The organism is Myxococcus sp. MxC21-1 (assembly GCF_032612255.1).
Classification (GTDB): Bacteria; Myxococcota; Myxococcia; order Myxococcales; family Myxococcaceae; genus Myxococcus; species Myxococcus virescens.
This window is the reverse complement of the sequence record NZ_CP123278.1, coordinates 2,516,066-2,573,736: the sequence shown is the minus strand read 5'-3', so window position 1 is coordinate 2,573,736 and position 57,671 is coordinate 2,516,066. Positions and strand designations below refer to the sequence as shown.

The 57,671-nt window shown below is 69.4% G+C and carries 45 protein-coding genes and 3 pseudogenes (2 of these 48 running past the window's edge); 32 read left to right on the top strand and 16 right to left on the bottom strand.

Annotated features, from left to right (window positions below; translation table 11 throughout):
- Positions 1-1,148 carry the 3' portion of a cytochrome P450 gene (locus QEG98_RS12000; RefSeq protein ID WP_316566831.1) on the top strand. It extends 229 nt beyond the left edge of the window, so the window shows 1,148 of its 1,377 coding nt (coding positions 230-1,377); its start codon lies beyond the left edge, outside the window; it ends in the stop codon at positions 1,146-1,148.
- A 140-nt stretch (positions 1,149-1,288) separates the two neighbouring features.
- The gene (locus QEG98_RS11995) at positions 1,289-2,200 is read left to right on the top strand and encodes a hypothetical protein (protein WP_316566830.1); all 912 of its coding nucleotides are present in this window, start codon (positions 1,289-1,291) and stop codon (positions 2,198-2,200) included.
- 187 nt (positions 2,201-2,387) lie between these two features.
- Here QEG98_RS11995 and QEG98_RS11990 read toward each other — a convergent pair whose 3' ends face one another.
- Positions 2,388-2,990 (bottom strand): hypothetical protein, encoded by a 603-nt coding sequence (locus tag QEG98_RS11990; RefSeq protein WP_316567874.1) that lies wholly within the window; start codon positions 2,988-2,990, stop codon positions 2,388-2,390.
- 675 nt (positions 2,991-3,665) lie between these two features.
- Between QEG98_RS11990 and QEG98_RS11985 the strand changes: the two genes are divergently transcribed.
- Both QEG98_RS11985 and QEG98_RS11980 read left to right on the top strand, forming a co-directional pair.
- Positions 3,666-4,376, top strand: coding sequence for an abortive infection system antitoxin AbiGi family protein (locus QEG98_RS11985; protein WP_316566829.1), 711 nt, complete (start codon positions 3,666-3,668; stop codon positions 4,374-4,376).
- A gap of 190 nt (positions 4,377-4,566) precedes the next feature.
- Positions 4,567-6,306 carry a CotH kinase family protein gene (locus QEG98_RS11980; RefSeq protein WP_316566828.1) on the top strand — a complete coding sequence of 580 codons (1,740 nt, stop codon included), beginning with the start codon at positions 4,567-4,569 and terminating at the stop codon, positions 6,304-6,306.
- A gap of 47 nt (positions 6,307-6,353) precedes the next feature.
- Here the strand turns inward: QEG98_RS11980 and asnS are convergent, their stop codons facing one another.
- On the bottom strand, positions 6,354-7,754 hold the full coding sequence (asnS, locus tag QEG98_RS11975) for an asparagine--tRNA ligase (protein WP_316566827.1): 1,401 nt from the start codon (positions 7,752-7,754) through the stop codon (positions 6,354-6,356).
- Between the two features lie 284 nt (positions 7,755-8,038).
- On the opposite strand from asnS, the gene QEG98_RS11970 reads away from it, so the two are divergent.
- Positions 8,039-9,067, top strand: a complete 1,029-nt coding sequence (locus tag QEG98_RS11970) for a kinetoplast-associated protein (protein ID WP_316566826.1) — start codon at positions 8,039-8,041, stop codon at positions 9,065-9,067.
- 121 nt (positions 9,068-9,188) lie between these two features.
- Complete coding sequence (locus QEG98_RS11965) at positions 9,189-10,214, top strand: methyltransferase (protein ID WP_316566825.1); 1,026 nt, start codon at positions 9,189-9,191, stop codon at positions 10,212-10,214.
- A 1-nt stretch (position 10,215) separates the two neighbouring features.
- Here the strand turns inward: QEG98_RS11965 and QEG98_RS11960 are convergent, their stop codons facing one another.
- On the bottom strand, positions 10,216-11,466 hold the full coding sequence (locus tag QEG98_RS11960) for a fused MFS/spermidine synthase (protein ID WP_316566824.1): 1,251 nt from the start codon (positions 11,464-11,466) through the stop codon (positions 10,216-10,218).
- A complete protein-coding gene (locus tag QEG98_RS11955) occupies positions 11,460-12,440 on the bottom strand; it encodes a fused MFS/spermidine synthase (RefSeq protein WP_316566823.1) in 981 nt (326 codons plus the stop codon). Before QEG98_RS11955 ends, QEG98_RS11960 begins: the two co-directional genes overlap by 7 nt.
- Positions 12,441-12,635: 195 nt before the next feature.
- Between QEG98_RS11955 and QEG98_RS11950 the strand changes: the two genes are divergently transcribed.
- Together QEG98_RS11950 and QEG98_RS11945 are read left to right on the top strand one after the other, a co-directional pair.
- Positions 12,636-13,445, top strand: coding sequence for an SAM-dependent methyltransferase (locus tag QEG98_RS11950; protein WP_316566822.1), 810 nt, complete (start codon positions 12,636-12,638; stop codon positions 13,443-13,445).
- 193 nt (positions 13,446-13,638) lie between these two features.
- Positions 13,639-14,313, top strand: a complete 675-nt coding sequence (locus tag QEG98_RS11945; protein ID WP_316567873.1) for a hypothetical protein — start codon at positions 13,639-13,641, stop codon at positions 14,311-14,313.
- Between the two features lie 55 nt (positions 14,314-14,368).
- Here the strand turns inward: QEG98_RS11945 and QEG98_RS11940 are convergent, their stop codons facing one another.
- The 5 genes from QEG98_RS11940 to QEG98_RS11920 form a co-directional block, all read right to left on the bottom strand.
- Positions 14,369-14,839, bottom strand: a complete 471-nt coding sequence (locus QEG98_RS11940) for a hypothetical protein (RefSeq protein WP_316566821.1) — start codon at positions 14,837-14,839, stop codon at positions 14,369-14,371.
- Positions 14,836-15,714, bottom strand: coding sequence for a hypothetical protein (locus QEG98_RS11935; protein WP_316566820.1), 879 nt, complete (start codon positions 15,712-15,714; stop codon positions 14,836-14,838). The genes QEG98_RS11940 and QEG98_RS11935 overlap by 4 nt, the downstream gene beginning before the upstream one ends.
- 253 nt (positions 15,715-15,967) lie before the next feature.
- Entirely contained in the window at positions 15,968-17,719 is a 1,752-nt protein-coding gene (locus tag QEG98_RS11930; protein WP_316566819.1) for a DUF4215 domain-containing protein, read from the bottom strand.
- Positions 17,720-17,963: 244 nt separating this feature from the next.
- Positions 17,964-18,830 carry a M20/M25/M40 family metallo-hydrolase gene (locus QEG98_RS11925; RefSeq protein ID WP_316566818.1) on the bottom strand — a complete coding sequence of 289 codons (867 nt, stop codon included), beginning with the start codon at positions 18,828-18,830 and terminating at the stop codon, positions 17,964-17,966.
- Positions 18,800-19,423: a M20/M25/M40 family metallo-hydrolase gene (locus tag QEG98_RS11920; protein ID WP_316566817.1), complete on the bottom strand. Its 624-nt coding sequence runs from the start codon at positions 19,421-19,423 to the stop codon at positions 18,800-18,802. Before QEG98_RS11920 ends, QEG98_RS11925 begins: the two co-directional genes overlap by 31 nt.
- A gap of 226 nt (positions 19,424-19,649) precedes the next feature.
- Here QEG98_RS11920 and QEG98_RS11915 point away from each other — a divergent pair, with 226 nt between their 5' ends.
- Complete coding sequence (locus QEG98_RS11915) at positions 19,650-19,907, top strand: hypothetical protein (RefSeq protein WP_316566816.1); 258 nt, start codon at positions 19,650-19,652, stop codon at positions 19,905-19,907.
- A 40-nt stretch (positions 19,908-19,947) separates the two neighbouring features.
- Positions 19,948-20,761: pseudogene (thiD, locus tag QEG98_RS41830) on the top strand (bifunctional hydroxymethylpyrimidine kinase/phosphomethylpyrimidine kinase).
- 21 nt (positions 20,762-20,782) lie between these two features.
- Here thiD and QEG98_RS11900 read toward each other — a convergent pair.
- Positions 20,783-22,996 (bottom strand): M3 family metallopeptidase, encoded by a 2,214-nt coding sequence (locus QEG98_RS11900; RefSeq protein ID WP_316566814.1) that lies wholly within the window; start codon positions 22,994-22,996, stop codon positions 20,783-20,785.
- Positions 22,997-23,191: 195 nt separating this feature from the next.
- Here QEG98_RS11900 and QEG98_RS11895 point away from each other — a divergent pair, with 195 nt between their 5' ends.
- Positions 23,192-24,721 (top strand): acetyl-CoA hydrolase/transferase C-terminal domain-containing protein, encoded by a 1,530-nt coding sequence (locus tag QEG98_RS11895; protein WP_316566813.1) that lies wholly within the window; start codon positions 23,192-23,194, stop codon positions 24,719-24,721.
- Between the two features lie 10 nt (positions 24,722-24,731).
- Entirely contained in the window at positions 24,732-25,448 is a 717-nt protein-coding gene (locus QEG98_RS11890; protein WP_090489741.1) for a tetratricopeptide repeat protein, read from the top strand.
- Between the two features lie 316 nt (positions 25,449-25,764).
- Here QEG98_RS11890 and dusA read toward each other — a convergent pair whose 3' ends face one another.
- The gene (gene dusA / locus QEG98_RS11885) at positions 25,765-26,763 is read right to left on the bottom strand and encodes a tRNA dihydrouridine(20/20a) synthase DusA (protein ID WP_316566812.1); all 999 of its coding nucleotides are present in this window, start codon (positions 26,761-26,763) and stop codon (positions 25,765-25,767) included.
- A gap of 230 nt (positions 26,764-26,993) precedes the next feature.
- Between dusA and QEG98_RS11880 the strand changes: the two genes are divergently transcribed.
- From QEG98_RS11880 to QEG98_RS11840, 9 genes and pseudogenes are all read left to right on the top strand, one after another.
- On the top strand, positions 26,994-28,004 hold the full coding sequence (locus tag QEG98_RS11880) for an NAD(P)-dependent alcohol dehydrogenase (RefSeq protein ID WP_316566811.1): 1,011 nt from the start codon (positions 26,994-26,996) through the stop codon (positions 28,002-28,004).
- A 215-nt stretch (positions 28,005-28,219) separates the two neighbouring features.
- Positions 28,220-28,846 carry a DUF47 domain-containing protein gene (locus QEG98_RS11875; RefSeq protein ID WP_090489746.1) on the top strand — a complete coding sequence of 209 codons (627 nt, stop codon included), beginning with the start codon at positions 28,220-28,222 and terminating at the stop codon, positions 28,844-28,846.
- Complete coding sequence (locus QEG98_RS11870; protein WP_090489748.1) at positions 28,847-29,872, top strand: inorganic phosphate transporter; 1,026 nt, start codon at positions 28,847-28,849, stop codon at positions 29,870-29,872.
- Between the two features lie 108 nt (positions 29,873-29,980).
- Positions 29,981-30,112, top strand: coding sequence for a hypothetical protein (locus QEG98_RS11865; protein WP_011552355.1), 132 nt, complete (start codon positions 29,981-29,983; stop codon positions 30,110-30,112).
- A gap of 256 nt (positions 30,113-30,368) precedes the next feature.
- Positions 30,369-31,586: pseudogene (locus QEG98_RS11860) on the top strand (aspartate kinase); the annotation flags it as partial.
- Entirely contained in the window at positions 31,483-32,727 is a 1,245-nt protein-coding gene (locus tag QEG98_RS11855) for a hypothetical protein (RefSeq protein WP_316567872.1), read from the top strand. The pseudogene QEG98_RS11860 and the gene QEG98_RS11855, both read left to right, overlap by 104 nt.
- Positions 32,728-32,812: 85 nt before the next feature.
- Positions 32,813-34,453 (top strand): hypothetical protein, encoded by a 1,641-nt coding sequence (locus QEG98_RS11850; RefSeq protein WP_410477999.1) that lies wholly within the window; start codon positions 32,813-32,815, stop codon positions 34,451-34,453.
- Between the two features lie 13 nt (positions 34,454-34,466).
- Entirely contained in the window at positions 34,467-34,967 is a 501-nt protein-coding gene (locus tag QEG98_RS11845) for a hypothetical protein (RefSeq protein WP_316566809.1), read from the top strand.
- 1,236 nt (positions 34,968-36,203) lie between these two features.
- Positions 36,204-37,445 carry a fused MFS/spermidine synthase gene (locus QEG98_RS11840; RefSeq protein ID WP_316566808.1) on the top strand — a complete coding sequence of 414 codons (1,242 nt, stop codon included), beginning with the start codon at positions 36,204-36,206 and terminating at the stop codon, positions 37,443-37,445.
- 57 nt (positions 37,446-37,502) lie between these two features.
- Here QEG98_RS11840 and QEG98_RS11835 read toward each other — a convergent pair whose 3' ends face one another.
- Together QEG98_RS11835 and rsgA are read right to left on the bottom strand one after the other, a co-directional pair.
- A complete protein-coding gene (locus tag QEG98_RS11835) occupies positions 37,503-38,870 on the bottom strand; it encodes a TAXI family TRAP transporter solute-binding subunit (RefSeq protein ID WP_316566807.1) in 1,368 nt (455 codons plus the stop codon).
- 113 nt (positions 38,871-38,983) lie between these two features.
- Positions 38,984-40,069, bottom strand: a complete 1,086-nt coding sequence (gene rsgA, locus QEG98_RS11830; RefSeq protein WP_316566806.1) for a ribosome small subunit-dependent GTPase A — start codon at positions 40,067-40,069, stop codon at positions 38,984-38,986.
- Positions 40,070-40,474: 405 nt separating this feature from the next.
- Here rsgA and QEG98_RS11825 point away from each other — a divergent pair, with 405 nt between their 5' ends.
- The 4 genes from QEG98_RS11825 (at position 40,475) to QEG98_RS11810 (ending at position 44,266) form a co-directional block, all read left to right on the top strand.
- Complete coding sequence (locus QEG98_RS11825) at positions 40,475-40,945, top strand: FBP domain-containing protein (protein ID WP_090489764.1); 471 nt, start codon at positions 40,475-40,477, stop codon at positions 40,943-40,945.
- A 56-nt stretch (positions 40,946-41,001) separates the two neighbouring features.
- A complete protein-coding gene (locus tag QEG98_RS11820; RefSeq protein ID WP_316566805.1) occupies positions 41,002-41,559 on the top strand; it encodes a hypothetical protein in 558 nt (185 codons plus the stop codon).
- Positions 41,481-43,304, top strand: a complete 1,824-nt coding sequence (locus tag QEG98_RS11815; protein ID WP_316566804.1) for a hypothetical protein — start codon at positions 41,481-41,483, stop codon at positions 43,302-43,304. The genes QEG98_RS11820 and QEG98_RS11815 overlap by 79 nt, the downstream gene beginning before the upstream one ends.
- A gap of 608 nt (positions 43,305-43,912) precedes the next feature.
- Complete coding sequence (locus QEG98_RS11810; protein WP_316566803.1) at positions 43,913-44,266, top strand: DUF488 domain-containing protein; 354 nt, start codon at positions 43,913-43,915, stop codon at positions 44,264-44,266.
- A 203-nt stretch (positions 44,267-44,469) separates the two neighbouring features.
- On the opposite strand, the gene QEG98_RS11805 is transcribed toward QEG98_RS11810, so the two are convergent.
- Together QEG98_RS11805 and QEG98_RS11800 are read right to left on the bottom strand one after the other, a co-directional pair.
- On the bottom strand, positions 44,470-44,904 hold the full coding sequence (locus QEG98_RS11805) for a hypothetical protein (RefSeq protein WP_316566802.1): 435 nt from the start codon (positions 44,902-44,904) through the stop codon (positions 44,470-44,472).
- Between the two features lie 187 nt (positions 44,905-45,091).
- The gene (locus QEG98_RS11800; RefSeq protein ID WP_316566801.1) at positions 45,092-45,550 is read right to left on the bottom strand and encodes an FtsX-like permease family protein; all 459 of its coding nucleotides are present in this window, start codon (positions 45,548-45,550) and stop codon (positions 45,092-45,094) included.
- A gap of 116 nt (positions 45,551-45,666) precedes the next feature.
- Between QEG98_RS11800 and QEG98_RS11795 the strand changes: the two genes are divergently transcribed.
- From QEG98_RS11795 to QEG98_RS11765, 7 genes and pseudogenes are all read left to right on the top strand, one after another.
- On the top strand, positions 45,667-46,740 hold the full coding sequence (locus QEG98_RS11795; RefSeq protein WP_316566800.1) for a nitronate monooxygenase: 1,074 nt from the start codon (positions 45,667-45,669) through the stop codon (positions 46,738-46,740).
- A gap of 159 nt (positions 46,741-46,899) precedes the next feature.
- Positions 46,900-47,541, top strand: a complete 642-nt coding sequence (locus QEG98_RS11790) for a DsbA family oxidoreductase (RefSeq protein WP_316566799.1) — start codon at positions 46,900-46,902, stop codon at positions 47,539-47,541.
- A gap of 55 nt (positions 47,542-47,596) precedes the next feature.
- A complete protein-coding gene (locus QEG98_RS11785; RefSeq protein WP_316566798.1) occupies positions 47,597-48,364 on the top strand; it encodes an RNase H family protein in 768 nt (255 codons plus the stop codon).
- Positions 48,365-48,444: 80 nt separating this feature from the next.
- A pseudogene (locus QEG98_RS11780) lies at positions 48,445-50,333 on the top strand (methylmalonyl-CoA mutase family protein).
- Positions 50,333-52,525, top strand: a complete 2,193-nt coding sequence (scpA, locus tag QEG98_RS11775) for a methylmalonyl-CoA mutase (RefSeq protein ID WP_316566797.1) — start codon at positions 50,333-50,335, stop codon at positions 52,523-52,525. The pseudogene QEG98_RS11780 and the gene scpA overlap by 1 nt, the downstream one beginning before the upstream one ends.
- On the top strand, positions 52,522-53,505 hold the full coding sequence (meaB, locus tag QEG98_RS11770) for a methylmalonyl Co-A mutase-associated GTPase MeaB (protein WP_316566796.1): 984 nt from the start codon (positions 52,522-52,524) through the stop codon (positions 53,503-53,505). Before scpA ends, meaB begins: the two co-directional genes overlap by 4 nt.
- A gap of 76 nt (positions 53,506-53,581) precedes the next feature.
- Positions 53,582-57,049, top strand: coding sequence for a methylmalonyl-CoA mutase family protein (locus QEG98_RS11765; protein WP_171441165.1), 3,468 nt, complete (start codon positions 53,582-53,584; stop codon positions 57,047-57,049).
- Positions 57,050-57,134: 85 nt separating this feature from the next.
- Here the strand turns inward: QEG98_RS11765 and ybaL are convergent, their stop codons facing one another.
- A protein-coding gene (ybaL, locus tag QEG98_RS11760) for a YbaL family putative K(+) efflux transporter (protein ID WP_316566795.1) crosses the window boundary here: on the bottom strand, positions 57,135-57,671 show its final stretch. It continues 1,215 nt past the right edge of the window; 537 of the gene's 1,752 nt are visible here — the last part of the coding sequence; its start codon lies off the right edge, out of view; it ends in the stop codon at positions 57,135-57,137.

Genomic DNA, 57,671 nt, shown 5'->3' with positions numbered 1-57,671 from the left:
ACTACCGCAAACAGTCTCGCGGATTCAGGGTGCTTCAAGAACTGCTGGGCCATGGCCTGCTCACCAGCGAGGGTGGCCATTGGCTGCGGCAGCGCCGGCTCGCGCAACCCGCTTTCCATCGCCAACGGGTCGCGGGCTTCGCGAGGACCATGGTGGACGCGGCTGCGGACCTCGCCGCCACGCTGGAGGCCCGCGCCGACACGGGCGCCGCGTTCAATGTGGCCGAGGACTTCACCCGCCTGACGCTTCGCATCGCCAGCACGACGCTGTTCGGCGCCGATGTCAGCAGCGCCGCGCATGACATCGCGACAGTGATGAGCCGGATGCAAGTGTTTGTCTACAAGCGGCTCACACAACCCGTGCCGCTTTCCTTGCGCCTTCCGCTTCCCGCCCATCGGCAGTTCGAGCGAGACGTCGGCAGCCTCAACCGCGTGGTGCACGGCATCATCGCGAAGCGACGACGCGAGAGCGGTGAGCACCACGACCTGCTGCAGATGATGATGGAGGCACACGACGACGACACGGGCGAGCGGATGAGCGACACGCAGCTCCGCGACGAGGTCCTGACCCTGCTGATCGCCGGCCATGAAACGACGGCGAGCGCGCTGGCATGGACCCTCATGCTGTTGTCCCAGCACCCGGGCGTGCGAAGGGACATGGCGTCAGAGCTAGCACGTGAGCTGGGTGGCCGCAACCCCACGCACGAGGACCTGCCCCGGCTGGAACTCACCCACCGCGTGGTGGACGAATCCTTGCGGCTCTATCCACCGGCATGGGCCCTCTCGCGAATCGCCGCCGAGGAGGACCTCGTGGGCGGATTCCGGATTCCCAAAGGCGCCCATCTGATGCTCGCGCCCTGGGTGACGCACCGGCACCCGAGCATCTGGGACAATCCGGAAGGCTTCGACCCGGATCGCTTCCTTCCCGAACGGGAGCAGGCGCGTCCACGCTTCGCCTGGTTCCCTTTCGGCGGTGGGCCACGTCAGTGCATCGGCAACCAGTTCGCGCTGATGGAGTTGGTCTTGGTGCTGGCCACCCTGCTCCAACGCGTCCGGCTGAACCTGACGCCGGGCCAGGTCATCCACCCCACGCCCGCCATCACCCTGCGCCCCAGGCCCGGCGTCTGGGTCACAGCCTCGCGGCCCTGAGGACTCCGGGTTGCAGCAGACGCAGTAGGGGCCCAAATAGGGCGGCACAGAAATCACCGTAATCCCCGCGCCCCAGGAGGCGGGGGCACGCCCGGATTGGTGGAGCCCAAGCTGCGCGGCCGTTGAGGTATAGCGGCCGCATGACGTCCTCTCCTCCCACGCCCCCGGGCGCGGTCGCCTTCGTGGACCGCTGGCGCGAGTTGTTCGACGCGTGTGACTGGTCCGGCCTGCGGGCGCACGAACACCCCGACTTTCCCGAGGCTGGCCCTCCCCGCCAGAACGACAGCTTCATCCGCGGACTCGGCAATAGCGGCTTTCGAGTCACGAGCGCGACGCTGAAGCCCTTCGTGCAGCCCCGGTGGTCCGTCTTCCGCACGCAGCGCCTGCACCCACAACCGACCTACTGGTGTGACCTGGTGTTGAAGGACGCGAAGGGCCACGAGACCGAGGCCTTCATCGCCCTGGCTCCGTGGGAGGGAACCGAGGGTGCCTTCCGCGCCTCGTACTACGTCGCGATTCCCCCGAAGAAGAAGGTCGCCCCGTTGGACTTGGGCAAGGAGCGCCAGCGCGTCGCGAAGTTCCTCGCCAAGGCGGTGAAGGACTTCGCCCGGGTCCAGGACGCACGGCCGCTCCAGCGACTGGAGCTCCAGTACTCCACCGACAACGGGACGCTGAACGTGTGCTTCGACCTCGACCCGGCGGCCGAGCCGGGGCGTGGCGACGCGATGACCCATTTCGGCTTCGCGGAGCTCCTCGTCCCGCGCTGGGCCGACGTGAAGGAGCACAGGCCATCCCTGGTGGGCCTCAATGGCGCGAAGCTCGCGGCCCGCGAGGATGGGACCTGGGGCACGCCCGAAGCGCACGCGAAACTCGAGGAGCACTTGGGGAAGATGCTCGTCGCGACGCTGCTCGAGATGCGGGACACCGGCCAGTTCGAGGCCCTGCGTGCCTCGACCACCGCGGAGCTGGGGGTCGAGGAGTACGAAGGCCACTTCGGCTGGCCCGACTACGAGGAGCGCGGGCTCGAGAACAGGATTGCGTCGTCCCCGTAGCGCCGCGCGTGGAGGCACGGCTCGGAGGCCCCCGCCCTCTGGGCGATGGAGGGGCTCCACGCCGCCGGTCCGTGGCTTGGAGCGCCCCGGTTACCGCGAAGCGGGGGCGATGACGCGGCCCCACAGCCGCTGCGGCATCGCAGCGCGCGGGTCGGGCGCGGAGGCCGCAGGGGCGCCGCCGCACGCCTCAGCGCGTACCGGTCGCCGCGTGGCCGCCCACACCCCAGAAGAACAGGTCGATCTTGCCCTTCCCCGCATCGTGGCGCGCCATGTACTTGAGGTCGGCATCGAGCTGGACGGCGAAATAGCGCTCGCCGGGTTGCGCAAACCAGGGGCGGATCTCCGTCAGCCGGCCCGTCGTCCCGCCCCAGCTATAGGTGCCGTTGGCGCGGATGGTCAGGCTGTTCATGGCGGCGCCTTGCGTATAGTTGCGATAGATGCGGCTGCCGTCGGTGCTGTACCAGATGCCGCCGGGCACCCACAGATTCCAGCGCCCCACCATGCCGGCCGGGACCTTGCCCTGCGGCTGGACGACCTCTGGATTGTCCATTGCCAGGGGATCGACCTGCTGGGTGGTGGCGGGCCTGGACCCGAGGCTCGGCTGGGACTGGCCGGGCTTGCCCGGCGCGGGCGGCGTCGGGGCGGGCGATTGCGCCTGCGGGCGCGTCTGGGCCTGCGGCTGCAGTTGCGGCGGTTGCGACCATTGCTCGGTCTTTGTCGGCTGCGACCACTGCCCCGTCTGCGCGATCGCCGGCGCGCAGGCCAAGACGACAAACGACACTGCCAGCACCAACCTTCCAGACATGTTCGACCTCATCCGTTCCATCGCGTGTCAAGCATTGTGGCAAGGCAAGGCCATGGGTTCGCCGGGCGCGTCGTGAGCCGCGCCTTTGACGTCCCCGCTTGCGGGCCATGGCCGCAAAATCCTGAAGTTCGACAACCTGAAATGGCGCAACTTTCACTCTCGCAGGCGAGGTGAGAAAAATCAGCGGGTAATGCGCGCCTCCGTCCAGAGGGGGCGGGCCCCCTTCGGCACGTGAACGGACACACCGCTGCCGTGCGCGGAGCGGGAGAGCGCGGCGCCGAAGTTGCCGCCCCCAACGTTGTCGTCCTGTCGGGGGCTGCCGTGCGCGGACCGGGAGAGCGCGGCGCCGAAGGCTGGGGGCTGAGGCCCGCACCACGCAGGCGCTGCACAAGGGCCTCGAGGAGCCGCACCGTCCCGAGCACCAGCCCGTCGCCCAGCCCCCGCCGCGCTCGGCGGCGCTTCGTCCCCAGCCCCGTCAACCGGGCCGCCGCCTCAAACTGCTCCTGCCCCCCAGGAGGCTTCCCTGCCTGGCCATCGGGAGCAACGCGTCGCGCCGACAGCCCTCGCCCCCCCGAATACAAGACAGGCAGGCGCGGCGTGCCACGCGCCATTCGAGTTGCATCCCCCCGCTCTGTCCGAGACATTGCCTGCGGAGTAGGGATGATGCTCGGCTACCAGACGAATCCACAGTGGCGAGACATGTCTGACTTCGTGGTTCACTTCACGAAGCCGGGACCGCCCTATCTCGACGCCTACCAGAACATGATGAGCATCCTCGGCGCCCGGACGCTCATCCCCGGCGCCGAGGGCTTCGGCATCGCCCGCCGAGAGCCCGCCGTCGCCGAGCGCCACCGCTCCGTGTGCTTCAGCGAGATTCCCCTGGACCAGCTCACCCGGCTCGTCCAGCGCCGCAGCCTGTATGGCATTGGCTTCAGCAAGAGCTACGTCCTCTCCCAGGGCGGCGGCCCCGTCTGGTACGTCCAGTACGCCTCCCCCGCGCACCTCGCCCTGAAGCATCAGGTGGAGCGCGCGCTCGCGGCGCCTTCGCCCCAGCAAGAGCCCATCTGGTCCATGACGCCCTTCGTGGACATCCAGGGCGACCACCACAACGCGCCCTACAGCTACCGCTTCGACTGGGAGCGCGAGTGGCGCGTGCCGGGCTTGCTCCGCTTCACCGAGTACGACGTCGCCGCCCTCTTCCTGCCCGAGGAGCTCCACGACACCGCCCGCGAGTTCTTCACCTGGGCCGTGCGCGAGAAGGCGGGCCCCGGCTACTTCTGCCCCTGCCTGGACCCGCTGTGGAAGTCGGACCAGATCGCCGAGGCGCTCGCGAAGCACGCCTCGGATTCCGTGCGCCTCAAGGCCGGATAGCCCCCGGGAAGCGAGCGGGCCCAGGGAGGTTGCCCACCGGACACCGCGTGTCCCGTCCTGGCCCCGCTGGGCGCCCTTCCTCAGGCGGCGTCCTTGAGCCGACAACGGCCAGCACCGCGGGGGGTGCCAGGCAGGTCACGGAATGGTTAATCCTGCGAGCCTGACGTGGCGTTCGAGGGGGAGGGACCAGGTGGGCGGGAAACGCTTTCCAAGGCTGTTTCTGGCGGGAGTCGCGGGGCTGGTGGTGGCGTGTGGTGGCGACGCCGGAAGCCGTGGCATTCCGGACCCCACCAGCGAGCCCCCTGACAACGGGACGCTTCCCGACGCGGGCCTGCCCTCCAACGGCGCGGACGGAGGGGTGACACCCGACGCGGGAACCGGCCCGGGTACCCCTGACGGCGGCGAGCCCGATGGCGGCCCACCGCCGCAGTCCAACCTCTGCGCGCCCACCGCGGGCGAGCCTCGCTGGGTGCTCGAGGGCGAGCCCGTCTCCGCCACCGTGACCTGCACCACCGGCCATGCCGCGCCGGACACGCGCTTCATCGTGGACAACCTGCCGCCCGGCGCCCGGTTCGATGCGGCCACGGGCACCCTGAGCTGGACGCCCGGCAAGGACCAGGCCGCCGTGTGGCACCTCACGCTCCGGGAAGAGAGCACCGGCGAGACGGGCACGCTCAAGGTCGGCGTGGCGGAGAACGAGTCCGCGCCCGGCAACGTCCCCATCGTCGACCCGGCGGCCTACACGGAGGAGTTCGGCCTGCCGGTGTTCCACCTCTCCTACGAAGGCGGTTTGACGGCGGGCGGCTACCGGCCGGTGCAGCTCGTCTACCGGGGCCAGCGCTTCGACCTGGAGGCAAAGTACCGGGGCGCCACCTCCAGCGTGTTCCCCAAGCGCAGCCTCACGCTGAAATTCCCAGACGAAAACCTGTTCACCGAGCCCGTCTTCGGAAACGGCTTCGAGGACCGCAAGCGCGTGGTGCTCATCACCACGTTCAATGACAACTCCTACATGCGCTCGCGGCTCGCCTTCGACGTGTGGAGCCGGATGAGCCCGGGCCATATCCACCTGCGCACCTACAGCGCGGTGCTCTACGCCAACAACAAATACGTCGGCCTCTACACGGCTGCGGACCACGTCAACAAGCGCCTGATGGCCGCGCACGGCATCGACAAGGACGCGGACGCCTTCAAGGCCGTGGACAACCGCGCCAACTTCTCGCGCCTGCGCAAGGACGGCACGCCCAAGAGCAGCCTCCACGAAGGCTTCGAGAAGTCGGAGGGCACTCCCGAGGAAGGCGAGCCTGGCGCCTTCGCGCCCCTGGAGGCGCTCACCGCCTTCATCGCGGACTCGAACGCGGACGCCTTCCGCGCCGGCTTCCCGCAGCGGATGAATGCGAGGGACTACGAGGACTGGTGGATCTTCAACACGCTCATCCTGGGCGTGGACTCGCAGGCGAAGAACGCCTACCACGCCTACGACCCGGCCACCGGCGGCCCCTGGCGCTTCATCCCCTGGGACTTGGACGCGAGCTTCGGGCAGTCCTACGACACCACCCGGACCTCACCCACGGCGCGCCCCACGTTCCGCGACGACAACCTGCTCTTCCAGCGCATGCTGGCCGACCCCACCATCGCCGGGCCCATGCGCGAGCGCTACCGGGCGCTGCTGCGCGACACGCTGAACGTGGAGGTCATGCAGGCCCTCATCGACGGCTACGTCCAGGAGACGGCGCCTTCCGCGCGGCGCGACTGGGCGAAGTGGGGCGCCAAACACCGCGCCTTCGGCGACCCGAACGACCCGTGGGGCGGCCATGGCAACTTCCCCCACTGGCACACGCGCCAGGACTTCAACTCCTACGAGGAGGAAGTCGAGTACGTGCGCCAGTGGATTCGGACCCGCTGGGGCGCGCTGGAGAGCCAGTTGCCCTGAGCGAGCGGGTGTCCCCTCCTGGGTGGAGGGGACACTCGGACGGCGGCCTAGAACGCCGCGGAGCCCGGCACGCGCGGGTAGGGAATCGCGTCCCGGATGTTCTGCAGACCGCACATGTAGACGATGAGCCGCTCGAAGCCGAGCCCGAAGCCCGCGTGCGGCACGGTGCCGTAGCGCCGCAGGTCGCGGTACCACTGGTAGCCCTCCGGCTTCAGGCCGAACTTCTGGATGCGCTGGTCCAGCACGTCCAGGCGCTCCTCGCGCTGGCTGCCGCCGATGATTTCGCCAATGCCCGGGGCGAGCACGTCCATGGCGGCGACCGTCTTCCCGTCGTCATTGATGCGCATGTAGAAGGACTTGATGGCCTCCGGGTAGTTCGTCACCACCACGGGCCGGCCCACGTGCTCCTCGGTGAGGTAGCGCTCGTGCTCCGTCTGGAGGTCCTTGCCCCACTCGGGCGCGTACTCGAACTTCTTCTTGGCCTTCTTCAGGATTTCGACGGCCTCGGTGTAGTCGATGCGCTCGAAGCTGGAGTTGATGAACTTCTCCATGCGCTCGATGACGCCCTTCTGCACCCGCTCCTCGAAGAACTTCAGGTCCGGCGCACAGTCATTGAGCACCGCCTTGAAGACGTGCTTGAGGAAGCGCTCGGCCAGGTTCGCGTCCTCGTTGAGGTCCGCGAAGGCAATCTCCGGCTCGATCATCCAGAACTCGGCCAGGTGCCGCGTGGTGTTGGAGTTCTCCGCCCGGAACGTGGGGCCGAACGTGTACACCTTGGACATGGCCAGGGCGTAGGCCTCCACGTTGAGCTGGCCAGAGACGGTCAGGTACGCCTCCTTGCCAAAGAAGTCCTTGTGCCAGTCAATCTTCCCGTCCGGCGTGCGCGGCGGATTCACCGCGTCCAGCGTGGAGACGCGGAACATCTGCCCGGCGCCCTCCGCGTCGCTCGCGGTGATGATGGGCGTGTTGACCCAGAAGAAGCCCTCCTCGTCGAAGAAGCGGTGGATGGCCTGGGCCGCGCGGTGGCGCACGCGCGTGACGGCGCTGAACGTGTTGGTGCGCACGCGCAGGTGGGCCACGTCGCGCAGGAACTCCAGCGTGTGCTGCTTCGGCTGGATGGGGTACGTGTCCGGGTCGTCCACGAAGCCCAGCACCTGGACTTCGTCCGCCTGGACTTCGTAGGCCTGCCCCTTGCCCTGGGACTTCACCAGCGTGCCCCGGCTGATGACCGAGCAGCCCGCGGTGAGGTGCAGGATTTCCTTCTCGTAGTTGGGCAGCGAATTCGGAGCGACGACCTGGATGGGGTCGAACGTCGACCCGTCGCTGACGTTGACGAAGCTGATGCCCGCCTTGGAGTCGCGGCGCGTGCGCACCCAGCCGCGGACCTCCACCTTCGTCCCCTCCTCCACCCCTCCCGCGAGGGCCTTCTTCACACTGACGACCTGCATTGACGCTCTCCCTTGAGCCGTTTCGGGGACTGCGAGTTAGCCGGGCCCCGGCCCCGAGGACAAGGGCGCTGTGGCCCCAAGCCTCGCAACCCGGGCCGCCCGGCGGCGCTTCTGGGGGCTCCAAGCACCCCGCCAGACCGCCTGAAACCCGGCCAACCGTGTCAGACCCCCCAGGTATCTTTCTCCCATGGTCGCCCGAAAAGGGGACCAGCGATTCCACGAAACCCTCACGTCCCTCGCGGGCTTCACGGCCTGCCCTGGCCGTGCCCTACCTGGAGAGTCACATGGCTACTCGCAAGACGTCCAAGCGCAACGTTGTCGCCCGCAACCGCTCCACCGAGGCCACCAAGGCCGCCTTCGAGGAGCTCGCTCGCAAGGCGCGCAACAAGCCCATCGTCTCCACCAAGGAGCAGGACGCGCAGGAGGCCCACGCGAAGAACGTCCTCGCGGACGTGTCCAGCCTCACCGCCGAATCCGCCGTGAAGAAAGTCACGGAGGCGGGCCTCACCATCAACAAGACGCTGGCCGGCATCAACGAGCAGGTCATCTCGCTGGTGGAGGAGCTGAAGCAGCTCGACGAGGCCATCCAGCTCAAGACGGAGGAGCTGAACGGGCTGCACGGCAAGGACGTGGCCGCCAGCGCCATCGACGTGCTCGTGGCCGAGTACGACAAGAAGAAGGCGGAGCTCGAAGCGGAGATGGAGCGGCTCCAGAAGGACATCGAGGACACCCGGGCGAAGGCCGCCGCGGACCAGTCCGCCGAGCGGCAGGCCACCGAGGTCGCCCGCAAGCGCGCCGAGGAGGAGTACGCCTATGACACCCAGCTCCAGCGCAAGAAGGAGCAGGATGCCTTCGCCGAGTCGCTGCGCCAGCAGGCCGCCACCGAGCGCGACCGCAAGGAGAAGCTGGAGAAGGACTGGGCCACCCGCGAGGACGCCCTGAAGCAGCGTGAGAAGGAGCTGGAGGACCTGCGCAAGCAGGTGGCGGACTTCCCGCTGGTGCTCAAGAAGGAGACGGACACCGCCGCGGCCATCACCGGCAACCGGGTGAAGGCCGAGTGGGAGCTGAAGCTCACGCTCGCCACCAAGGACGCGGAGACGGCGCAGCGCGTCGCCGCCATGGAGATTTCCTCGCTCAAGGAGACCGCCACCAAGCAGGCCCAGGCGCTCCAGACGCTTCAGACGGAGCTGGCCGAGGCCAAGCGCCAGGTCCAGGCCATCGCCGAGAAGGCGCTCGAGTCCGCGTCCGGCGCCCGCGCGCTGGCCGAGGTCCAGGGCGTCATCGCCAGCCGCGACTACAGCAAGGGCAAGTAGCCCGGCGCGGTGGGCTCCCTGGCGCCGCGCCCTGTCGTGGCGCCGCCGGGGAGTCTCGGCTCACGGCTTATTAGCGTCATCCCTGGTGATGACAGGATTTGAGCGCTGCTAGACTCCCAGCATGGACAAGACTCCCGGCGGGACTCCGTTTCCCACGCAGCTACTGTATGAGCGAATCGGCGGCTATTGGCTCACCCAGGTCATTGGCACGGCGGCCCGTCTGGGAATCGCGGACCTGCTCTCCAAGGGCCCGCGGAGCAGTGACGCGCTGGCGGACGAGCTCGGCATCAGCGCGGACGGCCTGTACCGGCTGCTGCGAGGCGGCATCTCCGCGGGCATCTTCCAGGAGGTCGGTGAGCGGACCTTTGCCCTGACGCCCATGGGCGAAGGGCTCCGCTCGGACATCCCCGGCTCGCTGCGGGACGTGGCCATCGCGCAGAGTGACCGCGCCCACTGGCTGCCCTGGGGCCAGCTCACCGAGGCCGTTCGCACCGGGAAGTCCACCGTCCGCGAGGCACTGGGGACGGACATCTGGGAGCACTTCGCCAAGCACCCCGAAGAGGCGGCGCACTTCGCCCGGGCCATGGGCAACCTGTCGGCCCTGGTGGCCCACGAGCTGACGCAACAGGTCGACTTCTCCCCCTTCGCCCATGTGGCGGACATCGGCGGCAGCCAGGGAGCGCTGCTGGCGCGGGTGCTGCGCGCCAACCCCTCCTGCCGGGGCATTCTTTTCGACCTGCCGCACGTGCTCGAAGGCGCGAAGGCCCCGATGGAAGCCCAGGGCCTCCATGGACGGGTGGAGCTGGTGGGCGGCAGCTTCTTCGAGCCGGGCCTCCCCTCCGCCGAGGCCTACCTGCTCAAGCACATCCTTCACGACTGGGACGAGGACTCCGCCACCGCCATCCTGCGGAACATCCACGCCGCGGCGCCCGCGGGAGCCCGGCTCTTCGTGCTGGAGCTGGTGATGCCCGACAACCAGACGCCCTCTCCCGTGCCCCTGATGGACCTCAACATGATGGTGCTGGTGGACGGACGGGAGCGCACGGCCAACGAATTCCAGGCACTGCTGACCCGGACCTCCTGGGAGCTGGTGGGCATCCGCCCCACCCAGGCCGGCACGAGCATCATCGAAGCCGTGAAGCGCTGAGCTACGGCGCGACCTGTTCGCGGAGGAGGAAGAGCTCCGCGAGCAGGTTGTCCACCGGGGCGAAGTCATCCGTGAGCAGCAACGCGGGGCCCGCGGCCAGGTAGGCGTCAATCTCCGCGCGAGGCACCCGGCCCGTGCGCGGCTGCTCGATGCCCAGGCCGCGCAGCAGCTCCGGGAGGCGCTCCAGTTCCATGGGCTGCGCCGAGCCCGCGACGATGTAGACCCCCTGCCCCTTGGAGCCACTGCGGGCGTCGTGGAGCAGCTCCACGTGGGGAAAGACTTCCTGCATCGTCCGGAGGGCCGAGCGCAGGAAGGAGCCCCGAGGAATCTCGTCGATGACGGTCAGCAGGTAGAGGCCGTCCGGCTTGAGCAGCGAGCGCACCAGCATGTCGTACTCGCGCGTCATCAGGTGGTAGGGCACCGACAGGTCGTTCACCGCGTCCTGGACAATCAAGTCGTACGCGCCGCGCTCCGCCATCTCCTGGAGGTACTGCCGCCCATCCAGGCTGAAGGAGGCGATGCGCGTGTCCGGCTTCACGCCGAAGCGCTCCAGCGCGATGCGCGTCACGGCCGGGTCTATCTCCACCACCTCCATCCGCACCTGCGGGACGTAGGTCTCCACCCAGCGCGGCACCACGTACCCGCCGCCGCCAATCACCAGCACCCGGGGCTCCGCGGTGCGCGCGGCCACGTGGCGCACCACCTCCGAGTGGATGTACCCGTGCGGATAGCCCAGGTACGACGGGTCCTCCAGGTCCACCATGGTGTGCGTCAGGTGGTCCAGTTGCATGGCCAGCAGCCGCCGGCCGTCATGCTCCACCTGGTTGACCTTGATGCAGAAGTAGTCCGTCTCCTCCGTGCACGGCGACGCGAACAGGCCCAGCGCGCCGAACATGCCCGCCAGCGCGAGCGTGCCCGCGGTGGCGCCGACGAAGAGGGGCCGCCGCCACACCTGCCCCACGAAGGCCGCCAGCGCCACCAGGCCCAGGCTGGCCCCCATCACCAGCGGGTAGACGCCCACCTTCGCGATGAGCCACCAGCCGGTGAGGAACGAGCCCAGCAGCGCGCCCGCGGTGCTCCATGCGTACAGCCGGCCCACGGTGCGCCCCGCCCGCTCCACGTCCGCCAGCGCCAGCCGGAGGACCTGGGGTGACAGCGTGCCCAGGGCCGTCACCGGGAGCAGGAACACCGCGGCCGTGTATCCGACGATGCGAGCCTGCAGGCCCAGGCCGTCGAAGTGGCCCTTCAGCACCAGCCACTGGTGGATGGGGGAATCAGCAGGCAGCTGGCCGCCGCCAGCAGCATGGAGCCGGCGAGCACCTCCTGCCGGGGCCACCGGTCCGCCAGGTGGCCGCCCACGAAGTTGCCCAGCGCCATGCCCGTCAGCACCACGCCGATGATGCCTGTCCAGCTCAGCAGGGAAACGCCCACGGTGGGCGCCAGGATGCGGCTGGCCGCCAGTTCGATGGCGAGCGTGCAGAAGCTCGCGCTGGCCACCAGGAAGCACGCCAGCACGGGCCGGGTGCGCAGGTCCACGCCCGTCGAGGACGGCGCGGCATCCGCTGCCGCCACGGCGCCGGCTGTCGCGGGGGCCGCCGGTTCCACGGGCGGCGCGGACACGGAGGCCTTGGGCAGAGCCAGCAGCGCGCATAACAACAGCGCGCCCGACACGGTGAGGACGATGGTGGGCACGGGGAACCACGCCACCAGCACGAAGCCCGTGAGGAAGTTGCCCGCGAGGCTCCCCAACGTGCCCAGTGCGTACAGCAGGCCCACGATGCGCCCGGCGCGCCCCAGGTCCGGCAGCAGCAGCCGGAGCGCCAGCGGCGTCACCATGGCCAGCACGAAGCTGACGGGGAAGAAGCCCAGGAAGGTGAGCAGGAAGGTGCGCGGCAGCACGGGGATGGGGCGCAGCGCGGCGCCATCCCCCAGCACGGCCACCCATCCCAGCGGCAGGAGCGCGAGCACCGCCCCCAGCGCGGTGAGGCCCGCCAGCCACCGGAACGATGCGCCCCGCTCCGACAGCCGGCCCCCAGCGTAGCTGCCCAGACTGATGCCCGCGAGCACCACGCCGATGATGCTCGTCCACGTGTGGAGCGAAGCCCCGATGAAGGGCGCCAGCAACCTGGCGGCGGCCAGCTCCAACACCAGGGTGGCGCAGCTCGTCACCAACACGAGGAGGGCAGCGCGAAGCACATCCAGACGAGACGCGGGGAGAAGAGCCATGCGGTGGCGGCGACTGTACCACCCCCGTCCGAGGCGACCATCCGTGCTGGTGGGAATCACCCGAGGTGCGGGAAGTCGCGCCCGGCACATACGATGGCGCCCTGGAGGACGGCGACTTCCTCCTGGTGGGCCTCATCCGCACCGGCCCCGAAGCAATTTCGCAGACCCCGTCGATCCGTTGGAGGCCCTGACCGCATGGATACCGAAGCGCTCGCCCGAATCCCGGGCGTCAACCCGAACGTCCCCAATGCCGCCCGCATCTACGACTACACGCTGGGAGGCACGCACCACTTCGAAGCCGACCGGCAGGCGGCGGAGTACATGTTCTCGCTGGTGCCCTCCACCCGGAAGTGGGTGCGCATGCTGCGCGCCTGCCTGCGCACCGCCGCGCAGCGCCTGGCGGCCGACGGCTTCCACCACTGGGTGGACTTCGCGTCGGGACTGCCCACCGGGGACCACGTCCACGCCGTGCTGCCAGACGCTCGCGTGCTCTACAGCGACGTCAATCCGCTCACCATCACCACCGCCCACCATTTGCTGGGGGACACGCCTCGCGTCCGCTACATGGAGTGCGACATCCGCCAGGCGGGCGCCTTCCTGCGGCGGCCGGACGTGAATGCCTTCCTGGAGGGAGAGCGCCGCGTCGCTTTCGGCGCCAATGGCATCACCGTGTTCCTGTCCGCCGAGGAGAACCGCCAGTTCTTCCGCGACCTGTACGACTGGGCGGCCCCTGGCTCGAAGCTGTTCACCACCTTCGAGACGAAGTCACCGGACCTCAGCACCCCGAAGTGGGAGCAGTTCGTCGGCACGTTCCGGCAGATGGGCGAGTCCTTCCAGCTCTACTCCCTGCCCGAGTACCTGGACCTGTGTGGCCCCTGGGCCCGGGATGCCGCCGGCGTGCTGCCCGTGCGCGAGTTCCTCGGGCTGCCCGCAGAGCACATCACCGACGAGGACCGTGAGGGCGTGGGCATCGAGTTCTACGCCGTCGTCCTGGAGAAGCGCTGACCGTCCCCACCGGGTGGAGCGAGCGTGTGAGCAGGCGCTCGCGCCCATCCCCGTCAGGGCAGCGCCACGGCACGCCTCCCTGCCGTCTGCCTCCCCAGCGACGCGTGACTACCGTCTTTGCAGGCAACACGCGCACACGGAGAGGAGACGGAGCATGTTTCAATCGAGAAGGCGTCGGGTTCTTGCGGGCGTGATGATGGGAGCGGCCCTGTCGGTGGCGAGCGTTGGGTGCAGCTCGACGCGCTCGGCGAAGGTGGACGAGTCGTGGCTGGCCCGGGTACCCGAGAACCAGCTGGGCGACGTCCACGAGGCCCAGGCACAGCGGCGCATGGCCCAGGACGCGGTGACCCGCTCCGACGTGGCCCTCAAGGATGCGCGCCGGGAGCTGGAGGTGGCCAAGCGCAACGAGGACGCGGCCAAGGCCCGCCGGGAAGCGCATGACGAAGCGCTGAAGGCCGCCAACGCCACCGGACAGAGCAGCAACATCACCCAGGCGCAGGCCGAGCTGAAAGACGCGGACTCGAGCCTGAGCGCGGCCCAGGCTCAGGTGAGGTACCGCGAGCACGCCATCAAGACGATGGAGGCCCAGAAGGAGCTGCGGGAGAGCGAGCTGGCGGTGGCCGACGCGAAGCTCCGCCAGGCCGAGTACGAGGCCCTGAAGGCGAACCAGGACGTACGCGCCCAGAATCTGTCCGAGGCCGACTTCGCCTCCGCCACGGCGGACGCCCAGCGCAAGGTGGAGGAGTCCCAGCGCAAGCTCCAGTCGGAGCAGCAGCAGGAGCGGCAGGCTCGCGCCACCTGGGAGCGGATGCGCAACCAGGTGCAGGGCTACGGCGGCAGCGGCATCCAGAAGCAGCGCAATCCGTAAGTCACCGCGACCACCGGCCCGACCGAGCCAGAACAGGCACGGCCGGGGCCGGGGCTCACTTCGGCGGACGGAAGACGTACTGGAACACGGGCGTGTCGGGCCCCGGCGGGTACTGCGCATCCATGAAGGCGAAGTGGGCGTGGCCGGTGATGACGGCCTCGTTGAGGCTGTCGTAGAGCACCGTCACGCCGGTGGCCCGGCCGGACGCGTCTACCTGGACTTGAACCTTGAGGTTGCCCTTGATTCCCGGCGTCTGCTGAAGCCGGTTCATGTAGAGCGCGACCAGGCCCAATGACACCCGGTTGTATATCTGGTCCTGGGTCCCCCGAGCGGGCTGGGACGGCAGCCGGAAGTGGCGCACCAGCGCGGCGGCTTCGTTCTCCGCCTCGGCGACCCGGCGCTCGGGCGCCGCCAGCGCCGCGCGGTAGGCGGCCAGCGCATCCTGGTGACGCTCCTGCTTCAACACCAACCGGGCCCGCAGCACGTGGATGTCGGCGCGGGCGGGCGCCCGCTCGGAAGCCTTCACCGGTGGGTTTCGGCCGCCTTGGAATCTCCGCGCGTTTCGGCCAGCTCGGCCAGGCGAAGCAGCGGCTCCGGGTCTTCTGGCGCGGCGGCGACGAGCCGGACCAGGGCCTTGTCCTCCGCGTCGGCGCGGCCCAGCTCCCGGTACAACCGCGACAGCAACCCCAGGGCCGCAGGCTCCACGCCGCCCAGCTCCGCGTAGCGCTCCAGCGACCCGGCGGCCTTCTCCTTCTCCGAGGCGGCCAGCCACAGGTCCGCCTGGAGCCGGTGTGCTTCTTTGTCCCGAGGCTTGAGGGCCACCAGCTTCTCGCCCGCGGTCGCCGCCGCACGCACGTCGTTGGCTGCGCGGGCCAACTGCGCCAGCTTCCGCAGCGCCTCGGGCTGCTCGGGCCACGCCTCCACCGTCCGCGTCAGCTCCGCGCGCGCGTCCGCTTCCCGCTCGGGAATCCCCGCCAGCAACATGGCCAGGGACGTCCGAATCTGCGGCGCATCCAGCTGGGCGAGCGCCTCACGCAGCCGGACCTCCGCCTCCGCGGGCTTGCCCTCCGCCTGGAGCAACACGCCCTGCGCCCACAGCGCTGGTGCGAAGCCAGGGGCCTGCTTCAGGGCGGCGGCGATGGGCGGCCGCGCCTCCGCCAGCAGCCCCCAGCGCACGTAGATGAGCCCCATGCCCACGAAGGGCCACGGATTCTCCGGGTCCAGGGTGGAGAGCGCCTTCAGCTCGTTCCAGCAGGCGTCCGAGGGAAAGGTGAGCCACGCCCGGTACATCCGCGGCATCAAATCCCCGGGCCGCGCCCGTGACTGCGCTTCCAGCTCGCTGTCCATCGCGCTGGCGCGGCCGCGTGCCCGGGCCGTCTCCAGTTGCCGCAGCGTCGCCATGACCTCTTCGGGAGGAGGCAAGCCCGGGCGCACCACCGCCCCCGTGCCGGCGCGGCAAGCACGAGCAACATGAGGCACAGCGGAAGCGCGAACGAACGGGAGGCCATGAGGCGCGCGGACGATAGCAGACGCGCGCCCAGCGCAGGCTGCCTGCTCCCTTGGCAGCACGAACTCAGTGATTTCAGGGAAGCCCCGCTCCGGAAGGACGAACCTTCCGGAGCGGCGCCTCGACCTTCACCTCAGGACGACGGGCTCAGCCAATCTCCAGCCGGCACGTTGAGCTGCAACCGTCGCGGCTGACGTTGTTGCCGTCGTCGCACTCCTCGCCCTGGTCCTCCTGAACGTCGCCGTCGCCACATCGGGGGCCCCAGAGGCAGCCACGGCCGCACTCTCCATAGCCACCGGCGTTGACGCCGTCGTCGCACTCCTCGCCGGCATCCTCGTCCACCACGCCGTCGCCGCAGGTGGCGGTGCACTCGGTGCGGGCGGTGAGGAAGTTGTTGAGCGTGAGGCGGTACGACGAGCCCTCGGTGTGGCGCTCGGCCTGGAACACCACCACCTCGTAGATGCCGCCCCGCCGCAGCCCCAGCGTGCTCGCCTGGCCCGACATGTAGATGGTGCCCAGCGCCGGGACGTGCACACCGCCCAGGTCCAGCGCCAGGCGGCCGTTGACGAACACCCACACGTCGTCGTCACCGCGGAAGGTCAGCTCCTCGGTGCCCTTGTACTCGAACCAGTAGCGGGCCTCGCTGGTGAAGTGGAAGTTGCGCTGCTGTCCCACCAGGTCCCTGCGCCGCGGCTCGTGGCCCTCGGCCACCCAACTGCCGCTGACATCGTCGAGCGGGAAGAACGCATCGTTATCGAACACGTACGAGCCATCGGGCTGCTGATTCAGCACGAAGGTGCTGACGATGGTCTTGTTGACGTTCTCGACCGCCGTGTACCACTGGTCGAAATTGGCCCGGTTGCTGGTGTTGTTCGACGCTTGGCCTTCCTTCGCATAGACGGGGCGGCCATTGGCATCGAGCCGGTTCTCGACGATGCCGTCCTCACGGTCCGCGTTCCGGTTCTGGAAGTCCTCGTGGCCACGGGGCAGGCCATTCGCTGGATCGGCGGGCAGGTCCCAGCCGCGGAAGTCACGGTAGACGACGGGGATGGACACCTGCGCCGGCGGCTCCTGCGTGACGAGCACACACGCGAAGCCATCCTCCAGCTTGCAGTCCGGCGAGCAGCCGTCATTGGCGCGCGTGTTGCCGTCGTCGCACTCCTCCACGGCGCTGTTGGGGAGGATGAGACCGTCGCCGCACGTCTCCTCGCAGTTGCCATCCGAGCAGCGGGGCTCCTTGGTGCACAGCGGCGAGCAGCCGTCACCCATCACGGTGTTGCCGTCATCGCACTGCTCGGTGCCCTCGGTGATGCCGTCACCACAGGTGGTGCGGCTGCACGGCTGACCCGGCGGGCACTTCCAGCCGTCCTCGAGCCTGCAGACGTCGCTGCAGCCATCGCCCGGAGTGGTGTTGCCGTCCTCGCACTCCTCATCACCGGCGATGATGTTGTCACCGCACTCCTTCGCGCGGCAGCGGCCACCCTGGGCCGGGCACGCCCAGCCACTTTCGATCCGGCAGCTCCCGTTGCAACCATCACCGCTGACCAGGTTCCGGTCGTCGCACTCCTCGCCGTCCTCGACGCGGCCATTTCCGCAGTTCACCAGGTGGACGCACGGCGCTCCCGGCACCTCGCAGATGAACCCGCCCTCCACCGTGGTGCACGTCGCGTTACAGCCGTCGCCGTCCACCCTGTTGCCGTCGTCGCAGGCTTCGCCGGACTGGCGCTGACCATCACCACAGTCGTCGCCAGCATCCGGCGTCGACCCGTCCGGGGTGTTCGGGCCGGTGCCGGCATCGGGCTTCGCCGAACCTCCCCCGCCGTTACAGGCCACCAATGTGAAGAGAAGAGATGCGAGCAACGCGCTCGCCAGCCGAGACCTGCGATGGGGGTTCACCATGGGAGCAAATGCTGAAAGTGCTTCGCACGGCTGTCAACGCGTCACGGCAAGTCAACGGATGCGGGGTGCAGACGGCGCACAGATGTGCAGGCAGAACGGACTTTCCATGAGCTCCCCGTCTGCTGCGCACATCCACATTCATGACAACAACGCCCGAAACATCACTTTCGTAGAAAGCCGGAAGCGGCGTGAAGCACGGGGCGCACACGTCTCGTGCGGGCCATTCAGCCCATCCCCACCCGCATCACTGGGCCACGTTGCGGACGTACTGAGCGTAGAAGCGGACCGCGTCCGCGTAGCCCTTCACCGACACGCGCTCGTCCTTGCCGTGGAGGCGTGACAGGTCGGCGCCGTCCAGGCGCAGCGGCATGAAGCGGTAGACGTTCTCACTCAGCCCGGTGAAGTAGCGCGAATCCGTCGCGCCCAGCATGAGGTACGGGGCCACGACGACGTCGGGGAACACCTGGCGCACGCTGCGCTGGAGCTGCGACCAGGCCTCGGAGTCCATGCGCGACACGGGCGACGGTTCACTGATGAAGCCCAGCGTGCTCACCTTCACCCGCGGGTCATCCACCACGCGCCGCACGTGCTCCAGCACGCCCGCCACGGAGTCTCCCGGAAGGATGCGGAAGTTCACCACCGCGCGAGCGCGGGCGGGCAGCACGTTGTCGCGCTCGCTGCCCTCGAACATGGTGGCCGCGGCGGTGGTGCGCACCGCCGCGTTGGTGGTGGCCTTCGCGGTGAGCTGGCGCAGCACCAGCGGCTCGAACAGCCACAGGTTGGCGAAGAGCGTGCGCATCCCGAAGCCCATCTCCGGCCCCGCGAACTCGAACAGGGCCCGACTGCCACCGCGCAGCTTCGCGGGCATGGGCGCATCCTCCAGCCGGGAGATGGCGCGGCTCAGCACGCCCACGGCCGTCTGGGGCGGCGGCATGGACGAATGGCCACCTTCGCCATCCGCCACCAACTCCGCGCTGGCGAAGCCCTTCTCCGACACGCCGACCAGGGCCACCGGTGAGGCCACGCCGGGCACGGTGCCGGACACAATCATCCCGCCCTCGTCCAGCACGGACTCCAGCGTCACGCCCCGCTCGCGGAGCAGCTTCGCCATTGCCTCCGCGCCCTCGCGCCCCCCACCTCTTCATCCCCACCGAAGGCGAGCAGCACCGTGCGCTTGGGCTGGAAGCCCGCCGCGAGCAGGGCCTCCACCGACTCCAGGATGCCGAACACGCTCCCCTTGTCGTCCAGCGCGCCCCGGCCCCAGACATAGCCGTCCGCCACCAGCCCGCTATAGGGAGGGTGAGTCCAGGACGCCTCCGTACCAGGCTCCACGGGCACCACGTCCAGGTGCCCCAGCAGCAGCGCCGGGCGCAGCGACGCGTCCGTCCCCGTCCAGGTGTACAGCACCGAGTGCGCCCCCACGGGCTCGCGCTTCAGCGCCTGATGGAGCCGGGGGTATTGCTCTCGCATGTAGTCGTGGAGCGCGGCGAAGGCGGCGTCCTCCGCGGGCTGCCCCTCCGCCGCCGCCAGCGTCTTGAGCCGCAGCGCACCGCCCAGCCGGGCCGCGGCGGCATCCGCGTCCACGGTGAACGCCGCGGGCGCCTCCGGCTGGACCTGCCGCGAGGTGAAGCGAAAAGCCTTCGTGAGGAGAACCCCCGCGAGGGCAACGACGACAACCAACAACGACAAGAGAATGCGTTTCATCGGCAAGACTCGCGGTGGGGACGTCTCACGCTAGCAAAGGCGGCCCGCCACCCCACTGCATCTCCAGGGCAGAGCCCCACGGCAGGCCTCGCCTCCACGAATCATGAATTTACAGTATTGCGACTATTTTACACCTTCGCCACGAAACACAAGTCGTGTAGATGACGCCGCTCGTCGCAGGGGTGCGCAGTGAAGAAGCCGTCCACGCTGTGGAGACAGCGCTGGCTTGGCCTGGTGCTGGGGACACTGGCTGGCACACCGGCGGAGGTACGGAGGACCCGGGCGCGGCCACGGCTCAGGGCTCTGCAACTACGTCTCCTACGAAGACCCGCGCCCCATCGCCGTCAAGGGCCAGTACGCGCGCGAGAAGAACCTGGGCGGCGCCCTCATCTGGCCCCACAGCCAGGGGCACTTCCTCCAGCCGACGAACGGCCACAGGGACCCGCTGATGGACGCGGTGAAACACGCCTTCCTGGCCCCGTGAGCGCGGGAAGCACTGGCGGCGGAGCACCCGCTCCCGCACCATGGCGGCCATGGAGACTTCGAAGTCCGTAGCCACCGCGCTCACCATCGCCGGCTCCGACAGCGGCGGCGGCGCCGGCATCCAGGCCGACCTGAGCACCTTCGCCTTCCACCGCGTTCACGGCACCAGCGCCCTGACGGCCATCACCGCGCAGAACACGCAGGGCGTCACCCGCGTGGACGTGATGCCCCCGAAGCCGTCGCCGCGCAAATCGACGCCGTGGCCTCCGACATCGGCGCGGGCGCGGTGAAGACGGGCATGCTCGTCAACCCGGCCATCATCACCACGGTAGCCCAGCGCCTGCGCGTGCTGGGCCTGGGTCCGCTGGTGGTGGACCCCGTCATGGTGTCCCGCGCCGGCGCGCGCCTCATCGACGATGCGGCCGTGGGCGCGCTCAAGGAGCTGCTGCTGCCCCTGGCCACGGTGGCCACGCCCAACCGGCACGAGGCGGAGCTGCTCGCCGGCATGAAGCTGGAGACGCTGGAGGACATGCGGGAGGCCGCGCGCCGCATCCACCGGCTCGGCCCCCAGGCGGTGCTGGTGAAGGGCGGCGGCATGACGGGCGCGTTGCGCGGCACCGACGTCTGGTTCGACGGCGAGCGCATGGAGACGCTGCACCTGCGCGCGGTGGACACGCGCAACACCCACGGCACGGGCTGCACGCTGTCGGCGGCCATCGCCGCGCACCGGCGCTGGGGCAGCCGCCGCTGGAGGCCACCCGGCGCGCGAAGGACTACGTCACCGCCGCGCTGGAGCACCCCTGCCCCTGGGCAAGGGCCCGCCCCTTCAGCCACTTCTTCCCGCTGGAGGGGTAGCCCGGGCCCGCCACCGGGCGGCTACTTCGCTGCCTTCTTCGGCGCGGCCTGCGCGGCCGGCACGGGGAAGCCGCGCTTGCGCATCAGGGCCTGGATGCCCGCCTCACGGCCTCGGAAGGCGCGGTACGCGTCGGCCGGGTCCAGCGTGTTGCCCACGGAGAAGACGTGCTTGCGCAGGAGCGCGGCCACGTCCTTGTCGTAGGCGCCCTTGCCTTCGGTGAAGCGCTCGTAGGCGTCCGCCGTCAGCGTGTCCGACCACAGGTAGCTGTAGTAGCCCGCCGAGTACCCATCACCCGCGAAGACGTGGCCGAACTGCGGCGTGCGGTGCCGCATGACGATTTCCTTCGGCATGCCCAGCGCGTTGAGCGTGTCGCGCTCGAAGGCGTCCGCGTCGATGGGCGTAGCCCCCGCCAGGTGCAGCTTCATGTCCACCAGCGCGCTGGACAGGTACTCCACCGTCCCGAAGCCCTGGTTGAAGGTGGCGGCCTTCTCGATGCGGTCCACCAGCGCCTGGGGAATGGGCTTCCCCGTCTGGTAGTGCAGCGCGTAGGTGTTCAGCACCTCGGGCGTGGACAGCCAGTGCTCCAGCAGCTGCGAGGGGAACTCCACGTAGTCGCGCGCCACCGCGGTGCCGGCCAGCGACGGGTACGTCACGTTGGAGCTGAGGCCGTGCAGCGCGTGGCCGAACTCGTGGAACAGCGTGGAGGCATCCTCCCAGCTGATGAGGACGGGCTCACCGGGCTGGCCCTTCACGAAGTTGGAGTTGTTGGAGACGATGGTGGTGACTTCACCCCGGAACCGCTCCTGGCTGCGGTACGCGTTCATCCACGCGCCGGAGCGCTTGCCCTTGCGCGCGTACGGGTCGAAGTACCACAAGCCCACGTGACGCCCGCTGGCCTGGTCCTTCACCTCCCAGACGCGCACGTCGGGGTGGAACACGGGCACGTCGTTCACCTGCGTGAAGGAGAAGCCGAACAGCTCGCCGGCCACCCAGAACATGCCCTCGCGCAGCTTCTCCAGCTGGAGGTAGGGCTTCACCTCGTTCTGGTCCAGGTCGTACTTCGCCTTGCGGACCTTCTCCGCGTAGTAACGGTAGTCCCAGGGCTCGATCTTGAGCTTCGCGCCCTCCTTGTTGGCCACGCGCTGCATGTCCGCGACCTCTTCGTGGACGCGGGCCACCGCGGGCTTCCAGACGGCCTCCATCAGCTCCATGGCGCGCTCGGGCGTGCGGGCCATGGCGTTCTCCAGCCGCCAGTGCGCATGCGTCTTGTAGCCCAGCAGCGTGGCGCGCTCGGCGCGCAGCTTCAGGACTTCGGCGATGATGACGTTGTTGTCGCGCGCGTCGCCGTTGTCACCGCGGTTGACGTAGTTGCGCCAGACCTTCTCGCGCAGGTCGCGCCGCGACGAGTACGTCAGGAACGGCTCCATGGAGGAGCGCGTGTTGGTGATGATCCACTTGCCCTTCTGACCGCGCGACTCGGCCGCGGCGGCGGCGCCCGCGCGCACGGAGTCCGGCAGGCCCGCCAGGTCCGCCTCGGACTCCAGGACGACGGTGTAGCCCTCTTCGTCCGCGAGCACGTTCTGGCTGAAGGACGTGTAGAGCGACGCCAGCCGCTGGTTGATGGCCGCCAGCTTCTGCTTGGCCGCCGCGTCCAGCTTCGCGCCGGAGCGGACGAAGCGCGTGTAGTGCAGCCAGGTGAGCCGCTGCTGCTCCGGCGTCAGCTTCGCCTTGTCGGGCGACTGGTACACCGCCTCGATGCGGCGGAAGAGCGCCTCGTTCTGGAAGATTTCGTCGTCGAAGGCGGCCAGCTTCGGCGCCATCTCCCGCTCCAGCGCCTGGAACTCCGGCCCGCTCATGGACGAGCTCCAGATGCCGTAGAGCGTCTCCACGTCCCCCTGCGTCTTGCCGGCGGCCTCCAGCGCGACGATGGTGTTCTCGAACGTGGGCGCCGAGGTGTCGTTGGCGATGGCCGCCAGCTCGCCGCGCGTCCGCTCCATCGCGGCCTCGAGCGCTGGCTTGAAGAGCTCCACCTTCACCTGGTCGAACGGCGGCACGCCGCCATGGGCGCCCGTCCACTTCGCGAGCAGCGGGTTGGTCTGCTCCGGAGCAGCCGGCGCGGCGGGGGCGGTCGTCTGAGGCGCGGTGGCCAAGTTCTGGGACTCCTGCGAGGTCGTCGCACAGCCGGTGGACACGAGTACGGCCATGCCCGCGCCAGCGAAGAAGAGCTTACGCATGTAGAGGATGTCTCCCGACGAAAGGGGGCTAACTGAAGAGGGACGCAGCCTAGCGGCATCGCGTCGCGAACCGGGGGACGGAATCGCGGGCACACCAACATGCCTGCCTGCCCATCTGTTCCCGGCCAACACCGTGGCCACGGGCAAGACGCGGTGTGTTACACCCATGCCCCCCACAGCATTCACCCTCCAGGAATGACCGTGACGAGCACGCTGAAGGACCGCATCGAGAACGCCGAATTGCTGGCGAAGGTCGTCCCCGTCGAAGAGGCGGTGAAGCACGTCGTCCACGGCAACACCGTGGCCATCAGCGGCTTCACCAAGTCGGGTGAGCCGAAGACGTTCCTGCCGGCGCTGGCCTGGCACTTCTCCCAGACGGCGCCGGACGCCCGCATCACCCTGCTGTCCGGCGCGTCCCTGTCCGAGGACGTGGAGGGCCCCATGGCGCCCTTCATCGCCAAGCGCGGTCCGTACATGTCCTCGCCTGCCTCGCGGCGCCGCATCCATGCCGGGGAGATGGACTTCACGGACGTCCACCTGTCCGCCTTCGCGCGCAACCTGATGTATGGCTTCTACGGCGACATCGACGTGGCCGTCGTCGAGGTGTCGCGCATCCGGAAGAATGGCAGCGTCGTCCTCACGTCGTCGGTGGGCATCAGCGCGGAGGCGCTGGCCCGCGCGAAGAAGATTGTCCTCGAGGTCAACACCTCCGGGCCGGACTACACGGGCTTCCACGACATCGTCCTGCCCGCCGTCCATCCGCACGTGGGCTGGCCGCTGCCGCTGGTGAACGTGAGGGACCGCATCGGCAACCCCTACGTTGAGCTCGACCTGAGCAAGGTGGTGGCGGTGGTGGAGTCCCGCACGCCCGACCACCCGGTGCCCTTCAAGGCGGCGGATGACACCGCCAGGCGCATCGCCGAGCACGTCATCGACTTCCTGATGCGCTGCCGTGAGCAGTACCAGTGGGGCAAGCGCCTGCCGCCCATCCAGTCCGGCGTGGGCAACGTGGCCAACGCCATCATCGGCCAGCTCTACGACTCTCCCTTCCAGAAAATCCGCTTCTGGACCGAGGTCTTCCAGGACGGGATGCTGCGCTACGTGGAGGACGACGCGAAGTTCGAATACGCGTCCGCCACCGCGGTGTCCTTCTCCTCCGAGGGCCGCCAGCGCTTCCTCGACATGTTCGAGCGGAGCAAGGACCGGCTGGTGCTGCGGCCCATGTGGCTGTCCAACAGCCCCGAAATCATCTCCCGCCTCTTCGTCATCGCGATGAACACCCCCATCGAGGTGGACATCTACGGGCACGTCAACTCCACGCACATCGACGGCTCGCGCATCGTCAACGGCCTGGGCGGCTCGGGTGACTTCTTCCGCAACGCGTACCTGAGCATCGTCCACACGCCGTCCACGCGGAAGCTGCGGGATGGCCGCACGGTGAGCTGTGTCATGCCGTACGTGCGGCACATCGACCACACCGAGCACGACATCAAGTGCGTCGTCACCGAGCAGGGCTACGCGCTCAACATGGACATCCGCTCGCCCAAGCGGCGCGCCCAGGACATCATCGACCGCTGCGCGCACCCCTACTTCCGGCCGCTCCTGCACGCGTACCTGGACATGGCGGGCCCCGGCGACGAGCCGCGCGCCACCGACATGAAGGTGCTCCAGGGCTGGTGGGCGGACTACGACGCGGCGACGCGCGCCTTCCCCCAGAACGGCTGAGACACCGGCCGTGGAGCGCAACGGCCGCGAAGCCTGTCCCCCGGAGCTGGCCGCCCAGCTGCGGGAGGTGGACCGCCTGCGACGCAGCGGGCGGTATGCGTCCGCCCTCGCGCTCGCACGGGCGCTGGCGGAGGCCCATCCCCGGCAGGCCCGCGTGCTGCTGGAAGTGGCGCAGACGCTGGCCATCTGGGGCGGCGTCCCCGCGGAAGCGCTGGAGTGGTACGAGCGCGTGCTGGCGTTGGCCCCCGGCCACCTCACCAGCAGGCTGCACCGTGCCTTGTGCCTGTCGAGGCTGGGCCGCCATGAAGACGCGGTGGCGGACTTCGACGCGCTCGTCGCGGCGGGCTACCGCAAGGCCCTGGTGCTGCACATGAAGCGCGCCGAAGCACTGGAGGCGCTGGGCAGGGATGAAGCGGCGGAGCGGGACTGGACGCTCGCGATTGAGGAGGCCCCGGGCAACCCGTGGCTGCTCCAGCAGCGCGCCGCCGCGCGGGCCCGCCTGGGCCGGCTGGACGACGCGGCACAGGACCTCACCGAGGCGCTCGCGTCCCAGACGGGCGACGAGGTGGACCCGGAGCTGCTGCACGCGCGCGGCGTATTGCGTGAGCGTCAAGGTGACGTGGACGGTGCGCGCGCGGACTTCGAGGCGGGACTCTCCGCCTTTCGTGAAGGCGACCCACCCGCCCTGCTGGACGCGCTTCGTGAAGGAACCATGCGCAAACCATGACGGGCCCTTCGCGGCCACGGCATGCGACAAGAATGGCCATGCACACGGCGGCTCCGGCCGCGGGTGCTGATTCCGGGCCGGATGCTCCCGGAGAGGCGGGGGTGCTCGCGAGTGGGGCCGAGCTCCGATGCAATGCCTGACACCCCGTGAGAGCGCCGACTTGGAGCGGTGCTTGGGGACCACGTTGGTGGCGGGGAGCTTCGTGCGGACGCGGACCATGCCGAGCGCGGCGGTGGGCCAGAGGGAATCGCATGCCGGGCCGAAGGGAAGCGGCTCGAACCTGCGGTTCCCTCTGGTGTCGGGGTGATGCCCCCGGTCAGGCCGCGACTTCGGCTTCAGGCTCCCGCCGCACCTTCGCCAGCGCCGCCACGACGACCTCCGGCCCCGCGCCCTGCTTGTGGGCATTCTCACTCAGGTGCCTGCGCCACGCGCGCGCCCCCGGGAGCCCCTGGAAGAGCCCCAACATGTGCCGGGTGATGGCGCCCAGCGGCGCGCCGCGCAGCATGGCCTTCTCGATGTACGGCAGCATGGCCTCTACGACTTCGTGCCGATGGGGCACCGGCGTGGTGGCGCCAAAGAAGCGGCGGTCGGCCTCGGCCAGCAGGTACGGGTTCTCATACGGGGCGCGGCCCATCATCACCCCGTCCACATGGCGCAGCTGCTCCGCGGCGGCGTCCAGCGTCTTGATGCCGCCGTTGATGCTGATGTCCAGGTGCGGGAACTCCGCCTTGAGCCGGTGCACCAGGTCGTAGCGCAGCGGCGGGACGTCGCGGTTCTCCTTGGGGCTCAGCCCCTGGAGCCAGGCCTTGCGCGCGTGCACGATGAAGCGGGTGCAGCCCGCGGCGGACACCTTCCGGATGAAGCCCTCCAGCGTGGGCCATTCCTCCAACTCGTCGATGGCGATGCGCGACTTCACCGTCACCGGGATGCTCACCGCCTCTCGCATCGCCCCCACCAGCCGAGCCACCAGGTCCGGCTCCGCCATCAGGCACGCACCGAAGCGGCCCGACTGGACGCGGTCACTGGGGCAGCCGACGTTGAGGTTGATTTCGTCATACCCCCACTGCTCGCCAATGCGGGCGGACTCGGCGAGCGCCGCCGGCTCCGAACCGCCGAGCTGAAGCGCCACCGGGTGCTCCGCGGCGTCGTAGCCCAGCAGCCGCTCCCGGTCGCCATGCAGGATGGCGCCCGTGGTGACCATCTCCGTGTACAGCAGCGTGTGGCGGCTGAGCTGGCGATGGAAGTACCGGCAGTTGCGGTCCGTCCAGTCCATCATCGGCGCGACAGACAGCGGCATGGGATGAGTCGGCATCATGCGAGAACCCGGGGCAGCAGCCGGAGCGTCCCGTTCGGCGGGCCGCTCCCCTGCCGCCTGCATGTAGCCGGGTTTTCCGCCCCTGCCCACCCCTTTGCCGCCCCTCTTCCCTGGCCACCGGGCAGGCGCCCACCGCGAACCATTTCACTCCGGGCAAATCCACCCAGCCAGCGAGCCCTTCCCGTCTGGTTGTCTGGCCGCCCTGACGGTCCGTGGATAGTCATGCCCGCATGAGAGCCTACGAACTGCAGCAGACAGGAAGCGCCGACGCATGGGTGCAGGTGGAGCGGCCGGAGCCCACGCCGGGCCACGGCCAGGCGCTGGTCCGGATCCGCGCGGTGTCCCTCAACTACCGGGACCTCTACATCGCCCTGGGCCGCTATCCCGGACCGCGCCCTGCCTCCCTCATCCCCGTGTCGGACGGCGCGGGAGAAGTGGTGGCCGTGGGCCCCGGCGTCTCACGCGTGACGCCGGGTGACCGCGTGGCCCCCACCTTCTTTCAGACCTGGACGGACGGCCCGGCCTCGCCAGAGAAGACGCGGAACGCCCTGGGTGGCAGCGTGGATGGCGTGCTCGCGGAGTACGTCGTCGTGGACGCGGAGGGGCTCGTCCTCCTCCCGGACCACCTGTCCTTCGAGGAAGGCGCCACCCTCCCGTGCGCCGCTGTCACCGCCTGGAACGCCCTGGTCGCCGAGGGCCGGCTCCAGCCGGGCCAGACAGTGCTGGCGCAGGGCACCGGCGGCGTGTCCGTCTTCGCGCTCCAGCTGGCCAAGGCGTTGGGGGCGCGCGTCCTCATCACCTCCAGCCAGGACGCGAAGCTGGAGCACGCCCGGGCGCTGGGTGCGGATGGCACCATCAACTACAAGAAGCACCCGGACTGGGACGAGCAGGCGCTGGCGCTCACCGGCGGCCAGGGCGTGGACCACGTCCTGGAGGTGGCCGGCGAACAGACGTTCCCCCGCTCCGTCCGGGCCACGAAGCCCGGGGGCCACATCTCCCTCATCGGCATGCTCAGCGGCGGCTTCGCCAAGCCGGACCCCGCCCTGGTGGAGCCCAAGAAGCTCGACGTCCAGCGGACTTACGTGGGCAGCCGCGCCATGTTCGAGGACATGAACCGGCTCCTCACCCAGCACCGCCTCGAACCCGTCATCGACCGGAGCTTCCCCTTTGAGCAGGCGCGCGAGGCCCTGCGTTACATGGAGTCCGGCGCCCACTTCGGGAAGATTGTCATCGCCGTCTGAGCGGCCGGGGCGCGAGCAAGGTGGCCAGCCCTGGCTCCCACCCTCTGCCACCGGCGGGCGCGCCCTAGCGAGGGTGAAAGCCACAGGCAAGCAGAAAGGAAGGCTGGAGATTCTCTCCACTTAGGGTAGTCACGGGCGCGCCAAGGGTGCGTGACAGACATGTCAACCGCCCTCAAGAACGGCGTCGCCTGCCCTCAGGCGACTTGGAGGGACGGATGCTCGAGAAGCTGATGCCGAAGTCGGACGAGTTCTTCGACGACTTCGATGCGCAATGTGCCGTCACCGTCGAAGGCGCGAAGATGCTCTACGAGTTGCTCAGTGACTACCGCGACGTCGCCCCGCGGGTCCAGGCGCTCAAGGACGCGGAGCACCGTGGGGACGAAGTCACCCACACCGCCTTCAACCGTCTGCACAAGCAGTTCATCACCCCATTCGACCGAGGGCAGATTCACACCCTGCTCTCCCGCATCGACGACGTGTTGGATTTGACCAACGCCGCCGCCGCCCGCCTGCACTACTACGAAATCCCGGCCAGCCTGCCGGACGCCACGGAGCTGGCACGCCTGCTGGTGCTGTCCACGCAGAAGGTGCAGGAAGTGGTGGCCGCGCTGCGGCTCATCAAGAAGCCGGAGCAGATCCTCGCCGGGTGCAAGGAAATCAAGCGCCTGGAGGCGCAGGCGGATGAAGCCCTGCGCTCGGGTGTCGGCCGGCTCTTCAAGAGCGGCGCGGACACGCTGCTCATCATCAAGTGGAAGGAGATTTACGACTTCATTGAGACCGCCACCGACAAGTGCCAGTCGGTGGCGAACGTCATCGAAGGCGTGGTGCTGGAGCACAGCTAAATGCTACTCGCCGCCGTCATCCTCATTGTCGCGGTCGCACTCATCTTCGATTTCATCAATGGATTCCACGACGCGGCGAACTCCATCGCCACCGTGGTCTCCACCCGAGTGCTGTCCCCCAACCTCGCCGTGGCCTGGGCCGCGTTCTTCAACTTCGTGGCGGCCTTTGGCGGGAACGTCCACGTGGCCAACACCATGGGCAAGGGCATCATCAACTTCGAGATGCTCCGGGCTCAGGGCCCCAGCGCGGTGCTCGCCGTCATCTTCTCCGCCCTCATGGGCGCCATCGTCTGGAACCTGTTGACGTGGTGGTGGGGCCTGCCCTCCTCGTCGTCGCACGCGCTGGCCGGAGGCATGATTGGCGCCACGCTGCCGGTGCTCGGCTTCGCGGGCCTGGTGGGCTCGGGCATCGCGAAGATCGCCGCCTTCATCGTGCTGTCGCCGCTCATCGGCATGACGCTGGGCATCGGTCTGATGGTGTTGAGCACGTGGGCGGTGCACCGCCAGACACCGCTGAAGGTGGACTCGTGGTTCCGCCGGCTGCAGCTCGTGTCGTCCGCCATCTTCTCCTACAGCCACGGCACCAATGATGCGCAGAAGGTGATGGGCATCATCGCGGTGGTGCTCTTCGGCACCATCTGGAAGGACCGGCCGTTCCACATCGACTGGTGGATGATCATCTCCTGCCACGCGGCCATCGCCCTGGGGACCTTCTTCGGCGGGTGGCGCATCGTCCGCACCATGGGCCACAGCCTCACCAAGCTGGCGCCCATCGGCGGCTTCGCCGCGGAGACGGGCGGCGGCGTCACCATCATCGCGCTGGCCCAGCTGGGCATCCCCGTGTCCACCACGCACACCATCACCGGCGCCATCGTCGGCGTGGGCGCCACCCGGGGCTGGCGCGCGGTGAAGTGGGGCGTCGCCGGCCGCATCATCTGGGCCTGGGTGGTCACCATCCCGGCCGCGGCGCTGACCGCGGTGGTCTTCTACGGACTCACCCAGGTGGTCATGCGCCTGGCAAGCTGAACGCCGGGGAGGGCTCGCATTGACCTCCGCGAGCCCTTCCCCGTCATGCATGGACCTGCCGGGTCCCCTGCTTGACTTGCCGCGGCAAGTTCGGCCAGCCTTCCCTTCATGAACGGCGTCAACGGCCAGCACGTGCAGCGCGAAGGAACGACGTTCCTCGCCCGCGCGTGTGTCCTGACGACCGTGCTGACCACCACCACCACGACCACGACGACTCCCCGCCGGGCGCGGGTGGTCTAGCGACGGAACCACCTTGGTTTCCAGCTCGGCCCCGCGCTCTCCGGCGCGGGGCTTTTTTGTTTTCACATGCCGCAGGAGCCCCGACATGCAGCCCTCCCCGCAGTCGACGCCGCCGAACCCGCCGTCCCGCCCCGCCGCCTTCCACGCGGAGGTGCGCTCATGAGGGTGATGAAATTCGGGGGACGAGCGTGGGCAACGCCGAGCGGATGCGCGGCGTGGCGGACCGGCCGCGGCGGCGCGCAAGGAGACGCGGGTGATGATGGTCGCCTCGGCGGTGTCCGGCATCACCAACCTCCTGTTGGACGCGGCCCGCGCAGCCCAGGAAGGTCAGCCGGTGGAGTCGCTCCACGGCCGCTTCGAGGACGTCCACCGCGGCATCATCCGCGAGCTGGCGGCGGAGCTGGGGGAGGCGCGGCTGCGCTCGCTGGAAGAGGGTCTTTCCACGCTGGCCTCGGAGCTGCGCGGGCTGCTGCAGGGCGTGGGGCTGCTGCGGGAATGTTCGCCCTCCGTGCTCGCGCACCTGTCCGGACTGGGCGAGCGCGCCGCGTGCCTGATTCTGGGCGCGCTGATGCACGCACGCGGACTGGAGCCGCATGCCGTGGAGCCACGGGACGTCATCCTCTGCGCGGGGGACCCGCTCCAGGCCACGCCGCTCCAGGAGGAGACCCGGGCGCGCTTCACGCCGCTGCGCGAGGCCGGCGGTCCCGGGTTGATGCTGATGCCGGGCTTCTTCGGCGGTGACACCCGGGGCAAGACGATGTGCCTGGGCCGGGGCGGCTCGGATTATTCAGCGGCGCTGGCGGCGGCGGCGCTGGACGCGGAGCTGCTGGAGATCTGGACGGACGTGGACGGCATCTTCAGCGCCGACCCGCGGCTGGTGCCAGAAGCCTTCCCGCTGCCCGAGGTGAGCTTCGAGGAGGCCATGGAGCTGGCCTACTTCGGCGCCAAGGTGCTCCACCCCAAGACGATTGCGCCCGCGCGCGAGCGCGGCATCCCCGTGCGCGTCTGCAACAGCTTCCGCCCCGACCACCCGGGCACCCGCGTCACCGACGACGCCGCGCCGCCCGAGCACCCGGTGCGCGGCCTCTCCTTCCTTCCCGGCATCGCCCTGGTGAACCTGGGCGGCGCGGGGCTCAAGGGCGTTCCGGGCACCGCCGCCCGCGTCTTCGAGTCCATGGCCCTCGCCAACATCTCCGTGGTGCTCATCACCCAGGGCTCCAGCGAATGCTCCATCAGCTTCTGCGTCCAGCAGGCGGACGCGGAGCGCGCCGTCCAGGCCCTGGAAGTCGCGTTCGAGATGGAGCGCGCGGCGGGCAAGGTGGACACCATCGAGCAGCAGCGCGGGCTCGCCGTGCTCAGCATCGTCGGTGATGGCATGCGCCACCGCGTGGGCGTGGCGGGCACCTTCTTCAGCGCGCTGGCGGACGTGGGTTGCAGCATCGCCGCCATCGCGCAGGGCTCCAGCGAGCGCAGCATCTCCGCGGTCATCGCGGAGACGGACGGTCCCCGCGCCCTGGCCCATGTCCACGGTCGGTGCTTCGGCACCACGGAAGTCGTGGAGCTGCTGCTGGCCGGCGTGGGCAGCGTGGGCGGCGAGCTGCTCAAGCAGGTCCACCAGCAGGCGCCCAAGCTGCGCGCCCACGGCGTGGACCTGCGCGTCTGCGTCATCGCCAACAGCAAGCGCGTCGCGACGGCGAGCGAGGAATCCCCTGGAGGACTGGAAGCAGCGGCTGGCGGCCAGCAGCGACGGCGCGCCCCTGGACGCCTTCCGCGACTGGGCCCGGGCGAAGCGGCCGGGCCGGCCCGTCTTCGTGGACTGCACCAGCAGCGAGGACATCGCGCTCGCCTACCCGTCGCTGATGGAGGCGGGGCTCCACGTCGTCACCGCCAACAAGAAGGCCAACGCCGGCCAGTGGAGCCACTACCGCAAGCTGCGCGAGACGGCATCCCGTCACCAACGCCGCTTCCTCTACGAGACGAACGTGGGCGCGGCGCTGCCCGTCATCGACACGCTGAAGAACATGCTTCGCACGGGAGACCGGGTGCTGCGCGTGGAAGGCATCCTCTCCGGCTCGCTGTCATTCATCCTGGGCCTGACGGAGGAAGGCGTCCCCTTGTCGCAGGCGGTGGGCACCGCCATGGAGAAGCGCTTCACCGAACCCGACCCGCGCGACGACCTCCACGGCACCGACGTGGCGCGCAAGGTGCTCATCCTCGCCCGCGAGCTGGGCCGCCAGGTGGAGCTGGAGCAGGTGACGCTGGACTCCCTGCTGCCGCCGGACTTCGACGCCACCGGGCCGCTGGATGACTTCCTCGCCCGGCTCCCCCAGGTGGACGCCGCCTTCCAGCGCCGCGTGGAGACACTCCGCGCGGAGGGCAAGGTGCTACGCTACGTGGGCAGCGTCACGGAGGACGGTTGCTTTGTCGGGCTCGTGCCGGTGCCCCTGACGCACCCGCTGGCGGCGGTGAAGGGCGGAGAGAACGCGCTCAGCTTCACCTCGGAGCGCTACAGCCCCACACCGCTAGTGATTCGCGGCTACGGCGCGGGCGCGGCGGTGACAGCGGCTGGCGTGCTGGCGGACGTGCTCCGCCTGGTCGACGGGCCGCTCCCCTGAGTTGACGCCCGGTCCGACAGGTCCGCGGCCGATGTCCGTTTGAAGTTGGCTGCGGACTTGTCGACAATGCCCCGCCTGCCCTCGAATGCGCGAGAGGCAAGGGGGAGAGAACGGAATGGACGTGACTCGCAAGCCGACCCGAGACCTCACCTGCAAGGTGCTGGCGCTCGCATTCACCCTGGCGCTGACAACTGCGTGTCCCGGTGATGACGATGATGATGGGGGCAACGGTCCCCTGGGCGACCCCGTCACCCTGAGCGGCACGGTGACGTACGACTTCGTCCCGGCCGTCTACTCTCCCTCCACGCGGCGGGGGACCCTGGAGTTCAACCAGGCCCAGAAGCGCCCCGTACGCAACGCCGTCGTCCAGGTGCGACAGGGGACGCGGGTGCTCGTCGATGGAACGACGAACCAAGAGGGCCGCTACACGCTGACGTACAGGCCGTCTGGCAGCGGCGCGCTGACGGTCGTCGCGCTCGCGAAGACGACCCAGCCCGAAATCCAGATTGAGGACAACACCGACAACAACGCCATCTGGGCGGTGGGTGGCGACATCACCACGACGGTGACGACCAAGGACTTGCACGCGACCCACGGCTGGGCGGGCACCAGCTACACGGCCAGCCGGCGCATCGCGGCGCCCTTCGCCATCCTCGACAGCATGTACACCGCGTCGCGGGCCTTCATGGACGCGCGCCCGGTCAACTTCCCGCTGCTGAAGGTGAACTGGAGCCCGAACAACGTGCCCCAGTCTGGCAGCAAGCCGCAGGGCCGCATCGGCACGTCGCACTTCTCCTTCGCGGAGAACGAAATCTACGTGCTCGGCCGGGACGGCGTGGACACCGACGAGTTCGACGCCCACGTCATCGTCCACGAGTGGGGGCACTACTTCGAGGCCAACCTGTCGCGCGCGGACAGCCCGGGCGGGCCGCACTCCAGCGGTGACATCCTCGACCCGCGCCTCGCCTTCGGCGAGGGCTATGGCAACGCGCTCGCCAGCATCCTGCTGCCCGAGCCCCTCTACGTCGACACGATGTGGAGCGGCTCGACGCTGGCCGCCTTCGGATTCGACGCGGAGAGCGAGCCGCCCAGCACCGACGACCCGCGCAAGGGCGTCTTCTCCGAGATGAGCGTCTTCCGGCTGCTCTATGACTTGTACGACTCCGGCACCAACGAGTCGTACGACAGGGTGTCGTACGACCTGGGCATCCTCTACGACGTGCTCGTCGGCCCGCAGAAGGCGACGCCCGCGCTGACCACCATCGGCTCGTTCATCAACGGCCTCAAGGCCCAGTCCGGCGTCAACGCGGCGGACGTGGACACACTGCTGGCCCACTACAACATCGGGTCCATCTCCTCGGACTTCGGAGATGGGGACACCCCGCTGCGCGCCATCTACACCCACGTGCCGGGCATCCCGTACACCACCGAAGTGCCGCTGGTGGGCGGGCTCGACTACAACAAGCGCGAGCAGAACCAGTACTACGTCTTCACCGGCACGGGCCGGAACATGACGCTCAGCGCGTCCCATGCGTCGCAGGACGTGGGCATCGAAGTCTTCGGCCAGGGCCGGAGCCTGGCGGAGTCCGACATCGACTACACCGGTACGGAGACGGTCAGCATCCCGACCCAGGCGGACGCGCGGTACGTCGTCGTCGTGTACGGCTTCAAGGAGACGGCCGGTAACTACAGTCCCTTCCCCACTCTCTCCATCACCAGCCAGTGATTCCGGAGCGCACATGAACCTCAAGGCAATCGCAGCCCTGTCCAGTCTCCTCGCGCTCACGGCGCAGGTCGCCTGCACCTCCCCGTCGAAGTCGAACCCCACGCCCAGCGACAGCTCGGACACCACGAAGGCCGGCGCGCCGGTGAAGGTGGACGCGAAGCTGGGTGAGGACCAGGCCCGCGTCTCCCTGCGCTTCGACGCGCCGGCGACCGACGTCAAGGTCAGCCTCTCCGGAGTGGACGGACTCGAAGTGAAGAGCTCCGCCACCCCCGTGTCGGGTGGCAGTTTCACCCAGGACGCCGTGTCCGAGTTCGACGTGAGCTTCACGCCGGGTGAAGGGCAGTCTCACCTCGTCGTCACCGTCACGGGTGATTTCCGCGGCGCGCACCTGTCGCGGGTGTTCAGCTTCGCGGTGGGTACGCCCACGGCGGCGCAACAGAAGACCGAAGGCACGACGGTGACGGGCGACGACGGGCAGCCCATCAAGGTCATGCCCTCGTCCGACGCCGAGTAGTCGGCGGGCACAGCCGAGGCCCGGGAGACCGGGCCCGGCCGAAGCAGGCCCCTGAAAAACATAGCGGGGAGCGCGCCCCCCGACGCACTCCCCGCCACGTGAGCCACTCAGACGAGAGCTCCAGAAAAAAACATTGGGAGCACGCCCCCTCGACGTGCTCCCAATGACTGCGCGGCCCGACTCCGGCGCGCCCTCCCCCTCTGGAAGCAACAGCCCCCCCGGGCTTGCTTCCTCCCCATCCCCACTTCGAAATTCAAAACGCACGGCGCCGAAAACCTTGAGGCCCCCCTGCGTTTATTTTTCGGGCCGCCTGGAGCGATGCTCCGCCCACACGGCCACACACACACGCTGCGTATGGGCCTTCGCGAGTGGCTCCCAGGATGACGACCGACCTTCCCGCCCCGAAGCCCTCGACCCACGGCTTCACAGGGACGCTGTTCCACCTCTGGGTCTTCCTCGGCTCCTTCCTGCTCTTCCAGGTGGAGCTCATCCTCGCGCGGCTGCTGCTGCCCTCCTACGGAAGCAGCGCGGCCATCTGGACGACGTGCCTGGTGTTCTACCAGGCGGTGCTGCTGCTCGGTTACTTCTACTCGAGCCGGGTCGCGGTGGCCGCGCACCAGGGCCGTTACCGCTGGGCCCACCTGGGCTTCGTGCTGGTGGCGGTGGTCGTCTTCCCGTTCCGGCTGCACCTCTTCGAGCTGCACCCCGTGGCGGCCATCCTGCTCACGCTGACGCTGTCACTGGGGCTGCCGTTCCTCGCCCTGTCGACGACCAGCGTCGTCGCCCAGGGCTGGTTCACCCGCACGGAGCATCCCTCTCGGGGTGACCCGTTCTTCCTCTACGGAACGTCCAACGCGGGCGCGCTCACGGCGCTGCTCACCTTCCCCTTCCTGGTGGAGCCGGCGCTCGACATCCAGGAACAGCTGGTCGTCTGGTACGCGGGCTACGGCGCGTTCGTCGTCTTCGCGCTGCTCTGCATCCGGCGTGTTCGCCCGGCGCTTGCCGGGGAAGCACGACGTCCGCGCCAGCGGCCGGGACCGAGCCGGCGCCCCGCGCCCCGCGCGCCTCACGCATCACCTGGCTGCTGCTGTCCGCGAGCGCCAATGCGCTGCTGCTCGCGGTCACCAACGTCCTCACGCTGGATGCATCCATCCCGCTGCTGTGGATCCTCCCCCTCTCGCTGTACCTGCTCACGCTCATCGTCTGCTTCTCGAAGCGGCCCCCACGCCCACGGGGTTGAACCGGCTCGCGCTGGGGAGCCTCGCCGTCGCGGCGGGCGCGGCCCTCTTCGCGCTGGCACGCGCGCAGACGTCGCTCCCGTCCCTGGTGCTGCACAGCGCGGTGCTTTGGGTGGGCTGCCTGCTGATGCATGGCAACCTCGTGTGGTGCCGCCCGTCGGACCCGCGCCTGCTGGGCTCGTTCTATCTGCACGTCTCGCTGGGCGGTCTGGTGGGCACCTTGCTGCTGGCCCTGGTCGTTCCCCTGACGCTGGGCTCGCTGGCGCTCCCGTACCTGGACCACGGCATCACCGGCCTGCTCCTGCTGGGAGGACTGGCGGCGCGGGACATGATGCGCCGGGGCCAGGGGCTGCCCGTCCCGAAGCTGGCGCCCTACGTATCGAGCGGAGCCGCCCTGTTCGTCGTCGCGGTCCTGGTGCTTTCCGGGTGGATGCTCGCGCGCGGGCGCATCGAAGGCTCGCGCACCTTCTACGGCCTCTACACGGTCAAGGACGCGGAGGGCCTGCGGCTGTTCCAGCACGGCAGCACCGTCCACGGCGTGGAGAACCTCCACCCGGACGAGCGAGGAGAGCCCCTCTCCTACTACCACCGGGGCTCCGCGGTGGGCCGGGTGCTGGCCTCGGAACGGATTCCGCGTGAGCGCGTGGCCGTCGTGGGGCTCGGCATCGGCAGCCTCGCCGCGTATGGCCGCCCAGGCGAACAGTGGGACTTCTACGAACTGGACCCGGAGGTGGAGCGGCTCGCGCGCCAGCACTTCAGCATGCTCGGCTCCAGCCAGGCGGAGCTCCGCGTCCTCGCGGGGGATGCGCGCCTTCGCATGGAGGAAGCCAAGGACGGCGGGTACGACGTCATCGTCCTCGATGCGTTCTCCAGCGACTTCGTCCCCACGCACCTGCTGACCCGGGAGGCGCTGAGCCTCTATCTCCGGAAGCTCGCGCCGGAGGGGCTCCTGCTGTTCCATGTCTCCAGCCGGCTCTTCGACCTGGTCCCCGTGCTCACCCGCTTGAGCACGGAGCTGCGGGTCCAGGGGCTCGTGAATCAGACGGAGCGCCTCACCGCCGAGGAGCTGGCGTCGGGCCGCTCACCCAGCGTCTGGTTCGCCATGAGCGCCAACAGCGACGTCGTGGCCCGCCTCACCCAGGAGCTGCCCTTCCAGCCGGTGGACACGCCGCCCGAGCTGAAGGGCAGGCGCGTCTGGTCCGACAGCTACGTCAACCTGCTGCACGCGCTCGCGCACTGACCCACCGCCTCGTGGCGCTTCCGAGCAAGCCCCGGAAGCGCCCTGTGGCTGCGGCGGCTACGCGGTCTTCTCCCGGGCCGTGAGCACCTCGGACGAGGGCTCGCCGGATTCGGCGATGCGCCGGGTGAGGCGGCGACGGACGACGTCGACGTGCTCCCGGAAGAAGTAGAGATTCTCCGCGTAGGCCAGGGGCATGGGGATGCGGTTCACCTCGCGCTCGGCCTCGTCGAGCCGCCGCAGCATCTCCTCCAGCATCTCCCGGCCCGGGCCCTCCTCGAGCTGGAGCTCGATTTCCTTCAGCCGCGCGTACCAACGGAAGATGCGCGAGCGCACGCGCCACTGGTACAGCGCCGGCGCCACCCGGCCCAGGGGCACCAGGACGGCGATGAAGGGCACCAGCATCACCCAGAGCCGGTCCACCAGGTTGGCGGCCCAGAACGGCAGATAGCGGTGCAGGAGCGGAACGCCGGACTCGTAGTAGCGGCGCGCCTCGCTGCTGAACGGAAAGCCCGCCTCGAGCGCCGCCGGGAATTCGCCCGTGCGGTCCAGGATGCCGGCCTTGCCGTGGACCTCGCTGGCCGCGCGCATCAAGAGGTAGGCCAGCGCCGGGTGGAGCGCATCGGTGGCGACCAGGTTCGCGGTGGGCGCCAACATCACCACGTCGCGGGCTGGCACGTCCGCGGCCAGGTCGAGCACGCCTCGCGGCAGCACGTGCCGGGACAGATAGGGGAAGCGGCGCACGTAGGCCTCGCCCCGCGAGAAGCTGAGGAGATTGATGCCCGGAACCCGCGCGAGCCGCTGGACGGGCGGTGACTCCGCTGGGGACACGATGAAGACAGCATCGACCTTGCCCTGCTTGAGCTGCTCGATGGCCTCGTCGCGCCCCAGGTTCAAGAACTCCGTGGGCTCGGCGCCCACGCCGTTGGCCTCCAGCAACTTCATGGACAGGGCGCGAGTGCCACTCTCCTCGGGGCCCACGACGATGCGCTTGCCCTGCAGGGCGTTCAGGTCGTCGATGGTGGGCCCCCGGTAGAAGACCCACAACGGCACGTAGGAGAGGCTTCCCAGGGACACGACGTGCGGCGCCTTGGTGGCGTCGGACGTCCCGCTCTGGACGAAGGCCACGTCCACGCCCGAGCGCTCGTCCTCCAGCAGCTTGATGCTGGTGAGCGAGCCATCCGTGGGACGAATCTCCACCGTGACGCCGTGCTTCGCGAGAATCTCCTGATACTTGCGCGCGAAGTACCGGAAGCCGCCCTCGTCCCCAGCCGCGGCGATGACGAGCTTCTTCGGCGGCGCGGGCTTGACGAAGTAGAACGTGACGGCGAACGCGATGCTGACGATGACGAGCGCGGGGCCCAGCGTCATCCAGAGGTCCCACCGCAACGTGCGACGCAGGCGGGCCTTGAGCGAGTCCTTCTTCATGATGGGCGCGGAGTATAGACACGGCGCGCGCCAGCCACGGGGCCCGGCCGCCGGTGGGGCGGCCGGGCAGTCAGAAGGCGGTCACTCCACCCGCCTCCCGAGGGAAGGACGTCTCAGTCCCGCCGGCGCTTGGAGCGCGTTGCCTCCCAGCCCATCAACGTCTTGCTGCGCTCGTGGCGCCGGTGGTCGCGCTCCGCGGACGCACTGCGCTGACGGACCTGGTAGGCCTGCTCGCGCCGCAGCCGCTCGTAGCTGGCGAGCCGCGCCTCGGGCAGGGCCCCAGACGACACGGCCGCGCGCACAGCGCACCCGGGCTCGCGCTGGTGCTGGCAGTCCGTGAAGCGGCAGCCGGCGGCCAGCTCGAGGATGTCGGTGAACGTCTGGCCGATGCCGTCATCCTCGCCCCACAGCCCCAGCTCGCGCATGCCGGGTCCGTCGATGAGCAGTCCGCCGCCCGGGAGCACGAACAGCTCGCGGTGCGTGGTGGTGTGACGGCCCTTGTCGTCCTCGGCGCGGACCGCCTGGGTGACCAGCCGCGCCTCGCCCAGGAGCCGGTTGACCAGCGTGGACTTGCCGACACCGGAGGAGCCGAGCAACGCCCCCGTCTTCCCGGCCGGAAGTTGCGCGCGAAGGGCCTCGATGCCCTCCCCCGTCCAGGAACTCAGCGCGAGCACGGGTACGCCTGGAGCCAACTCCTCCACCTCGGCCACGAGCGAATCCGCGTCCGGGCACAGGTCCGCCTTGGTGAGCACCACCACAGGCGAGGCGCCGCTGGTCCAAGCCAGCGCCAACGCCCGTTCGATGCGGCGGGGATTGAAGTTGCCGTCCAGTCCCGCGACGAGGACCACGACGTCCAGGTTGGCGGCGATGAGCTGCCCGTCGCGCTCACTGCCCGCCTCGCGCCGGGCGAGCACACTGGCGCGAGGCAGCACCGCGTGAAGCAGCGCCTCGCCGTCCCCATCGGGGAGCTGGAGCGCCACCCAGTCGCCGATGGTGGGCAGGGACTCGACGCCGGGGGCTTGATGGAGAAGCCGGCCCGCGGTGCGCGCCAACAGGGTGCGCGTGGCCGTCTGGACCGTGAGCAGCCCTCGATGCTGGCGCACGACGCGGCCAGGGACGAGGGACAGCGGGGACTGCGAGACGAGCGTGGAGAATGCGTGTTCGAAGGCTGGACCCCAGCCGAGGGTTTCAAGCGACATGGTTGGAAGGACTCCGGACAGAGCGGTGCCAATGGCGCACCTGGTTCTTCAGGGCTCCCCGAGGAGCGCACGGCCGCGCTGTGTCAGACCTTCGCGGCCGGCTAGGCGGCCTGCGCCCTCGAGGCGAACAGGACTTCCACCGCGTCGAGCACAAGGGGCGAGTTCACGATGCCTCCAGAGGGTTTCAAGGGGCGGTGGCCACCACCGCCCGGCACGGCATTTCTATCCCGGCGCGTGGCGGCGGGGAATGGCCACGTGTGCAGAACCGCCGCCAGCGCCCGGCCGCCCAGGTAGCACAGCGCGCCGAGCACATGCCGCACCGGGCGAGCGCCCGCCTTGCTGGTGGGTTCCGGTGGAAACGGACACACCCCATTGTTAGGGGCAGATGTTCTCCAAGGAGCAGCCGTGTTCCGATTCGAAAACGACCGGGCGCTCATCGAATCCTTCCGCCCCAGAGACCGCCGAGTCATCGAGATGCCTTCGGGCATCACCTTCCCGCTCTTCGTGCGTGACTACCTCGCCTGGACGGAGACGTCCGGCGCGCGCGTGTACCTCATCTTCTCCGCGCCGGGCAGCCGCAAGCCCATTGGCATCATCTTCCGCCGGGACTCCCTGGGCGGCGAACCCGTCACTCGCATGTGCGAGTGGTGCCACAGCTACGGCTCAGCTCACGAGGTGTGCCTGCTCACCACAGCGGTGGACAACAAGCGTCGCGTGGGGGTGAACCTCTGCGCCGATCTCCGGTGCAGGGAGAAGATGGAGGACGCGGCGGACCGCTCTGGCCGGCATCCGCTTGAATTTCTCGGAAAGCTCAATGAACGAATGTTTCGTTTCGCGCATGAGGCGTTGGGCATCGAGGCGCAGCCCGCCGCTTGATATCGCCGGGCAATCGGGCTTGACCGTGGCGGCATCCTTCGCTCTTTAGCGAAGTGATGCCCCCTGTCCGCCTCGTCGTTCTCGCCTCGCTGCTGGCTGCGGGGCTCGCCGCCGCCGCTCCCGTCGTGCAAGTGCCGGAGGGTGGCCGCCCCGTAGAAGTGCTGGCCCAGGGTGTCGTCTGCGGGCCGGTCCGCAACGGCTGGAGCCTGGGCCCGGATGGCCGCTCCGTGCATCCGCCCGCAAGGCCGGACGACAACACGCGCACGCAGGACCTCAAGGTCGCCGACACCCCGGCGCAGTGCGCGACCAGTGAACGAATCGTCACGGTGATTGCCACCGGGCCGCTGCCGCGCATCGACTTCTCGGGGACTTCCTTCTATCCGGACGAAGGCCGCCTGGAGCTGCGCGGCGTGGGGCTGCTGAACGTGGGCGTCGCGTGGTCGGGCAAGCCGCGCGGCGAGCCGGAGCGCCCCACCATGGAGGGGCAGGACGTCTGTCTGTCCCCTCCAAGCCCCGGGGGCTCGCGGACTGCGCGGTGCCCGTGCCGCAGGGCCTGCCCACGGACACGTCGCTGTACTGGATTCCGCCCTACGGCCGCATCGGGCCAGACGTGAAGACCTACGACGCCCTCGGGAACCTGGTGGACCCCGAATCGCTCCGCATCCGCCCCGGCCGCACCATCCTCACCGAGCCCCTGGTGCTCTCCAACGGCATCGACGTGTCGAAGGGGCCGGGCAGCGTCCCCGTCAGCCACTCCGAGGCGATTGCCACCGCCGACTGCGGTACCGCCCGCTGCGAACCAGCCGAGGGCTTCATCTCCGTGCGCAACGTCCCGGGCGTGGATGCCACGGTGACACTGCGCGCGCGGCTGGTGCCACGCGTCTACTTCTCGCGGGGCGACGCGCTCGACCAGGTCATCACCACCACGCTGTCCGTGCTGGCGTGTCCGCTCACGGCGGTGGAGGGCTCGGTGCTGCGTGGCGCGGAGAACTCCGCGCTCGTCGTCCGGTTGGATCCAGTCTGCGCCCATGACCCGCGCACCCTGGTGTGGACCGTCAACGGCCTGCGCGTCCGCGTGGAGCGCGTGGTGAAGCTGGCGGAGGGCACCTATGTGATGCTGCGCACGGGCGGCACGTCCGATCAGCAGGTGACCATCACCGCGCTGACGTCGCGGCAGGATGGAACGGTGGTGGCTTCGGAGACGGCGAAGACGCTGCCCCTGCCCGCGCCCCGGGCCAGCTTGGAGCTGCCTGGGCATGGCTCCATCGATTTCATCCCGACCAACCGGCCCGCCGAGGTGAACATGGCGTCCAACGCCGGCTTGGGACGCTTCGTGCTGGAGCCGTTGCCTGGCGCCTACAGCGTCACGACGCGGGAGTCCGTCACCTTCATCCAGGGCGAGGCGGCGCCAGGCGCCTTCGTGGCGCTGCGCTTCGGCTACCGGCTTCCCACGCTGCCCGCGGAGCTGGCCACCACCGACCTGGCGATGGTGGATGAGCGCTTCCAACGCGTGGTGCGCGAAGCCAGCGTGCCCGCCCGCATCGAAAACCTGGTGGAGTTCGTCTGCGCGGACAAGGACGGCAAGGACCAGCGACTGGAGCCCAGCCGCCCCCACCGGATTCCCTACGAGATGCGCAACACCTGTCGCGTCATCGTGTACCGTCAGCGCTTGAAGCCGGAAGATGGGAACCAGGAGGTCCTGCTCCGCATCAGCGTCACGAAGCCGGATGGCTCGGTGCGCGGGGAGAGCGGCGTCGAGCAGCGGATGTTCCTGCGTCCGCAGGGAGAACAGCGCGACATCCCCGTCCCGGGCAACCTGGGGCAGTACGACCGCATCACCGTCCAGGTCTCCCACGTGGCGGACGAGTCCCGCTACGCCTTGAGCACGACGGACCGTACCGGTCTGCCTTCCGCGCAGTGGACGGCCATCGTCACCGGCGGCCTCTTCCGGCTCTACACGACGGCCGCCATTCCTGCGGGCCTCTACCGCGCCACCGAGCCCACCGGGCAGCTCGCCATCAACTTCGGTGTCGTGTCGCGACTGGCGTTGCTGAACAACGAAGGCCAGGAGCGGCTGCTGGGAATCGAAGCGGGTTTGATGGGACTGGGGCTCGTGCCTCAGTCGGGTGACATCCAATTCCCGCCGACGCTCGCGGTCGTCTTGGGCCTGGGTCTGCGCGTTCCGATTGGACCTGGCGCTGCCGTCGGTGCACAGGCGTGGATGGCCTACGAGTTCCGCGGAGACATCCGACGTCGCACGGGAGGAGACCCCACGCTGGACCCGGTCGTTCCGTCGAGCAAATGGTCCTTCATCTTCGGACCGAGCATCTCTGTCGGTAACGTGGGCTTCAATCTCTGAGCGATGTTGAGTCGAACCGGTCCTCGCGAATGTCCTCTTCGCTGAGGACCGGCTCCCACTCGCCCATCCCACACACCCGAGCCGTCCGACTGAAACGGGCTGCAATGCCCCGTTCTGCTACGCCACGCTCGCCCCTCCCGCCGCCCGTGCTGCATACCGCCGTGCTGCCCCGTCCTACCCGCCGCCCGTGCTGCGTACCGCCCCGTCCTGCCCGTACTGCCCCGTCCTACCCGCCGCCCGTGCTGCGTACCGCCCCGTCCTACCCGCCGCCCGTACTGCCCCGTACTGCCCCGTCCTACCCGCCGCCCGTACTGCCCCGTCCTACCCGCCGCCCGCACTGCCCCGTCCTACCCGCCGCCCGTACCGCCCCGTCCTACCCGCCGCCCGTACCGCCCCGTCACGCTGCTGCATCACCCCATAGCAGGGCGCGTGCCGCCGCCGATCCAAGCCCCGAGGCCAGCATTTCCAAGCACTTGGGGACATCTCCCCGGGCCAACGGGGCCAGAACCCTTTCCATCCCGGTAAGAAATCCGGTCCACCGCGGATGGAATACCGCCCCTCCGGTTCAGGGTTGCCCGGCGATGCCGCTCAAAACCAAACGTTGGTGTGTGCCATCGGAGCCAGATGACGGCTTCCGCGTCCTCATCTGCCGGTACCGGCCCCGAGGTCTGCCCAAGGCAAAGGAGACGTGGGACGCGTGGCAGAGCAACCTGGCGCCCAGCCCGGAGCTCTTCGACGCCTTCTATGGAAAGGGGCGCACACCCATCACCCTGGATGCCTACCGCGAGCGGTACCTCCGGGAAATGGCGTCGCAGCACGAAGCCATCACCGCGCTCGCCAAGCGAGTGCGGCAGGGTGAGACGGTGACCCTCCTCTGTTCAAAGGATTGCATCCTCGAACAGGTCTGCCACCGAACGATTCTGGCCGGGCTCATCGAAGCGGAAGCGGCCCGGACGCACTAGAGCGGCCCCGTCCTCGTCTGGCGCCGCCCCATCGCCGACGCCTTCTCAATCGCGTCGAGCAGGCGATGCAGCTTCAACGCCTCACGGAGGTCCGGCGCCAGCCGAGTCCCTTCAGGCCTCCGGGAACGGCGGAAGCCGCGGCCGGAGCGGCGGTGAACCTGCACCGTCACGCTCCAGACCGCGGCCGTTCCGCGCGGCGTGGACTACTTGTTCATCTTCTCGATGGAAGACGCCATGTTCTCGGTCGTCTTCTCCACGTTGAACTTGGTCCGAACCTGGTCCCCCTCCTTGATTTCACGCCGGAGGTGGCTGTGGATGTCCCGGTGCTTCTCAATGGGCTTCCCATCGATTTGCGTGGAGTGGTTCACGCCCATCGCCACCACCGCGCCGTTCTCATCCTTGATGAAGACCTTGTCCTTCCGCAGGGCCACCACGGAGCCGCTCAGCTCCTGCTGGCCCTGCATCTGACTGCCTTGCATGCCGCCGGACGTCTGCGAGCCGCTGCTGGGTGGCTGCTGCATCGATGGGTCCTGCTGCATCGGTGGCTCCTGCGGCATCGACGGCTCTTGCGAGCCCTGCGCCAGAGCCGCGCCACCCGACGCCAGACCCGCGATCATCCCAATCACCTTGAGCTTCATGACCGACCCCTTTCGTCCTGGAGGGCGCACCTCGCCTCCGAAGCCAACCGTGACCATGCCCGGCAGCGTTGCCACCCGGTGCCACGGTGCGACCGGCCCCCTGGAACGCGCCTCCAAGCTCGTCCGTCCCCCTCGCGGAACGAGGACCGCCGCGCCCCGTTGAAACGCAGCGGCCCCGGACGCCTGCTCAGTCCGCTCGGAGAGCCACCGCGGGAGAGACGCGTGCGGCCCGGCGCGCGGGCAGCAGCACCGCCAGGACGGCCACCGCCAACAGCACCACCGCCACCGCCACGTACATCAGTGGGTCCGTGGGCCGCACGCCGCTCAGCAGGTGCGTGAGGCCGCGGCTGGTGGCCGCCGCCAGCCCCAATCCAATGAGGAGCCCACACGCCGTCAGCCCCAGGTAGCGCCCAAGCACCAGCCCCAGCACCTGCGCCTGACGCGCGCCCAGCGCCATGCGGATGCCCAGCTCGCGGGTGCGCTGCAGCACCGCGTAGGCCACGACGCCATAGAGCCCCACCGCCGACAACACCATCGCCAGCGCCGCGAAGGCCCCCGCCAGCAGCAATGTCCAGGACGCCCGAGCATGCCGCGTGCCACCCCCGGCGTACAGGCCATCTGGACGAAGCGAGAAGCCCGGTTGCACGGGTATGGGAATCGGAGTCCCGCATCCGGACATCCCGCGCGCATCCGCGTGTCGTTTCTCCCACCCCGTCCAGCGTCCGCGTTATCCCTCCACCATTCCCGACAGAAGGAGCCGCGATGAGCCCGCACCGAACGAACGAAGCCCTCCAGAAGCTGGGCATTCAACACCCCATCATCCAGGGCCCCTTCGGAGGCGGGCTCTCCACCGAACGACTCGCGGCGGCGGTGTCGAACCTCGGAGGGCTGGGCTCGTATGGGGCGTATCAGCTCCCGCCCGAAGAGATTGGCCGCGTGGCGGACCGGATTCGGGCGCTGACGGACAAGCCCTTCGCGCTGAACCTCTGGGTCTCCGACCATGACGCGGGAGGAGACGCGCTCAGCCCTGAGGATTTCGACCGCATCTACCACCTCTTCGAGCCGTACTACCGCGAGCTCGGCGTGGAGAAGCCCGCCATGCCCGAGCGCTTCCACCACCGCTTCGAGGACCAGGTCGAGGCGCTGCTCGAAGCCCGTCCCCCCATCTTCAGCTTCGTGTTCGGCGTGCCCCCCGCCTCGGTCCTGGCGGAGTGCCGGCGCAAGGGCATCCTCACCTCCGGCGCGGCCACCACGCTGGCCGAAGCCGAGGCCCTGGACGCGGCGGGCGTCGACCTCATCGTGGCCACGGGCTTCGAGGCGGGCGGACACCGTCCGTCCTTCCTCGCGCGCGCCGAGGACTCGCTGATGGGGACGCTGGCCCTCACGCCGCTCGTCGCCGACCGCGTGAAGGCGCCCGTCATCGCGGCGGGCGGCATCGCGGATGGCCGAGGCATTCGCGCCGCGCTCACACTGGGCGCCCAGGCCGCGCAACTGGGAACGGCGTTCCTTGCTTGCGAGGAATCGGGGACGACGGACGCCCACCGCGAGCTGCTCTTCAGCGACCGCGCGAAGCACACCACCTTGACGAGGTCCTTCACGGGCCGGCTGGCGCGAGGCATGCGCAATCGTTGGACAGAGGAGGTGGCCCATCAGCTGTCAGCGCTCGCGCCCTTCCCCATCCAGGGCTGGTTCCTGTCGAAGCTCAAGCCCGCGGCCGTCAAGGCGGGCCGCACGGACCTCGTGTCGCTCTGGGCAGGACAGGCCACGCCCAACCTGCGGCACCGGACCGTGCCCGGCCTGATGGAATCCCTCATCAAGGAACTCTCGGCAGCGTGAAGCGGCGCGCCCTCCAGCCTTACGAGCGCAGAGCGCACGGCAACGGCCCGCACGCCCGGCTGGAGTCCAGGAGGACCGGCGCCACTGCATCCCGTGCCCGCACGGGCATGGCCAACGTGAGGAGATGTCCCCTGCGGGGGACTTCAAGGAGCCTCGCCCATGGCCCAATCGGACACGCCGGTCCGCCTCGACGTCTGGAGCGATTACGTCTGCCCCTTCTGCTACCTCGAGCTCCCCGTCCTCGAGCAGTTACATGCCCGGCTGGGCTCGGCGCTCGACATCCACTGGCGCGCGTTCGAGCTGCGCCCGGTGCCCGCGCGGCCGCTCGCCCCGGTGACTGAGCCCCCGCGGTCGGCCTGGGCCCGCACCGTCTACCCGTTGGCCGAGCAGCGGGGCTTGACGATGAAGCCCCCGCCGGTCCAACCGAAGAGCCGGCTGGCGCTCGAAGCCGCCGAGTTCGCCAAGGACGCCGGCGCCTTCTCCCCGTTCCATGAGGCCCTCTTCCGCGCCTTCTTCGCGGACGGCCGGGACATCGGGGACCTGCGCGTGCTGGGGGCGCTGGCGGAGGACGCAGGCATGGACCGCGAGTCCATGACACGCGCGCTGGAGGCGGGCCGGTACACCGCGCGCGTGCTCGCCGACGAGGAGGAGGCCCAACGGCTGGGCATCCGCGGCGTCCCGGCCATGCGGCTCGCGGGCAATGGGCCTGTGGTGTTGCTGAACGGCGCTCAGCCGGAAGAAGCCGTTCGCGCCGCCTTCGCGCGCGTCCGGCCGGGCCCCTCCCTGAGTGCCGTGCACTGAGCGCGCGGCCACCGCCGTCCTGGCGGGAGCACTTCGCGCCGAATAGGGTGCCGGCATGGAGCACCGCCCGACCCTTGTCTTCGCTGATGGCGCCTGTTCAGGAAACCCTGGCCCGGGTGGCTGGGGGAGCATCATCGTCACGCCCGACGGGCTGGTGACGGAGCTGGGCGGCCACGAGCCGGAGACCACCAACAACCGGATGGAGCTGACGGCCGTGGGCAAGGCCCTGCGCCACCTGGAGCGCGCTCCGGGCCCCATCCACATCCACACGGACTCCACGTATGTGATTCAGGGCGCCACCAGGTGGGCGTTCGGCTGGAGCCGGCGCGGGTGGAAGACGGCCGAGGGCGGCGAGGTCGCCAACGCCATCTATTGGAAACGGCTGATGGCGCTCCTGGCGCAGCGCAAGGAGAACCATGCCGCAGAGGCCGCCACCGTGGCGTGGTTCTACATCCGGGGCCACGTGGGCGTTCCCGGCAACGAGCGCGTCGACGCCATCGCCGTGGCCTATTCCAAGGGGCGTGACGCGAGGCTCTACACCGGCCCGCTCCACGGCTACGGCGTGGCGGTGCACGACCTGCCGGAGGACATGTCACTGCCTCCAGAGAAGCCCAAGGAACAGCGGGAGGCCGCGGCCAAGGCGTACTCCTACCTGAGTCAGGTGGGCAGCTCCGTGAAGCGCCACGCCTCCTGGGCCGCGTGTGAGCGCCGGGTAAAAGGTGTGTCCGGCGCCCGTTTCAAGAAGACAAAGAACGCGTTGGATGAAGCCAAAGTGCTGGAGGACTGGGGCTTCAAGGGCCAGGACGTCCCGTCGGAAGACTGAGGCAGCCCCTCCAAGCCCATTGCCCCGCCGGTCCATTGCGCCTATGGGTCGGTGCCACTCCCATCCCGCGAGGACGCAGCATGGCTCAAGAGCCTCTCCATATCGCCTCGGAGTTCCCGGCCCCGTCGGTGGAAGACTGGCGCCGGCTCGTGGACAAGGACCTGAGGGGCAAGCCCTTCACCGCGCTCCAGTCGCAGTTGGAAGGCGGCCTGTCGCTCCAGCCGCTCTACACGCAGCAGGACGCCGCCGTCGCGCCGCCCGAGCCGCCCGGCGTGGCCCCCTACGTGCGCGGCACCCAGGCCCTGGGCCTCACCGAGGGTGGATGGGTGGTGTGCCAGGAGTACAGCGGGCCGGACGTGACGCAGGCCGCCGAGGCCATCCGCACGGACCTGGACCGGGGCGGCTGGGGCGTGTGGCTCCACCTGGGCGGCACGCACGGCGTTCACGTACCGGATGCCGAGGCGCTGCGGCGCCTGCTCGCCCACGCGCCACTGGACACGACGCCCGTCCACCTGGAGCCCGAGTCCGACCCGCTGGCCGCCGCCCAGCACCTGCTCCACGTCGCGGAGCAGACGGGCGTGTCCCGCGCGGCGCTGAAGGGCAGCCTCGGCGTGGATCCGCTCGGCATCCTGGCCCGCACGGGCTCGCTGCCCATGGGGCTGGACGCGACGCTGTCCCAGGCCGCGCCCCTGGTCACCTCGCTCCGTGAAGCCGCGCCCGGCCTCCGGGTGCTGCTCGTGTCCACGCGCGCCTACGCGGACGCGGGCGCCACATCGGTGCACGAGCTGGCCTGGGCCATCGCCACGGGCGTGGCGTACCTGCGCGGACTGGAGCGCGCGGGCGTCTCCCCCGACGTCGCGGCGCGCTCCGTCCAGTTCGCCATGTCCGTGGGGGGACAGTTCTTCCCGGAGATTGCCCGGCTGCGCGCGGCGAGGCTCTTGTGGTCCAAGGCCGTGGCGGCCTGTGGCGGCTCGCCGGAGGCCCAGGCCATGGTGCTGCACGCGCGCACCGCGAGCACCACGAAGACGCAGCGGGACCCGTGGGTGAACATCCTCCGCGCCACCGCGGAGTCCTTCGCCGCCGTCGTCGGTGGCGCGGACAGCGTCAGCACCTCGCCGTTCGACGAAGCCCTGGGCACGCCCGACGCGTCCGCCCGTCGGCTGGCGCGCAATACGCAGCTCATCCTGCGCGACGAGTCGAGCCTCAACCGCGTCGCCGACCCCGCGGGTGGCAGCTACTACCTGGAGCAGCTCACGCAGGACATCGCCCGCGCGGCGTGGACCGAGCTGCGGCGCATCGAGGCGCTGGGCGGCATGGAGCAAGCGCTCACGAGCGGCGACGTGGCCCGCGTGCTCGCGGAGACGCGCGCGGCGCGTGACAAGGCCGTGCGCACCCGTCGCCTGCCCATTGTCGGCGTGAGTGAGTTCCCCATCTGGGCGAAACGCCCGTTCAGCGGGCGTCCCGCGCCGAGGCATCCACGGCGCCCGCGACGCCGGGCCCCCTGCCGCTGCGCCCGGCGCGCGTGGCCGAGCCCTTCGAGGCGCTGCGCGACGCGAGCGACCGCTACCTCGCCGCGCACGGTGCGCGCCCCAAGGCCTTCCTGGCCAGCCTGGGCACGGTGGCCGAGCACACCACCCGCTCCACGTGGACGGCCAACGTCCTGGCCGCGGGCGGTATCGAGCCGGCGGACCAGCATGGCTTCGCGGACATCGCGGACGCGGTGGCCCGCTTCCAGGCATCAGGCGCGCCGCTCGCCGTCATCTCCGGGCCGGACGCGCTGTATCCAGAATGGGTGCCCGCGTTGACGGCGGCGCTGAAGTCGAAGGGCGCGCGCGCGGTGGCCGTGGCGGGCCGGCCCGGTGACCATGAGGCCGCCTTCCGCGCGGCCGGCGTGGACGTCTTCTTCTACGCGGGAGCGGACCTGTTCGCGCTCCTGTCCTCACTGCACCAGCAGCTCGGAGTGGCCTGATGCGCCCCCACGTACCGGACTTCTCGGGCATCGACTTCGACGCCCCCGAAACGTACTCCGCCGCGCCCACGCGCGACCAGCAACTGCGTCAGGCCGGCGAGGCCACGCGCAACGCCGAGCGCTGGGACACGCCCGAGGGCATCCCCGTCAAGCCGGTGTACACGCGCGAGGACATGGAGGGCGTGGAGCATCTGGGCTCGCTGCCGGGCCTGCCGCCCTTCGTGCGCGGTCCCTACTCCACCATGTACGTGCAGCAGCCGTGGACGGTGCGGCAGTACGCCGGCTTCTCCACGGCAGAGGCCTCCAACGCCTTCTACCGCCGCAACCTCGCGGCGGGGCAGAAGGGCCTGTCCATCGCCTTCGACCTCGCGACGCACCGGGGCTACGACAGCGACCATCCCCGCGTGGCGGGTGACGTGGGCATGGCGGGCGTGGCCATCGACTCCATCAAGGACATGCGCATCCTGTTCGACCGGATTCCGCTCGACCAGATGAGCGTGTCCATGACGATGAACGGGGCCGTGCTCCCGGTGCTGGCGCTCTACGTGGTCGCCGCCGAGGAGCAGGGCGTGCGCCCCGAACAGCTCAGCGGGACCATCCAGAACGACATCCTCAAGGAGTTCATGGTCCGCAACACGTACATCTACCCGCCCGCTCCGTCGATGCGCATCATCGGCGACATCTTCCGCTTCACTGCGGAGAAGATGCCGCGCTTCAACAGCATCAGCATCAGCGGCTACCACATGCAGGAAGCCGGGGCGACGCAGGACCTGGAGCTGGGCTACACGCTGGCGGATGGCGTGGAGTACGTGCGCGCCGGGCTCGCGGCGGGACTGAGCGTGGACGCCTTCGCGCCGCGCCTGTCCTTCTTCTGGGCCATTGGCATGAACTTCTTCATGGAAGTGGCCAAGATGCGCGCCGCCCGCCTGCTCTGGGCGAAGCTCATCAAGGGATTCTCCCCGAAGACGGACAAGAGCCTGGCGCTGCGCACCCACAGCCAGACGTCTGGCTGGAGCCTCACCGCGCAGGACGTCTTCAACAACGTCGTGCGCACCTGCGTGGAGGCCATGGCCGCCACCCAGGGCCACACGCAGAGCCTGCACACCAACTCGCTGGACGAGGCCATCGCGCTGCCCACCGACTTCAGCGCGCGCATCGCCCGCAACACCCAGCTCTATCTCCAGTTGGAGAGCGGCACCACGCGCGTCATCGACCCGTGGGGTGGCAGCTACTACGTGGAGCGCCTCACGCACGAACTGGCGCACAAGGCGTGGGCCCACATCCAGGAGGTCGAGGCGCTGGGCGGCATGACGAAGGCCATCGAGGCCGGCCTGCCCAAGCTGCGCATCGAGGAGGCGGCGGCGCGTACCCAGGCGCGCATCGACTCCGGCCGCCAGGCCATCATCGGCGTGAACAAGTACCCGCCCGAGCGCGAGGACTCCATCGAGATTCTCAAGGTGGACAACTCGGCGGTGCGCGAGGCGCAGATTGCCCGGCTGCGCGAGCTGCGCGCCGAGCGCAACGCGGAGGACGTCCGCCGCAAGCTGGACGCGCTCACCGAGGCGGGACGGCGCGGCGAGGGCAACCTGCTGGCGCTGGCCATCGACGCGGCCCGCGCCAAGGCGACGGTGGGCGAAATCAGCGACGCGCTCGAGAAGGTGTTCGGGCGCTACGAGGCCACGGTGCGCAGCGTGACGGGTGTGTATTCCAGCGAAGTGGGCAAGGACGCCCAGGGAATCATCGACGCGCGCGAGAAGGCGGACGCGTTCCTCGCGCGCTTCGGCCGCCGGCCGCGCATCCTCATCGCGAAGATGGGGCAGGACGGGCATGACCGCGGCCAGAAGGTCATCGCCACCGCGTTCGCGGACCTGGGCTTCGACGTGGACATCGGTCCCCTGTTCCAGACGCCCGAGGAGTCCGCGCGGCAGGCGGTGGAGAACGACGTGCACGTCGTGGGCGCCAGCTCGCTCGCCGCCGGCCACCTGACGCTGGTGCCGCAGCTCAAGCAGGCCCTCAAGGCGCTAGGCCGTGAGGACATCATGGTCGTCGTGGGCGGCGTCATCCCCGCGCAGGACTACGACGCGCTTCGCGCCGCGGGCGCCGCGGCCATCTTCGGCCCCGGCACGGTCATCTCCAAGGCGGCCATCGAGCTGCTCGACAAGCTGGCCGCGTCGCTGGAGGAAGAGGCGTGAAGCTGCTGTCCGCGGACGCGTATGTGGACGGCGTGCGCGCGGGCGACCGCGCCATGCTCGCGCGCACCATCACCCTGGTGGAGAGCGAGCTGCCGCGCCACGCCGTACTCGCCCAGGAGGTCCTCACGCGGCTGCTCCCCGCCACGGGCGGCAGCCGGCGCGTGGGCATCAGCGGCGTGCCCGGCGTGGGCAAGAGCACCTTCATCGACGCGCTGGGCATGCACCTGGTGAAGGCCGGCAAGCGCGTGGCGGTGCTGGCCATCGACCCGTCCAGCACCGTGTCCGGCGGCAGCATCCTGGGTGACAAGACGCGCATGGCGCGGCTGTCGCGCGAGGAAGCCGCGTACATCCGCCCCAGCCCCTCCAGCGGCACGTTGGGCGGCGTGGCACGCAAGACGCGCGAGACGCTGCTCCTGTGCGAAGCGGCGGGCTTCGACGTGGTGCTGGTGGAGACGGTGGGCGTAGGCCAGTCGGAGACGGTGGTGGCCGACCTGGTGGACTTCTACCTGGTGCTCATGCTGGCGGGCGCCGGGGACGAACTGCAGGGCATCAAGCGCGGCATCCTCGAGGTGGCGGACATGCTCGCCATCAACAAGGCGGACGGCGACAACAAGCCGCGCGCCGAAAGGGCCCGCTCCGAGCTACGCGCCGCGTTGCACCTGATGCGGCCGGGCGCCGAGCCGGAAATCACCACCTGCAGTGCCCTGGAGGGCACCGGCATCGAGAAGCTGTGGACATCCGTCGAGACGCAGCTCGGGCGGAGCGCGACCTCGGGCGCGATGGAGCGCCGCCGCAAGGCGCAGCAGGTGCAGTGGATGTGGTCCATGGTGCAGGACGGCCTCCGAGCGGCCCTCCGTGCGCACCCCGAGGTGTCCGCACTGGTGCCCACGCTGGAGGCGGACGTGCGCGAAGGGCGTGCGACACCGACGTCGGCCGCACTGCGGGTGCTGGGCGCGTTCCTCCCTGAAACGAGGGCCTGACAGCCCGCGTCGAGGAGCGGTCAGTCACGCTCCAATCCCTTGCCTCGACACAAACGGCGCTCTTACTGTACGCGCCGTGCGAAACGTCCAGCAGACACCCGTTCCCCAGCCCTACAAGCCTCGTTTCCACGTCCGCATCGTGACGGCCGCCTCCCTGTTCGACGGGCATGACGCCGCCATCAACGTGATGCGCCGCCTCATGCAGTCCTCGGGCGCGGAAATCATCCACCTGGGGCACAACCGCTCGGTGGCTGAGATTGTCGACTGCGCCATCCAGGAGGACGTGCAGGGCATCGCCATCACGTCCTACCAGGGCGGTCACGTCGAGTTCTTCAAGTACATGATTGACCTGCTGCGCGAGCGGAAGGCCAACATCAAGGTCTTCGGCGGCGGTGGCGGCACCATCCTCCCGTCGGAGATTGAAGAGCTCCACCGCTACGGCGTCACGCGCATCTACTCGCCGGACGACGGACGGGCCATGGGCCTTCAGGGGATGATTGACGACCTCATCTCCCAGTGTGACTTCGAGAAGCGGCCGGCGGACTTCGCGCCCCTGCTCGACGCGCCCTCGATGCGCGAGCCGTCCCGGATTGCCCCGCTCATCACCATCGCGGAGAACTTCGCGTCCCAGGGCGCGGCCCTGCGCGAGGCCATGTCGCATATCCAGGCCAAGGGCCCGCGCGTGCCCATCCTGGGCATCACCGGCACCGGCGGAGCGGGCAAGTCCAGCCTCGTGGATGAGCTGGTGCGCCGCTTCCTCGCCGACTTCCCGGACAAGACGCTCGCCGTGCTGTCCGTGGACCCGTCCAAGCGCAAGTCCGGCGGCGCGCTCCTGGGCGACCGCATCCGGATGAACGCCATCGACAATCCGCGCGTGTACATGCGCTCGATGGCCACCCGCCAGAGCAACCTCGCCCTGTCCAAGCACGTGGGCGACTCCATCGAAATCTGCAAGGCCGCCGGCTTCGACCTCATCGTGGTGGAGACCTCCGGCATCGGCCAGTCCGACACCGAAATCACCGAGCACTCCGACGTGGCGCTCTACGTGATGACGGCGGAGTACGGCGCGGCGACGCAGCTCGAGAAGATCGACATGCTCGATTTCGCGGACGTCATCGCCATCAACAAGTTCGACAAGCGCGGTTCGCTGGACGCGCTGCGCGACGTGCGCAAGCAGTGGAAGCGCAACCACAACGCCTTCACCACCGCCGATGACGCGGTGCCCGTGTACGGCACCATCGCCTCGCAGTTCAACGACCCGGGGATGAACCAGCTCTACCGGGCGCTCATGGACACCATCTCCACGAAGACGGGCGCGCCGCTGAAGTCCGGCTTCGAGCTCACGCCGGGGATGAGCGAGAAGAAGTGGATCATCCCGCCCGAGCGCACGCGCTACCTGGCGGAAATCGTCGAGGCCTGTGAGTCCTATGACGGCTTCGTGAAGGCCCAGGCCGCCATCGCCCGGCGCATGTACCAGCTCCACGGCACCATCGAGGCGCTGCGCACCAACGTGGGCAGGAAGCGCCTGGAAATCGTCGAGCCCAAGGACCCCTCGGACACGGTGCAGGTCACCGAGCGCGTCGAGGGCGAGCCCGCCTACCTGAGCGAGCTGGTGGAGCTGTACAAGGATTTGGAGTCGCGGCTCCACGCCGACTGCCGCCGGCTGCTGGCGGAGTGGCCCGCGACGAAGCGCCGCTATGCCGCGTCCAAGTACCAGTTCCAGGTCCGCGACAAGGTCATCGAGCTGGACCTGTACGCGGAGACGCTCTCCCACCTGCGCATCCCCAAGATTGCCCTCCCCCGTTACGAAGACTGGGGTGACATCCTCACCTGGCTGCTGCGGGAGAATGCGCCGGGCGCCTTCCCCTTCACCGCGGGCGTCTTCCCGCTCAAGCGCGAGGGCGAGGACCCCGCGCGCATGTTCGCCGGCGAGGGCGGCCCGGAGCGCACCAACAAGCGCTTCCACTACGTGTCGCGGGGCCTGCCCGCCAAGCGCCTGTCCACGGCCTTCGACTCGGTGACGCTGTACGGCGAGGACCCGGACCACCGGCCGGACATCTACGGCAAGGTGGGCAACTCGGGCGTGTCCATCGCCAACGTGGACGACGCGAAGAAGCTCTACTCCGGCTTCGACCTGGCGGACCCGTCCACGTCCGTGTCCATGACCATCAACGGCCCCGCGCCGATGCTGCTCGGGTTCTTCCTCAACGCCGCGGTGGACCAGCAGTGCGAGAAGTGGATTCGCGAGAACGGCAAGGTCGACGAGGTCGAGAAGAAGATGGATGCCCTCTACCGCGAGCGCGGCCTGCCGCGGCCCCGCTACCAGGGCGACCTGCCGCAGGGCAACGACGGGCTGGGCCTGCTGCTGCTCGGCGTGTCCGGCGACGAGGTGCTCCCGCGCGACGTCTACGAGCGCATCCGCGCGAAGACGCTCCAGTCGGTGCGCGGCACCGTGCAGGCGGACATCCTGAAGGAGGACCAGGCGCAGAACACCTGCATCTTCTCCACGGAGTTCGCCCTGCGGGTGATGGGCGACATCCAGCAGTACTTCATCGACCAGAAGGTGCGGAACTTCTACTCGGTGTCGATTTCCGGCTACCACATCGCGGAAGCCGGGGCGAACCCCATCTCCCAGCTGGCCTTCACGCTGGCCAACGGCTTCACCTTCGTCGAGTACTACCTGTCGCGGGGCATGGACATCGACGACTTCGCGCCCAACCTCTCGTTCTTCTTCTCGAACGGAATGGACCCGGAGTACGCCGTGCTGGGCCGCGTGGCGCGCCGCATCTGGGCCAAGGCCATCCGGGACAAGTACGGCGGCAATGACCGCTCGCAGAAGCTGAAGTACCACATCCAGACGTCTGGCCGGAGCCTGCACGCGCAGGAGATTGCCTTCAACGACATCCGGACCACGCTGCAGGCGTTGCTCGCGCTCAACGACAACTGCAACTCGTTGCACACCAACGCCTACGACGAGGCCATCACCACGCCCACCGAGGAGAGCGTGCGCCGCGCGCTCGCCATCCAGTTGGTCATCAACAAGGAGTTCGGCCTCTCCAAGAACGAAAACCCCAGCCAGGGTGCGTTCATCATCGAGGAGCTGACCGACCTGGTGGAGGCGGCCGTGCTGGCGGAGTTCCGCGCCATCTCCGAGCGCGGCGGCGTGCTGGGCGCCATGGAGCGCATGTACCAGCGCTCCAAGATTCAGGAAGAGTCCCTCTACTACGAGACGCTGAAGCACGACGGGACGCTGCCCATCGTCGGGGTGAATACGTTCCTGGACCCCAAGGGCTCTCCGACGGTGACGCCGCCCGAGGTCATCCGCGCGACGACGGAGGAGAAGAACTACGCCATCACCTCGCGCGACGCCTTCTGGAAGCGGAACGAGGCGACGGCGCCCAAGGCCCTGGAGGCCGTGCGCCGCGCGGCGCTGGACAACGGCAACATCTTCGCCGCGCTGATGGACGCCTGTAAGGTCTGCACGCTCGGCCAGCTCTCCCGCGCGCTGTACGAGGTGGGCGGGCAGTACCGGCGCAACATGTAAGGCTGACGCCGCGTCCCCATCCGGGCGGACGCGGCGATGAGACTCACGGGCCGAGGCGCTTGTCGCGCCTCGGTCCCCGCGGGCCTCAAGGCACCACGGCGTCCGCGGGTGCCGGCACCAGAGGCCGGGCCTTCAGTGCGGACAGCCGCTCCAGCACGTAGTCCAACATGCTCCGTGCCAGCGCGTGCTCCCCCATCACCACCCGGTCCACGCCCAGCGACTCCAGGTAGTCCCGCTCCTCGTCGCCATGCGTGCGCACCACCGCGGGAAGGGTCGGATTCACGCCTTTCGCCTGCTCCACGATGGCGCGGGCCTGCAGCGCGTCCGGCGTGGCGACGATGAGGATGGACGCCGTATCCAGGTGCGCGTGCTCCAGGATGCCGGGCACCGCGGCGTCCCCGTAGATGGCGGGCACGCCCTCCTCACGAAGGCGCTCCACGTACTCGCGGTTCTGCTCCACGACCACGAAGGGAATCTTCTGCTCCGTCAGGCTCTGGCCAATCACGCCGCCCACGCGCCCGTAGCCAATCAACACCGCGTGCTCGCGCAGTTGCACGTCCCCCATGCCAATGGGCAGGTCGGCCAGCTCGTCTTCCTCGGGGTCCATGCGCGCGGCGAACCG

Excerpts from the sequence above, each read along its gene's own strand:
- QEG98_RS11995 (WP_316566830.1), top strand. The coding sequence starts at position 1,289 with ATGACGTCCTCTCCTCCCACGCCCCCGGGCGCGGTCGCCTTCGTGGAC.
- QEG98_RS11985 (WP_316566829.1), top strand. The coding sequence starts at position 3,666 with ATGATGCTCGGCTACCAGACGAATCCACAGTGGCGAGACATGTCTGAC.
- asnS (WP_316566827.1), bottom strand. The coding sequence starts at position 7,754 with ATGCAGGTCGTCAGTGTGAAGAAGGCCCTCGCGGGAGGGGTGGAGGAG.
- QEG98_RS11970 (WP_316566826.1), top strand. The coding sequence starts at position 8,039 with ATGGCTACTCGCAAGACGTCCAAGCGCAACGTTGTCGCCCGCAACCGC.
- QEG98_RS11965 (WP_316566825.1), top strand. The coding sequence starts at position 9,189 with ATGGACAAGACTCCCGGCGGGACTCCGTTTCCCACGCAGCTACTGTAT.
- QEG98_RS11955 (WP_316566823.1), bottom strand. The coding sequence starts at position 12,440 with ATGGCTCTTCTCCCCGCGTCTCGTCTGGATGTGCTTCGCGCTGCCCTC.
- QEG98_RS11950 (WP_316566822.1), top strand. The coding sequence starts at position 12,636 with ATGGATACCGAAGCGCTCGCCCGAATCCCGGGCGTCAACCCGAACGTC.
- QEG98_RS11945 (WP_316567873.1), top strand. The coding sequence starts at position 13,639 with ATGATGGGAGCGGCCCTGTCGGTGGCGAGCGTTGGGTGCAGCTCGACG.
- QEG98_RS11935 (WP_316566820.1), bottom strand. The coding sequence starts at position 15,714 with ATGGCGACGCTGCGGCAACTGGAGACGGCCCGGGCACGCGGCCGCGCC.
- QEG98_RS11930 (WP_316566819.1), bottom strand. The coding sequence starts at position 17,719 with ATGGTGAACCCCCATCGCAGGTCTCGGCTGGCGAGCGCGTTGCTCGCA.
- QEG98_RS11925 (WP_316566818.1), bottom strand. The coding sequence starts at position 18,830 with ATGGCGAAGCTGCTCCGCGAGCGGGGCGTGACGCTGGAGTCCGTGCTG.
- QEG98_RS11920 (WP_316566817.1), bottom strand. The coding sequence starts at position 19,423 with ATGAAACGCATTCTCTTGTCGTTGTTGGTTGTCGTCGTTGCCCTCGCG.
- QEG98_RS11900 (WP_316566814.1), bottom strand. The coding sequence starts at position 22,996 with ATGCGTAAGCTCTTCTTCGCTGGCGCGGGCATGGCCGTACTCGTGTCC.
- QEG98_RS11895 (WP_316566813.1), top strand. The coding sequence starts at position 23,192 with ATGACCGTGACGAGCACGCTGAAGGACCGCATCGAGAACGCCGAATTG.
- dusA (WP_316566812.1), bottom strand. The coding sequence starts at position 26,763 with ATGATGCCGACTCATCCCATGCCGCTGTCTGTCGCGCCGATGATGGAC.
- QEG98_RS11880 (WP_316566811.1), top strand. The coding sequence starts at position 26,994 with ATGAGAGCCTACGAACTGCAGCAGACAGGAAGCGCCGACGCATGGGTG.
- QEG98_RS11875 (WP_090489746.1), top strand. The coding sequence starts at position 28,220 with ATGCTCGAGAAGCTGATGCCGAAGTCGGACGAGTTCTTCGACGACTTC.
- QEG98_RS11870 (WP_090489748.1), top strand. The coding sequence starts at position 28,847 with ATGCTACTCGCCGCCGTCATCCTCATTGTCGCGGTCGCACTCATCTTC.
- QEG98_RS11865 (WP_011552355.1), top strand. The coding sequence starts at position 29,981 with ATGAACGGCGTCAACGGCCAGCACGTGCAGCGCGAAGGAACGACGTTC.
- QEG98_RS11855 (WP_316567872.1), top strand. The coding sequence starts at position 31,483 with ATGGCATGCGCCACCGCGTGGGCGTGGCGGGCACCTTCTTCAGCGCGC.
- QEG98_RS11850 (WP_410477999.1), top strand. The coding sequence starts at position 32,813 with ATGCGCGAGAGGCAAGGGGGAGAGAACGGAATGGACGTGACTCGCAAG.
- QEG98_RS11845 (WP_316566809.1), top strand. The coding sequence starts at position 34,467 with ATGAACCTCAAGGCAATCGCAGCCCTGTCCAGTCTCCTCGCGCTCACG.
- QEG98_RS11835 (WP_316566807.1), bottom strand. The coding sequence starts at position 38,870 with ATGAAGAAGGACTCGCTCAAGGCCCGCCTGCGTCGCACGTTGCGGTGG.
- rsgA (WP_316566806.1), bottom strand. The coding sequence starts at position 40,069 with ATGTCGCTTGAAACCCTCGGCTGGGGTCCAGCCTTCGAACACGCATTC.
- QEG98_RS11820 (WP_316566805.1), top strand. The coding sequence starts at position 41,002 with ATGCCCCCTGTCCGCCTCGTCGTTCTCGCCTCGCTGCTGGCTGCGGGG.
- QEG98_RS11805 (WP_316566802.1), bottom strand. The coding sequence starts at position 44,904 with ATGAAGCTCAAGGTGATTGGGATGATCGCGGGTCTGGCGTCGGGTGGC.
- QEG98_RS11795 (WP_316566800.1), top strand. The coding sequence starts at position 45,667 with ATGAGCCCGCACCGAACGAACGAAGCCCTCCAGAAGCTGGGCATTCAA.
- QEG98_RS11790 (WP_316566799.1), top strand. The coding sequence starts at position 46,900 with ATGGCCCAATCGGACACGCCGGTCCGCCTCGACGTCTGGAGCGATTAC.
- QEG98_RS11785 (WP_316566798.1), top strand. The coding sequence starts at position 47,597 with ATGGAGCACCGCCCGACCCTTGTCTTCGCTGATGGCGCCTGTTCAGGA.
- scpA (WP_316566797.1), top strand. The coding sequence starts at position 50,333 with ATGCGCCCCCACGTACCGGACTTCTCGGGCATCGACTTCGACGCCCCC.